Origin of the sequence: Streptococcus sp. DD12 (assembly GCF_001578885.1) — a bacterium.
Classification (GTDB): Bacteria; Bacillota; Bacilli; order Lactobacillales; family Streptococcaceae; genus Streptococcus.
Genome location: NZ_KQ969495.1, coordinates 57,672 through 114,315, shown reverse-complemented (window position 1 = coordinate 114,315; position 56,644 = coordinate 57,672). Strand labels below are relative to the sequence as shown.

54 protein-coding genes and 1 pseudogene (1 of these 55 running past the window's edge) are annotated in these 56,644 nt (G+C 46.6%); 9 read left to right on the top strand and 46 right to left on the bottom strand.

The features are described from left to right. Positions 1-10 precede the first annotated feature (10 nt). The 4 genes from rfbB to STRDD12_RS00495 form a co-directional block, all read right to left on the bottom strand. Positions 11-1,057 carry a dTDP-glucose 4,6-dehydratase gene (gene rfbB, locus STRDD12_RS00510; protein WP_066913891.1) on the bottom strand — a complete coding sequence of 349 codons (1,047 nt, stop codon included), beginning with the start codon at positions 1,055-1,057 and terminating at the stop codon, positions 11-13. Between the two features lie 268 nt (positions 1,058-1,325). Next, positions 1,326-1,919, bottom strand: a complete 594-nt coding sequence (locus tag STRDD12_RS00505; protein WP_066913889.1) for a dTDP-4-dehydrorhamnose 3,5-epimerase family protein — start codon at positions 1,917-1,919, stop codon at positions 1,326-1,328. Then, on the bottom strand, positions 1,919-2,788 hold the full coding sequence (gene rfbA / locus STRDD12_RS00500; RefSeq protein WP_066913886.1) for a glucose-1-phosphate thymidylyltransferase RfbA: 870 nt from the start codon (positions 2,786-2,788) through the stop codon (positions 1,919-1,921). The genes STRDD12_RS00505 and rfbA overlap by 1 nt, the downstream gene beginning before the upstream one ends. A 153-nt stretch (positions 2,789-2,941) precedes the next feature. Next, positions 2,942-4,630 carry an adhesin gene (locus STRDD12_RS00495; protein ID WP_066913885.1) on the bottom strand — a complete coding sequence of 563 codons (1,689 nt, stop codon included), beginning with the start codon at positions 4,628-4,630 and terminating at the stop codon, positions 2,942-2,944. Positions 4,631-4,799: 169 nt separating this feature from the next. Here STRDD12_RS00495 and STRDD12_RS00490 point away from each other — a divergent pair, with 169 nt between their 5' ends. Further along, positions 4,800-5,264: an SH3 domain-containing protein gene (locus STRDD12_RS00490; protein WP_066913883.1), complete on the top strand. Its 465-nt coding sequence runs from the start codon at positions 4,800-4,802 to the stop codon at positions 5,262-5,264. 281 nt (positions 5,265-5,545) lie between these two features. Here STRDD12_RS00490 and galE read toward each other — a convergent pair whose 3' ends face one another. The 8 genes from galE to cpsA are packed head-to-tail and all read right to left on the bottom strand — an operon-like array spanning position 5,546 to position 13,474. Beyond that, positions 5,546-6,556, bottom strand: coding sequence for a UDP-glucose 4-epimerase GalE (gene galE / locus STRDD12_RS00485; RefSeq protein WP_066913881.1), 1,011 nt, complete (start codon positions 6,554-6,556; stop codon positions 5,546-5,548). A 6-nt stretch (positions 6,557-6,562) separates the two neighbouring features. Further along, positions 6,563-7,543, bottom strand: coding sequence for a glycosyltransferase family 2 protein (locus tag STRDD12_RS00480; RefSeq protein ID WP_066913879.1), 981 nt, complete (start codon positions 7,541-7,543; stop codon positions 6,563-6,565). A 21-nt stretch (positions 7,544-7,564) separates the two neighbouring features. Next, positions 7,565-8,521: a glycosyltransferase family 2 protein gene (locus STRDD12_RS00475; protein WP_066913877.1), complete on the bottom strand. Its 957-nt coding sequence runs from the start codon at positions 8,519-8,521 to the stop codon at positions 7,565-7,567. Further along, positions 8,511-9,647, bottom strand: a complete 1,137-nt coding sequence (locus STRDD12_RS00470; protein ID WP_066913875.1) for a hypothetical protein — start codon at positions 9,645-9,647, stop codon at positions 8,511-8,513. Before STRDD12_RS00470 ends, STRDD12_RS00475 begins: the two co-directional genes overlap by 11 nt. Next, the gene (locus tag STRDD12_RS00465) at positions 9,638-10,144 is read right to left on the bottom strand and encodes a glycosyltransferase (RefSeq protein ID WP_066913873.1); all 507 of its coding nucleotides are present in this window, start codon (positions 10,142-10,144) and stop codon (positions 9,638-9,640) included. The genes STRDD12_RS00470 and STRDD12_RS00465 overlap by 10 nt, the downstream gene beginning before the upstream one ends. After that, positions 10,144-10,593 carry a PssD/Cps14F family polysaccharide biosynthesis glycosyltransferase gene (gene pssD, locus STRDD12_RS00460; protein ID WP_066913871.1) on the bottom strand — a complete coding sequence of 150 codons (450 nt, stop codon included), beginning with the start codon at positions 10,591-10,593 and terminating at the stop codon, positions 10,144-10,146. Before pssD ends, STRDD12_RS00465 begins: the two co-directional genes overlap by 1 nt. Beyond that, entirely contained in the window at positions 10,593-11,978 is a 1,386-nt protein-coding gene (locus STRDD12_RS00455) for a sugar transferase (RefSeq protein ID WP_066913869.1), read from the bottom strand. Before STRDD12_RS00455 ends, pssD begins: the two co-directional genes overlap by 1 nt. A gap of 29 nt (positions 11,979-12,007) precedes the next feature. Continuing rightward, positions 12,008-13,474 carry an LCP family glycopolymer transferase CpsA gene (gene cpsA / locus STRDD12_RS00450; protein WP_066913867.1) on the bottom strand — a complete coding sequence of 489 codons (1,467 nt, stop codon included), beginning with the start codon at positions 13,472-13,474 and terminating at the stop codon, positions 12,008-12,010. Between the two features lie 214 nt (positions 13,475-13,688). Between cpsA and STRDD12_RS00445 the strand changes: the two genes are divergently transcribed. Further along, entirely contained in the window at positions 13,689-14,600 is a 912-nt protein-coding gene (locus STRDD12_RS00445; RefSeq protein WP_066913866.1) for a LysR family transcriptional regulator, read from the top strand. A gap of 54 nt (positions 14,601-14,654) precedes the next feature. Here the strand turns inward: STRDD12_RS00445 and deoD are convergent, their stop codons facing one another. The 14 genes and pseudogenes from deoD to yycF form a co-directional block, all read right to left on the bottom strand. Further along, the gene (gene deoD, locus STRDD12_RS00440; RefSeq protein ID WP_066913864.1) at positions 14,655-15,365 is read right to left on the bottom strand and encodes a purine-nucleoside phosphorylase; all 711 of its coding nucleotides are present in this window, start codon (positions 15,363-15,365) and stop codon (positions 14,655-14,657) included. A 7-nt stretch (positions 15,366-15,372) separates the two neighbouring features. Continuing rightward, entirely contained in the window at positions 15,373-16,623 is a 1,251-nt protein-coding gene (locus tag STRDD12_RS00435) for a chloride channel protein (RefSeq protein ID WP_066913863.1), read from the bottom strand. After that, positions 16,620-17,324 carry a glutamine amidotransferase-related protein gene (locus tag STRDD12_RS00430; RefSeq protein ID WP_066913861.1) on the bottom strand — a complete coding sequence of 235 codons (705 nt, stop codon included), beginning with the start codon at positions 17,322-17,324 and terminating at the stop codon, positions 16,620-16,622. Before STRDD12_RS00430 ends, STRDD12_RS00435 begins: the two co-directional genes overlap by 4 nt. 29 nt (positions 17,325-17,353) lie before the next feature. After that, positions 17,354-18,163 (bottom strand): purine-nucleoside phosphorylase, encoded by an 810-nt coding sequence (locus STRDD12_RS00425; RefSeq protein WP_066913859.1) that lies wholly within the window; start codon positions 18,161-18,163, stop codon positions 17,354-17,356. Positions 18,164-18,173: 10 nt separating this feature from the next. Then, positions 18,174-18,689: a ClbS/DfsB family four-helix bundle protein gene (locus STRDD12_RS00420; RefSeq protein WP_066913857.1), complete on the bottom strand. Its 516-nt coding sequence runs from the start codon at positions 18,687-18,689 to the stop codon at positions 18,174-18,176. Continuing rightward, positions 18,673-19,248, bottom strand: coding sequence for a DUF1697 domain-containing protein (locus STRDD12_RS00415; protein WP_066913855.1), 576 nt, complete (start codon positions 19,246-19,248; stop codon positions 18,673-18,675). The genes STRDD12_RS00420 and STRDD12_RS00415 overlap by 17 nt, the downstream gene beginning before the upstream one ends. 1 nt (position 19,249) lies before the next feature. After that, positions 19,250-20,461: a phosphopentomutase gene (locus STRDD12_RS00410; RefSeq protein ID WP_066913853.1), complete on the bottom strand. Its 1,212-nt coding sequence runs from the start codon at positions 20,459-20,461 to the stop codon at positions 19,250-19,252. Continuing rightward, positions 20,461-21,141: a ribose-5-phosphate isomerase RpiA gene (gene rpiA / locus STRDD12_RS00405; RefSeq protein WP_066913852.1), complete on the bottom strand. Its 681-nt coding sequence runs from the start codon at positions 21,139-21,141 to the stop codon at positions 20,461-20,463. The genes STRDD12_RS00410 and rpiA overlap by 1 nt, the downstream gene beginning before the upstream one ends. A 139-nt stretch (positions 21,142-21,280) precedes the next feature. Then, positions 21,281-24,804 (bottom strand): annotated as a pseudogene (smc, locus tag STRDD12_RS00400) (chromosome segregation protein SMC). Further along, positions 24,785-25,498: a ribonuclease III gene (gene rnc, locus STRDD12_RS00395; RefSeq protein ID WP_066913849.1), complete on the bottom strand. Its 714-nt coding sequence runs from the start codon at positions 25,496-25,498 to the stop codon at positions 24,785-24,787. The pseudogene smc and the gene rnc overlap by 20 nt, the downstream one beginning before the upstream one ends. Before the next feature lie 74 nt (positions 25,499-25,572). Further along, complete coding sequence (locus STRDD12_RS00390) at positions 25,573-25,956, bottom strand: YbaN family protein (protein WP_066913847.1); 384 nt, start codon at positions 25,954-25,956, stop codon at positions 25,573-25,575. Between the two features lie 2 nt (positions 25,957-25,958). Continuing rightward, positions 25,959-26,768, bottom strand: a complete 810-nt coding sequence (locus STRDD12_RS00385; RefSeq protein ID WP_066913845.1) for an MBL fold metallo-hydrolase — start codon at positions 26,766-26,768, stop codon at positions 25,959-25,961. Further along, on the bottom strand, positions 26,765-28,102 hold the full coding sequence (vicK, locus tag STRDD12_RS00380; protein WP_066913843.1) for a cell wall metabolism sensor histidine kinase VicK: 1,338 nt from the start codon (positions 28,100-28,102) through the stop codon (positions 26,765-26,767). Before vicK ends, STRDD12_RS00385 begins: the two co-directional genes overlap by 4 nt. 1 nt (position 28,103) lies before the next feature. Then, a complete protein-coding gene (yycF, locus tag STRDD12_RS00375) occupies positions 28,104-28,811 on the bottom strand; it encodes a response regulator YycF (protein ID WP_066913841.1) in 708 nt (235 codons plus the stop codon). A 208-nt stretch (positions 28,812-29,019) separates the two neighbouring features. Here yycF and STRDD12_RS00370 point away from each other — a divergent pair, with 208 nt between their 5' ends. Genes STRDD12_RS00370 through STRDD12_RS00355 form a run of 4 tightly spaced genes read left to right on the top strand, consistent with a single transcriptional unit; the run spans position 29,020 to position 31,991 of the window. Continuing rightward, positions 29,020-29,781, top strand: coding sequence for an amino acid ABC transporter ATP-binding protein (locus STRDD12_RS00370; RefSeq protein ID WP_066913839.1), 762 nt, complete (start codon positions 29,020-29,022; stop codon positions 29,779-29,781). Between the two features lie 13 nt (positions 29,782-29,794). Then, positions 29,795-30,607, top strand: a complete 813-nt coding sequence (locus tag STRDD12_RS00365; protein WP_066913837.1) for a transporter substrate-binding domain-containing protein — start codon at positions 29,795-29,797, stop codon at positions 30,605-30,607. Between the two features lie 10 nt (positions 30,608-30,617). Beyond that, the gene (locus STRDD12_RS00360; protein ID WP_066913835.1) at positions 30,618-31,322 is read left to right on the top strand and encodes an amino acid ABC transporter permease; all 705 of its coding nucleotides are present in this window, start codon (positions 30,618-30,620) and stop codon (positions 31,320-31,322) included. 9 nt (positions 31,323-31,331) lie between these two features. After that, positions 31,332-31,991: an amino acid ABC transporter permease gene (locus tag STRDD12_RS00355; protein ID WP_066913833.1), complete on the top strand. Its 660-nt coding sequence runs from the start codon at positions 31,332-31,334 to the stop codon at positions 31,989-31,991. Positions 31,992-32,139: 148 nt separating this feature from the next. Here STRDD12_RS00355 and STRDD12_RS00350 read toward each other — a convergent pair whose 3' ends face one another. The 7 genes from STRDD12_RS00350 to STRDD12_RS00320 form a co-directional block, all read right to left on the bottom strand. Continuing rightward, entirely contained in the window at positions 32,140-33,063 is a 924-nt protein-coding gene (locus tag STRDD12_RS00350; protein ID WP_066913831.1) for a DMT family transporter, read from the bottom strand. Positions 33,064-33,130: 67 nt separating this feature from the next. Further along, complete coding sequence (gene gatB / locus STRDD12_RS00345; protein WP_066913829.1) at positions 33,131-34,579, bottom strand: Asp-tRNA(Asn)/Glu-tRNA(Gln) amidotransferase subunit GatB; 1,449 nt, start codon at positions 34,577-34,579, stop codon at positions 33,131-33,133. A 3-nt stretch (positions 34,580-34,582) separates the two neighbouring features. Then, complete coding sequence (gene gatA, locus STRDD12_RS00340) at positions 34,583-36,046, bottom strand: Asp-tRNA(Asn)/Glu-tRNA(Gln) amidotransferase subunit GatA (RefSeq protein WP_066913827.1); 1,464 nt, start codon at positions 36,044-36,046, stop codon at positions 34,583-34,585. Beyond that, on the bottom strand, positions 36,046-36,348 hold the full coding sequence (gene gatC / locus STRDD12_RS00335) for an Asp-tRNA(Asn)/Glu-tRNA(Gln) amidotransferase subunit GatC (RefSeq protein WP_066913825.1): 303 nt from the start codon (positions 36,346-36,348) through the stop codon (positions 36,046-36,048). Before gatC ends, gatA begins: the two co-directional genes overlap by 1 nt. A gap of 224 nt (positions 36,349-36,572) precedes the next feature. Continuing rightward, on the bottom strand, positions 36,573-37,121 hold the full coding sequence (locus STRDD12_RS00330; protein WP_066913823.1) for a cysteine hydrolase family protein: 549 nt from the start codon (positions 37,119-37,121) through the stop codon (positions 36,573-36,575). Next, a complete protein-coding gene (gene codY, locus STRDD12_RS00325; protein WP_066913821.1) occupies positions 37,118-37,906 on the bottom strand; it encodes a GTP-sensing pleiotropic transcriptional regulator CodY in 789 nt (262 codons plus the stop codon). Before codY ends, STRDD12_RS00330 begins: the two co-directional genes overlap by 4 nt. 216 nt (positions 37,907-38,122) lie before the next feature. Next, a complete protein-coding gene (locus STRDD12_RS00320; RefSeq protein WP_066913819.1) occupies positions 38,123-39,337 on the bottom strand; it encodes a pyridoxal phosphate-dependent aminotransferase in 1,215 nt (404 codons plus the stop codon). 153 nt (positions 39,338-39,490) lie between these two features. Between STRDD12_RS00320 and STRDD12_RS00315 the strand changes: the two genes are divergently transcribed. Continuing rightward, entirely contained in the window at positions 39,491-40,429 is a 939-nt protein-coding gene (locus tag STRDD12_RS00315; protein ID WP_066913817.1) for a DHH family phosphoesterase, read from the top strand. A 132-nt stretch (positions 40,430-40,561) separates the two neighbouring features. Here STRDD12_RS00315 and STRDD12_RS00310 read toward each other — a convergent pair whose 3' ends face one another. Continuing rightward, on the bottom strand, positions 40,562-41,464 hold the full coding sequence (locus STRDD12_RS00310; RefSeq protein WP_066913815.1) for an HAD family hydrolase: 903 nt from the start codon (positions 41,462-41,464) through the stop codon (positions 40,562-40,564). Between the two features lie 226 nt (positions 41,465-41,690). Here STRDD12_RS00310 and lysS point away from each other — a divergent pair, with 226 nt between their 5' ends. Continuing rightward, the gene (lysS, locus tag STRDD12_RS00305; protein ID WP_066913813.1) at positions 41,691-43,181 is read left to right on the top strand and encodes a lysine--tRNA ligase; all 1,491 of its coding nucleotides are present in this window, start codon (positions 41,691-41,693) and stop codon (positions 43,179-43,181) included. A gap of 110 nt (positions 43,182-43,291) precedes the next feature. Here lysS and STRDD12_RS00300 read toward each other — a convergent pair whose 3' ends face one another. The 7 genes from STRDD12_RS00300 to STRDD12_RS00270 form a co-directional block, all read right to left on the bottom strand. Beyond that, on the bottom strand, positions 43,292-45,475 hold the full coding sequence (locus STRDD12_RS00300) for a 5'-nucleotidase C-terminal domain-containing protein (RefSeq protein ID WP_066916154.1): 2,184 nt from the start codon (positions 45,473-45,475) through the stop codon (positions 43,292-43,294). A gap of 114 nt (positions 45,476-45,589) precedes the next feature. After that, positions 45,590-46,240 (bottom strand): amino acid ABC transporter permease, encoded by a 651-nt coding sequence (locus STRDD12_RS00295; protein ID WP_066913810.1) that lies wholly within the window; start codon positions 46,238-46,240, stop codon positions 45,590-45,592. Positions 46,241-46,302: 62 nt separating this feature from the next. Further along, positions 46,303-47,151: a transporter substrate-binding domain-containing protein gene (locus STRDD12_RS00290; protein WP_066913808.1), complete on the bottom strand. Its 849-nt coding sequence runs from the start codon at positions 47,149-47,151 to the stop codon at positions 46,303-46,305. Positions 47,152-47,262: 111 nt separating this feature from the next. Next, complete coding sequence (locus STRDD12_RS00285) at positions 47,263-48,711, bottom strand: amidase (RefSeq protein WP_066913807.1); 1,449 nt, start codon at positions 48,709-48,711, stop codon at positions 47,263-47,265. 193 nt (positions 48,712-48,904) lie between these two features. After that, positions 48,905-49,723, bottom strand: a complete 819-nt coding sequence (locus tag STRDD12_RS00280; RefSeq protein WP_066913805.1) for an amino acid ABC transporter substrate-binding protein — start codon at positions 49,721-49,723, stop codon at positions 48,905-48,907. Between the two features lie 12 nt (positions 49,724-49,735). Then, positions 49,736-50,431, bottom strand: a complete 696-nt coding sequence (locus STRDD12_RS00275; protein ID WP_066913803.1) for a gamma-glutamyl-gamma-aminobutyrate hydrolase family protein — start codon at positions 50,429-50,431, stop codon at positions 49,736-49,738. Beyond that, positions 50,428-51,573, bottom strand: coding sequence for an amidohydrolase (locus tag STRDD12_RS00270; protein ID WP_066913801.1), 1,146 nt, complete (start codon positions 51,571-51,573; stop codon positions 50,428-50,430). The genes STRDD12_RS00275 and STRDD12_RS00270 overlap by 4 nt, the downstream gene beginning before the upstream one ends. Positions 51,574-51,727: 154 nt before the next feature. Here STRDD12_RS00270 and STRDD12_RS00265 point away from each other — a divergent pair, with 154 nt between their 5' ends. After that, the gene (locus STRDD12_RS00265) at positions 51,728-52,615 is read left to right on the top strand and encodes a LysR family transcriptional regulator (RefSeq protein ID WP_066913799.1); all 888 of its coding nucleotides are present in this window, start codon (positions 51,728-51,730) and stop codon (positions 52,613-52,615) included. 41 nt (positions 52,616-52,656) lie between these two features. Here the strand turns inward: STRDD12_RS00265 and STRDD12_RS08470 are convergent, their stop codons facing one another. The 5 genes from STRDD12_RS08470 to STRDD12_RS00245 form a co-directional block, all read right to left on the bottom strand. Further along, positions 52,657-52,788, bottom strand: coding sequence for a hypothetical protein (locus tag STRDD12_RS08470; RefSeq protein ID WP_269450012.1), 132 nt, complete (start codon positions 52,786-52,788; stop codon positions 52,657-52,659). 317 nt (positions 52,789-53,105) lie between these two features. Beyond that, positions 53,106-54,008 (bottom strand): ROK family protein, encoded by a 903-nt coding sequence (locus tag STRDD12_RS00260; RefSeq protein WP_066913797.1) that lies wholly within the window; start codon positions 54,006-54,008, stop codon positions 53,106-53,108. 16 nt (positions 54,009-54,024) lie between these two features. Continuing rightward, a complete protein-coding gene (gene ftsY, locus STRDD12_RS00255) occupies positions 54,025-55,575 on the bottom strand; it encodes a signal recognition particle-docking protein FtsY (protein WP_066913795.1) in 1,551 nt (516 codons plus the stop codon). Further along, complete coding sequence (locus STRDD12_RS00250; protein ID WP_066913793.1) at positions 55,576-56,397, bottom strand: Cof-type HAD-IIB family hydrolase; 822 nt, start codon at positions 56,395-56,397, stop codon at positions 55,576-55,578. Then, positions 56,394-56,644 carry the 3' portion of a Cof-type HAD-IIB family hydrolase gene (locus tag STRDD12_RS00245; protein WP_066913791.1) on the bottom strand. 550 nt of this gene lie beyond the right edge of the window, so only the last 251 of its 801 coding nucleotides appear in the window; its start codon lies beyond the right edge, outside the window — the gene reads right to left on this strand; it ends in the stop codon at positions 56,394-56,396. Before STRDD12_RS00245 ends, STRDD12_RS00250 begins: the two co-directional genes overlap by 4 nt.

The following is a 56,644-nucleotide window of genomic DNA, read 5'->3' as shown; positions in this document are numbered from 1 at the left end:
GATTTTTTGTTTATTTAAGCACTTCTTGCGTTTTCGCATAGTTGGCTTCGACGGCTTCTTTTTCAGCTTTCCACCAGTCTTGGTTATCTGTGTACCATTTGATGGTTTCTTTGAGGCCTTCTTCGAAGTTGGTGAATTCTGGGCGCCAACCGAGCTCATCACGAAGCTTGCTAGCGTCGATGGCATAGCGCAAGTCGTGACCTGCACGGTCTGTGACGTGGTCGTAAGCGTCAGGCGCTTGTCCCATTTCTTTGAGGATAAGCTCTAAGACTTCCTTGTTGTTCTTTTCACCGTCCGCACCGATCAGATAAGTTTCACCAATCTCACCCTTGGTCAAGATGGTCCAGACACCTGAAGAGTGGTCATTGGTGTGGATCCAGTCACGCACATTTTTCCCCTCACCGTAAAGTTTTGGTTTGATTCCAGAGAGGATGTTGGTAATTTGACGTGGAATGAATTTTTCGATGTGTTGGTAAGGACCGTAGTTGTTAGAACAGTTGGAAATAGTTGCTTTGACACCAAAAGAACGCACCCAAGCCTTAACGATCAAGTCAGAGGCTGCCTTGGTTGATGAATAAGGCGAACTTGGGTTGTACTTGGTTTCCGCCGTGAATTTTTCCCCTGGGCCTTCGCCATGTCCTGGTAAGTCCTCACGCAAAGGCAGGTCACCGTAGACTTCATCCGTAGACACGTGGTGGAAACGGATATCGTATTTGCGAGCCGCTTCTAGCAAGGTGTAAGTCCCGATAAAGTTGGTATGGATGAAAGGAGATGGGTCGTTCAATGAATTGTCATTATGGCTTTCTGCGGCGTAGTGGACGATAGCGTCAGCCTTAGCGGCTAACTTGTCAACGGCTTCTGCATCCGCAATATCTGCTACGACCAACTCCACGCGGTCGCCCAGGATTTCCTCGATATTGGCCCGGTTCCCCGCATAGGTGAGCTTGTCCAAAACGGTGATATGCACGTCTGGGAAGTTGTTATAGACATAGTGGACAAAGTTAGAACCGATGAAACCAGCCCCACCTGTCACGATGATGTTTTTGTATTCAGTCATTTCTTCTCCAAATAGTTTTTAGTTTTGATTGTTTCTTAAATCAATCTTTTTTTAGCTTTCCTTAGGTGAGTACGGACGTCAGCTAACTTCTTCGAAGTTCCATGACTAAGTTTTGAGCCTAATGTCTCAAAACTTCCGAGCACCTGAAACAAAATAGTTCAGGTGCTTTTCTCACGGCGGAAAGCTAAGCATATAGCTCGCTTCGCTCGTTTATAGCAAAGCTAAAAACTATATAATGATGTTCTTGATTGTTTTAAGAGCAACATTTTTACAAATCTTCTGCTTTTAATGGTTTGACGTCTTTGAGCAAAGGATGGTTCTTGTCTGCTTCTGAGACTTCTGCTTCTGCTAAGTTTTCCCACTGGATGCCTAGGCTTGGGTCAGCATAGTTGACGAAAGCGTATTTTGGCTTGAGCTCTAGAGCCCAGTAGTCATTGACCAAGTAGCTATAAGACACCTTATCAGACAAGACTTGGAAACCATTCGCGACACCGCGAGGGACGAAAATACCCTTGGAAGCATCAATCACGGTCTGGTAAACATTTCCGAAGCTTTCTCCTTCACGGAGGTCAACCCAAGACCCCAGAACCTTCCCTTCATCTGCAACTGAGATGTACTTGTCCCAAGGCTCCGCATGAAGGCCACGCAAAACATTTTTCCGTGAAAAGGACACGTTGTTTTGCAACTTGCCTTCCGCAAAGAAACTTTCAGGAAATCCTAGAGGAAGCATTTTTTCCTTTTGGAAATTTTCCTTGAACCAACCGCGGTTGTCCCCATGGACAGGGATATCAAATTCTAACATCCCTGGGATGGCCTCAATAGCCTTGGCTTGCAGTGTTTTACCAAAAAAGTTATCTGTCATTAGGCTTCTCCAATCAGACGGAGCAGGTATTGCCCGTATTCGTTTTTCTTGAGGGGTTGCGCCAGTTCACGAACCTGATCTTTGGTGATATAGCCCATCCGATAAGCAATTTCTTCTAAGTTAGCCACTTGAAGGTTTTGCATCCGTTGGACGGTCTCAATGTATTGGGCCGCTTCTAGGAGACTTTCATGGGTTCCTGTATCCAACCAAGCAAAACCACGTTCCATGATTTCCACAGACAGGTCACCACGTTCCAGGTAGGCCTTATTGACATCTGTGATTTCTAGCTCACCACGTGGGCTAGGCTTGATGTTTTTGGCAATCTCAACGACATCATTGTCATAGAAATACAGGCCTGTCACAGCATAATTTGACTTGGGATGCTCAGGTTTTTCTTCGATAGAAAGGGCATTCATGTTTTCGTCAAACTCAACGACACCAAAACGCTCAGGGTCTTTGACTTGGTAACCAAAGACTGTCGCCCCTTTTTCTTTGGCTTCTGCTCTTTGGAGCATCTTGGACAGACCAGGACCATAGTAGATATTATCCCCTAAAATAAGGGCAACATGGTCGTCTCCGATGAACTCTTCACCGATGATAAAGGCTTGCGCCAAGCCGTCTGGGCTAGGTTGCTCCGCATAAGAGAGGGAAATCCCAAACTCAGAACCGTCTTGCAAGAGCTCTTTAAAGCGTGGCAAGTCCTGTGGGGTAGAGATAATCAAGATATCCTTGATTCCTGCCAACATCAGGGTTGAGAGGGGGTAGTAAATCATTGGCTTATCGTAGACGGGCATCAGCTGTTTAGACGCAGCACGGGTGAGCGGGTACAGCCGAGTTCCTGAACCACCAGCGAGAATGATTCCTTTCATGAAGTAATCCTCATTTCTTGTATAATCACTTCATTTTACCATTTTTTGAAAGCTCTGTCACTAATCACCCTAGGGAGATTGGGCTTTTTCCCTTCTATTTGGATAGGGAGAAAAATTCTTTCATTTTTTAAGCCAATATCTGGTCTAAAGCAGTCACTTATTTTTCTTATGGCCACGTTTTTTGACCAGCAAGGCAGTGCCTGCTCCGATGACCAGAAGGCTCACCCCACCAGCTAAAGCATAGGGAAGGTAACTGTGACTTGCCTTTGTTTTTTGCTGGCTAGTGCTACTTTTACTGCTACTAGCACTGTTAGACGCATTGCTGCCAAAGCTCGTGCTCGTTTTGTAATAGTTATCAAAATCCGTCCGGTCGATGTAGTCGGTAGATAAGGCATTGTTTTCTGAAGTTGTAACGGTGGTGCTATAAGTCCCTGTCACCGTCACGGTCTTGTCACTCTCACCTTTTACCACCGTTTGACCGTTGGCTACGATGGTAACGGTTTTGCCATCGCTATCGACCACTTGGCCACCTTTGGCAAGGTTAAGATTGGAAATGGTCGAATCACCTGTAACCACCCACTTGGATTTGCCATCAATATTCACGGTAATAGGGCTAGTCGTCGGTGAGGTATTGGTCGCATTTTGTGAAATCATCGTGCTTCCTGTATAAGTTGTCCCATCCAAGAGATAGAGGTCCAAACTCGAAATAGTATCGACAGAAATGTTCCCCTTAAGGGTCTGTTTAAGCCCTGTAAAGGTGACCGTAGCCCCATTGCTGCCCGCCGTTCCCCAGTTATTGCTGTCATTTCCTGCAATGGTCAAAAGGTTGGCCTTGCTGGTGTCAAAATCCAAGGTCGTATCAGATAAGACGACATTCGCCTTGGTATTGGTCACATAGAACATGGCGCCTGAGCTAATGGCCGATGAAAGGGTGGACTGACTGGCTTCAAAACGCGCCGTCTCGCTGGTTGTTGTCTCTGCATCCCCAGAGGTGGATTGGTAGAGAATAACGCCGTTGGCGACAGGGTCGGAGCCCGTCGTTCCCGTCAGGCTAGACTGTAACTGGGAGTTATAAATCCGGATGGTGTTGAGCCCCTCCATCCCTGCCAGCTGACTGCCTGAGCTTGTCCCAGTCACATTGTCCACCTCAATGGTTCCCGTTGAATACAACAAGGGCGAGCCTGAACCTGCCGTCGTCAATTGGGAGTTGGTAACGGAAATATTTCCCCCACCACGGTCCGTGGCTAGCGCTGCGCTGTGGTCGCCCTGGGTAGCGATGGTCATCTTATTGGCAAGGATATTACCGCCATAGGTGGCATCAAGCCCCCGAGAGTTATCTGCTGTGGTGGTAATGCTGGAGTTATTGGCATAGACACTGGCCTTGTCTGTCGCAAAAATCCCATTTGACCCAGTTGAGCTAGCTGATAGACTAGAGTCACCAAGGTAGGCCTTACTGCCTGAATTGACCGCTAACAAGATGGAATTCACGCCATAGAAATTGTCATTGTCCGCATCATCATCGTCGCCTGACTTGTTCAGGGTGACCTTATTTAGCTTTAGGGTTCCCGCATTTTGGGCCAAGGCCACATTTTGTGCAGAGCTGGTGCTTTCTGCGCTTGTATTTTCGAGGCTTGTTTCGGTCGCATTAGCCGTCAAGACCCCATTAGTTGTTCCCGTATAGTCATAGGACTGGGTATCGGCACCCCCGCCCCCAGCTGCAACTGTCATTGCCTGGCCAGTTTCCTGGGCAAAGACTGCGACAGAAGGTAAGCTTGCCGTCGCAAGGATTGTTGTGGCTGCAAAGAGCCCAAGGTATTTTTTGGCATCTTGTCGTAATGTCATGAGAAATCTCCTTTACATGCATCGTCTTTTCTTGCTAAAACAATAATCCAACTGACTTAAGGTGACCTCAAAGAAATCCCAAAAAAATCTAAAAAAACAAGGGCTTTCCCTTCAAAATAAGCTATAATAAGAGTAAATTTTCCCACGTCAAAAACGAAAGGAGCTTCTTATGACAAAATCCTTAAAAGGCCGTTTGGCAGCAGGTCTTCTCCTTCTAGCCAGCCTTGGTTTAGTGGCCTGCAACCAGCAGACGACAAGACAATCAGCAACTTCTTCCACAAGTTCGACTAAGGTCAGCCAGACTCAGTCTTCGCCGTCATCGACGACACCAGCTTCTAGCAGTTCAACCCCAGCAGAAAATGCCTCAAGTTCTTCTCAAGACTCTAGCACGGCTTCAGAGACGACACCAGCAAGTCAAACAAGTCCGTCCTACACCGATACTATCTCTGTGGGAACTTACACCTTCAAAAACACGGTTCCGGTCAAGGCCAGTCCACAGGAGTCTGCAGAGACTGACTTTTACTTTAACCCTGGTGACAGTGTCACCGCTGCCCAACGTTTTACCAATGACAACCACATTTGGATTGCATACCCAGACTACAGCGGTCAGACCCACTACGCCATGATTGAATAAGGGCGCAGAAAAATGAACCGAAACTTCCCTTAGTTTTTGATAGACCCCCTTAGCTGACAAAGGGACGCTAAAGATGTCTGACGGCTTGCCTAGCTTCACTTTGTCCCTAGGATTTCACAATTTCCAAACGTTTGAAACCCTTTTGTTTCAAGCGTTTTTTCTCACAGTTGAAAGCCTTGGCCCTGCTTAGGACAAGTAGAAACGGCTTTTTTAGCAGCATTTTGACCAATAAAATCAGTCTGTCGCCATTCTAAAATCCCCTTGGATAAGCCAAGGGGATTTTAGAATGGCGACGGTTTGCTGGCATAGCCTTGGGGGTGACTTTTGTGCCAAGCCCAAGCAGACTGAATCATAGCATCAATCGTATCATACTGCGGACGCCAGCCAAGCGTCTGACGGGCTTTTTGTGAGCAAGCTATCAAGGTATCGGGGTCCCCTGGTCGTCGCTCAGCCAGACAGGCAGGGATGGCTTGTCCTGTGACACGGCGGGCTGCTTCTAGTATTTCCAAATTGGAAAATCCTGTCGATGAGCCCAAATTAAAGGCTGTTGAGGCGCCACCTTCTTTGAGATAGCCGAGCGCTAACCAATGCGCCTGCGCCAAATCAACCGGATGAACATAATCACGGATATTTGTACCATCTGGTGTCGCATAATCCTGACCAAATATTGCCACCTCCGGACGCTGGCCCTGAGCTACCTGTAAGATGATAGGCACCAAATGGGTTTCACACCGATGGTCCTCACCGATACTGCCATCAGGTTTGGCACCAGCTACATTAAAATAGCGCAAGGCCACATGGCGAATGCCATAGGCAGTTTCAGCCCAGGCCATGACCTTTTCCATCATGAGTTTGCTTTCGCCGTAGGGATTGATGGGGGTTTTTTGCCTTTCTTCCGTGATGGGGTTGGCATCTGGCAATCCATAGACCGCTGCCGTAGACGAAAAAATCAAATCCTTGACGGGATAGTCTTTCATGACTTCCAAAAATTTCACCAAACCGACCAGATTGTTATCAAAATAGGCCAAGGGCTTGGCCATCGACTCGGCAACCAGTGAAGAGGCTGCAAAATGCATGACCGCATCCACATCCGGGTGTTGCTCAAAGACGTGACGCATCGCTTTTTGATCAGCCATGTCCGCTTGATAAAAGGGGAGGTCTTCAGGCAAGGCTTCCCGGTGTCCTGTCGAGAGATTGTCTACGACGACAACTGACTGGTCTGTCTGCGTCAGGAGATAATCCACCATATGCGAACCGATATAGCCTGCCCCTCCAAGAACTAATATTGCCATAAGATCCTACTTTCTAGATGGGCGCTTAACCAGAGCCTTAACTCGCCCTGCTAGGGGCAAACTAAAGTAAGCCAAGCTATTTTGACAGCGTAACCCTAGAGGTGTCTTGACTCTTGCCTGCAACAAGGTCTTGACCACTTGTCGAAAACGAACCTGCAGACATCTTTTTTCCTTACTGTCCAGCAAATCTGCGCTATCCTTAAAACAGGTCACTAGCCAGTTGCAATAGACTTGAGCCGCCTTGAGATACAGACTCTTATCTTTATCCTGATAAAAGGCCAAACGCTCCTCTTGCATTTGCGTTTTCATCCACAGCTTTTGAGGGGTCATCTGCGATGTGGTAATGCTATCTGGACGGCAGACATACTGGTAAAGTGGCGTCTGTAAGGTAACCACCTTTCGATACTGCCAAAAAAGCTGAAAATTCATATACTCGTCTTCATAGGTTTTCCCTTTTTCAAACAAGAGCTGTCTAAAAATGTCGCGGCGATAAATCTTATTCCAAGCGACCACGTATTTATAGCCATCATCATCTAAAACCCGATTGAGCAGGGCATGGCCATCTTTGAGCCCATCTGGTGCATCTAAGATTTCATCTTTGTAAGCCTGATAAGAGTCATCGACGAGCTCAAAAGAGCACAGAGCTAGGTCTGCCTGCTGCTGGGAAATGGCCTGGTAGAGCTCTGCGATAAATGTGGGTTTCACCCGGTCGTCACCATCGACAAAAACTAGGTAGTCTCCCTTGGCACGGGCAATGCCATAATTACGAGCATCTGACAGACCGCCATTGGCCTTATGCAAGACGCGAATGCGCGGGTCTTTTTGCGCCCAGGCCTCACAGAGCGCTCCAGAAGCGTCTGTCGCCCCATCATCCACCAAAAGAATTTCCAGCTGGGGATAAGTTTGTGCTAAAAGACTCTGAATACAGGCGTCCAGATACTTTTCAACATTGTAGATGGGCACAATGGCCGTCACCAAGTCAGACATGAGGTCTCCTTCCACAGAAAATTAGGGCCGCAAGCGCCGATACAAAAAGAGATAAAGGGGCTGCGCATAGGTTAATAATACAGTTGTCACAAAACGCTTGCGGCTATTGTAGCGCCAGAGGTCCTTGACCGAATAAGCCCGTAACTGACGACGCAAATCACGATAGTTTTCCGGGTAAGTGGCCTTGGCTTTTTTCAGTAGCAAATGCGTCAAAGCCTTACAGACCTCATGGATGAGATGAGCCTCAGCATAGGGCTTGAGCGCATCTGGCGTCTTTTCAAGCATGGCCTGAGACAAAGCAACCGGTTGAAAATAAGCAGGTGAGAAAGATTGATTCATGGCCGACTGGTCTCGGTAAAGATAATCATAATAACTAAAGCGTGTATCCACAACCACTTCTTTGGCTCTCAGTAAAACGTCATACAAAAAGGCCATATCCTCACCGATAGAAATACCAAGAGGCAGGGTCAGCTCACCAATGACAGACCGACGAAAGAGCTTATTGACAAGAACATTTTCCAAGTAGTGGCCTGATAAAAAGGCTTGTAGGGCTTGGTCCTGATTCAAACAGGCCTGATAGGCGCCATTTTTTTTCACCCGACGCTGGCCATAAACATTGGTAAAGTCAACCACTGCAATATCAGCTGTCGTCCCAATCCCTTCCAGCAAGGCTTGGTAAAGTTCTGGCTGAGGCAGGTCATCGGCATCGCAAAAAGCGATGAATTTTCCTTTTGCCAGGCTCAGGCCCTTATTGCGGGCCGCAGAAACCCCTTGGTTTTCCTGATAGATATAACGAAAAGCAGGGTCTGCCTGTGCGTAGCTTTGACAGATGGCGCCACTAGCATCGCTGGACCCGTCATCAATCAAGAGAATTTCCAATTGCTCAAAAATAGTTTGAGCACGCAAGGCTTCCAAAGTTCTTGCCACCGAATCGGCAAGGTTATAAACGGGCACAATAACAGAAATCTCAGGCGTCATTTTTTGACTCCTTGGCATAAACACTATTGTAGACGAGTTTTAACAAGACGATGCCCATAGGGTAGATGAAAATATTATGGAAGGTGCCCACTATAAAGAGTAGAGTGATACTAAGTAAAGAAAGGTGAGATAAGCGCATGCGACGGTTGACAAGGCGGATGCCATTTAAGAGGGCCAACGTCCCAATTAAGCCATATTCCGTCACCCACATGACCAAATCTTGATGGAGCGGGTAGTAATTACTCTTAATATAAGGCAAGAGTTGAGGGACAATGTAGGGCGTCAAGCCACCACCCATTCCCATAAAGAGGGTTTTAGGATAGGTCACTAGGAGTTGGATAAAGTACCAAATAATATCCGTCCGAGTTTGGGTGCTTTGGTAACCATTGGCCCGCAATTGAAAACCATGCGTTGGTCCCCACAAGAGAATGGCTCCGATAAGGCCAAAGACCAGTAAAATAACTGGAAAATACCAAACTTTTTTAAAGACATTGCTTGCATTGACCAACTTGACCAGATAATACAACCCCAAAAGACCTAAAAGCCCCAAGGTTGAGCGTGTTTCACTCCAGAAAATTGCCAAACCAGAAATGGCCAAAATAGCAAATGTCCACCAACTGCTAGATGTCAACACAAAGTAAGCACTGGCCAGCAGCAACATAAAAGAGAAAAGTGTCGGTGACCCTACCAAAAATCCGGTAACCCGGATGACACCCTGGGTGTGTTGCCAGACCGCCATTGCTGCCCCAACGGCAATAATCGTGCCAAAAAAGAAGCGCGGGTAAGTCAAGGTCAGGTCATGCCAAAAAAAGACCACCGCCAACATGAGGGCATATAAGAGGGATTGAAAATCCATCCCCCAACAAGCAATATAAAAGCAAGTTGGCAACATTACCGCAAAAGTGTTCGTATCTGATGGCGTCCATTTCTTTGGTTTTTTGAGCCAAAAAAAGCTAAGCAAAGCGAGAAGACATAGACAGGTCAAGATTTGACGGTTATAAAAACCTGTGTAGGTCGTCGCTGGGGTGTAGATACGCTCAAAAATCAAGACAAGAATAGCCAGACTAAGACTGAGGTCTTTCCAATCTAAACGACCTAAGCGCGTTACAAATGAATTTATTGACATGATTTCTTTTCTTTCAGGAGTTGATGAATCGCCTTTTCTAAATCAGAAACAAAGGCATCTGTATGACTGCTAATGGCTGATGCCCCTTGCTCTTGTGGCGAATGGGACAACTGCTTTGCTAAATCTGCTATATGGTAAATCGGTACAAGGGGAACCTTACCTTCAATCTTTTCTAGAAATTCTTTTTGATGGTCATTGACATGTTCTCCCTCTGCTTTCAAACGTGGAACCACTAAAGGGCATTTCCCCATAGCAATCACCGCCATAAAACTCGCCGGTCCGCCATGAGTGATGACCCTATCTGCTGTAGACAAGGCCTCTTGCATCTCATCATAGGACAAAAAGGCTTGCCAGCGACAAGCCTTGGGCGTGTATCTTGTGTAGCCAGTTTGTATAAAAACGTCGTCTGTGATCGTTCCTTCTAGTTTCAAGCGGTCAACCGCTTCAACCAACCGATCAAAACCTTGCTCATGGGTACCGACAGTCACAAAAATCATTAGAATAAGCCTCCTAGATTGATAGCTTTAGGGTAAACTGCCTTCATCTCCTCCCATTGCACCACAAAAAGGTCTGTAATGGGATAAACTAATTTTCCTGTCAAGGTTGGTGCATCAATCCGGTCAAAGACTTCAATGTAGACTGTCTTTGCCCCAAAGAGTTTGCCCAGATAGAAAAAAGGAACGGCAACTGCTGCACCTGACGATATGATGACATCAGGACGTTCCTTACGCAGCAGTTTAAAGGCTAGCCAGGTATTTCTTAGCAGGTTTTTCAAATTTCGATTTGTCGGGTAAAAGCAAGGGTACCACTCTTCTTCTTGCAAGAGACTCTGTGCGTCCGCCTTGTCAAAGGTCACCCAGAAGCGTTCTTCTTTTTCCCATAGTTTTTTAAGCAGGTAAAGATGGGTCAAATGGCCACCACTAGACCCCACAAGGCATAACTTCATTACTTTGCACCACTTCCCAAGAGAACCACCTTTAGTGTCCTCACTAATACTTTGACATCTGACCAAATGGTCCAGGTATCAATATAGGCAACATCCATAGCGACAATCTCATCAAAATCTTTAATATTACTGCGACCGGAGACTTGCCAGAGGCCTGTAATTCCAGGTTTAAAACTCAAACGACGTTTTTGCATGGGGCTGTATTGTTCGTACTCATCTACGGTTGGTGGCCGTGTCCCAACTAGACTCATATCCCCTTTTAAAACATTCCAAAACTGAGGCAACTCGTCAAGACTCGTCCGGCGAATAAAACGACCAATGGCAGTGACACGCGGGTCATTATCAACCTTGAACATGAGACCTGAAACCGTATTTTGGTTCAAGAGGGCCTCTTTTTCCTTTTCTGCGCCAACCCGCATGGAGCGAAACTTGTAGAAATCAAACACACGGCCATTTTTACCCACGCGCTTTTGCTTAAAAATCACAGGGCCACCATCTAGCTTAATAAGGGGCGCTAAAAAGAGCCCGAAAAAACCACAAATGGCAAGGCCACACAAGGCACCACAAATATCTAGAATGCGCTTGGCAACAATATGGCTCCCCTTGTAAAAGGTGGATGAAAAAGTGACCACATTGTAGTGGGAAAGTTGGCGAATACGCTTGGCGCCAAAGGATTGGTACTCCAGAGCGTTGATGTTCAAACTGACATCAACCCCCATCACCTCAAATTGTGCGATGTAATCTGATACAGGGTAGGTATCGCTGGGAAGGTTGATAAATACTTCATCAACAACCGCATGGGTGGCATAACTCATCATATCCTCGACGGCTACCACGACAAGTCCCGGCAAGACCACAGGACCTATCGCATCCAAAATTGTTACCGCAGATAGGTGATCATCCAAGTAGTCATTTGAGGTGTCTGAGAAATTAGCCAGAACGCGATCGAGATAAGCCATCACTGTAATGGCATAAATTTGCTTCGCACTGCCCTGGGTCAGGCGTTTGTTTTTATAGTAGGCTTGCATCACACGATTAAAAGCATACAAAGCCAAGCCATTGATCCCCGTAAAGAAAAGGAGGCCACGACGTGAAACAATAAAATTATCTTTTAGGATAAACGAAGAGACTGAAACCAAAGCCACCAAAACCAAACTATACCTCACGATGGCTAGAAGCTCTTGCAGGTAACCTCGACTTAAAAAATCACGGTAGGCATTGCTCACATAATAAGAAAGGAAATGTAAGACCAAAAGAGAAATCACACTCAAATCTTGGATATCGGCATAAGGCACCAGACGGGTTAAACAAATAGCAAAGAGCACCACAGCCAATTGAAAGACGCCCATTAAAAACTTATCTCGCCCTTTACGCGTTTGAATCATTTGATCTCACCTCCCTTTTTTTATTCGTATTATTTACCTTCCATGACAGCTTGAATGTTGGCTTTGGCTTGGTCGACACTCGCTTGATCTGGCGCCATCATGTAGAGACTAGCGCCAGGCATAGCATAAGACGGCAACTCCCCTGTTGACCCTGTACCAGTGACCGCCTGTGAACTAACGGTATAGCCCTTGCCTGAGTCTAACTGATCATTAGCCAAGGTCATCAAGGTTGCCATAGGCATGTTGGTTTGAATAGAATCTTGAATCCCATTGGCTATACTTTGGTAATTGGAAATGGACTTAAGACTAGACAATTGATGAATTAAGGCGGAGATGACTTTTTCTTGGTTCTTACCACGGTCATTGTCACCACCAGCTAACCCATGGCGTTCTCGAACAAAGGCCAAGGCCTGATCCGAATCCAAGGTAACATTTCCTACTGCAAAATGGTAATTGCCATATTCGCTGGTAAACTCTTGGTCATTGTAGACAGTAATGCCACCGACCAAATCAATCAGTTTCAAGAAGGAGGTAAAGTTCATCCGCGCATAGTAGTTAATGGTAATGCCATAAAGCTGTTCCAACGTTTTTTCGGATGTCTCAACCCCGTAGATACCTGCATGGGTCAGCTTGTCTTTTTGATTGGCCCCGCCATCAGGTATTGTGACATAATAATCTCGTGGGGTAGTGGTCAAGAGGACCTTGTGTGTCTTGGTGTTGACCGTCAAAATGATATTAACATCTGAACGTGAGACCGAAGAGATAGACCCAAAGGTATCAATACCTGAAATGTAGATATTAAAAGCATCTCCCTCAACCGCAGTCGCTGTGTTAGTGTTTTTGACTTTAATCGTATATGTATAAAGCGTCTTAAGCTTGTCTGTGTACTTATCATAGGACAGTTCCAACACTGAGGAATAAGAGGAATTCAATACCATGGCTTGATCTGTATTAGCCAGCACACTTTCGTAAGCGGTTTGATAAGAAGTCACTTCAGCCAGGCTAGGATTGAGATTTTTTTCCTTGGCCAAATGCGTCATCAAGGACTTGATATTGCTTTTGTCCGTAGAGACAGGTGCCAAAACGGAAGTCACCTGATCGATAGACGAAAGACTGCTATCTTTTGCGACGACAATGCTCATTTTAATCTCAGAATAACTAGCGGTTTTATTCATATTTTTCCCAATCGAAGCCACCGAATGAAAACCAGCAAACAAAGCCCCGACAAAACAGGTCATCACAAGCAGTAAACTCATGGTGACTTTTGGTGCCCGACGTTTGACGGTCAAATAAAGGCTGACCAAAGCAATCACCAGTAAGACGCCACTTAAAAGATGGTTGAGTCCTCGAAAGGCTAGGAAATTATTTTGGTACATAAGCTGAATAACCAAGGCTGCCAAAAGCAGATAGGCTAGGAGGAATAGCCCCCGTAGCCCATCTGCTAGTCCCCAACTTCTTCTCTTTGCCCCTGCTTTTTGCGATCGTCTTTTTGTCATAAATACTCCTTAACTTCAAGAAAAAATCTCTGTTTAAGTTTATCATAAGGTTACTTATGATGCAATTGCTTATCAAAAAAATAACAACAATATGACAAAATACAGATGAATTTTTAGCAAAAACGCCCCCAAACCACCTTTTAAAGAGTGCTTGCCCCAAATGCCTGCTAGCCTTTTTCTTTAGAGACGAAGGCCAATATGGTACAATAAGCATATGCGAATTCAACAATTACACTATATCATCAAGATTGTCGAGACAGGCAGTATGAATGAGGCTGCCAAACAACTCTACATCACACAGCCCAGCTTATCCAATGCCGTGCGAGATTTAGAACGTGAGATGGGCATTGAAATCTTCAACCGAAATCCCAAAGGTATCACCTTGACGCAAGACGGGGTGGAATTTCTCTCCTATGCTCGGCAAGTCGTCGAACAAACCGAACTGCTAGAAGAACGCTACAAGGGAACCGACCGAGACCGAGAACTCTTTAGTGTCTCCTCGCAACACTATGCCTTTGTGGTCAACGCCTTTGTCTCCTTGCTTAAGAAAATCGACATGACCCGTTATGAACTCTTTTTGCGGGAAACCCGAACCTATGAGATTATCGATGACGTCAAGAACTTCCGCTCAGAAATCGGTGTCCTTTTCCTCAATAACTACAACCGTGATGTCCTCACCAAGATGTTTGATGACAACCATCTGACCTATACGACGCTCTTTCAAGCAAGACCACATATTTTCATCAGCAAAACCAATCCTCTCGCCTCTAAAACCTCTATTAAGATGGAGGACCTTGAAGCCTTTCCTTATTTGAGCTATGAGCAAGGGACCCACAACTCCTTTTATTTCTCCGAAGAAATCATGTCGCAGATGCCTCGCAAGCAATCTATTGTGGTCTCTGACCGGGCTACCCTCTTTAACCTCTTGATTGGCCTTGATGGCTACACGGTTGCAACTGGTATTATGAACAGTAATCTCAATGGGGACAATATTTTAGCGATACCCTTGGAAGTGGATGAAACCATTGATATTATCTACATTAAGCATGAAAAGTCCAACCTCTCTAAGATGGGAGAACGTTTCATTGACTACCTGCTAAAAGAAGTTCAGTTTGATAAAGACTAGTTGAACTGCTTCTCGTCCAACAAAAAAAACAGCCTTGAGGCTGTTTTTTTCTTCTTAGTTACCCAAGAGGGTTTCTAATCCAACTGTCATCATATCGGTGAAAGTTGTCTCGCGTTCCTTGGCAGAGGTATCTTCTTCTGGGTGGACCAAGCTATCTGAAATGGTCATTAAGGCCAAAGCTTTGACTTGGTGTTGGGCTGCAGTGTAATAGAGTGCTGCCGCCTCCATTTCAACAGCCTTAACCCCCCACTCGCCTAGGGCAATATTTTTATCGGCATAGTTTGAATAAAAGACATCAGAGGACAAGACTGTTCCAACATGCGTCGTCAGGCCCAAGTCTTTGGAAATGTGATAGGCCTTATCCAACAACGTAAAATCAGCTGTTTGTGGAAAATCGTACTGTGGCCAATCATTGCGGATGATATTCGAATTTGTCGCAGCGGCTTGTGCCAATACCAAATCTCTGACATGGACATCCGTTTGCAATCCTCCGGCTGTTCCCACACGGATGAGGGTCTTGACGCCGTAATCCACGATAAGCTCACGCGCATAGATGGAGATGGAAGGCATCCCCATGCCCGTTCCCATAACACTGACACGCTCTCCCTTATAGGTTCCTGTAAAACCTAACATTCCCCGCACACGGTTGAAACACTGCGCATCTTCTAAAAAATTTTCAGCAATAAACTGTGCCCGTAATGGGTCTCCTGGTAAGAGAATCTTATCTGCAATTTGCCCTGCTTGGGCTTCAATATGAATTGACATATTTGGTTTACTTCTTTCTTTCTAAAATTTGTGTTCGTATCAAGTAGGAACAAAGCATGGCAAGTCCCAAAGGCCACATGGCTTGAAGTGGCTGTCCCGTAAAGCCCATGACAATACCGATGGCTGCTAAGGGTGCCTGTAGGGTCGTCCCCAAAAAAACGACGGAACCTAGAGCCATAGCTGACGGCAAATCCACAGCCCAGCCTAGATAAGCGGCAAATTGAGCTGCTATCAAGCCTAAAACTGCCCCCAAGGCAAAAGACGGGGTCAAGGTGCCACCGTAAGCACCCGCCCACAAGGCCAATAATACTGCCAGACTTTTGACCGCAAAACTGGCTAAGGCATAAGACAAGGGCATGCCATTAAAGGCAGCTTGTGCAAGATTACTGCCATTTCCCATCAACTCTGGAAAAGCCAAACTGGCCAAGGCTAATAAAGCAAAAGCTAGAGGCAAACTGGCTAAAAGCCGAACATCCTTGGGTTTGTGTTTTTCCGCCCACCGGCTTGCGCGTTTAAAGAGGACAGCTAGGGGGGTGATGCCCACAGCTAACAGCAAGGCGATTAGCCAAACGCTTTCCAAATGTGCTAAGGGCTGTAAAACATAGAGCGCTTCATTTGAGACGACAAGGTTGGCAAAGGATGCAGCTAAGCTGGTCATCCCCAAGGCTAAGATAAAATGTGTCACCGACCAACTGACGCCAAGGACCTCAAGCACAAAAAAGCTACTGGCCAGCGGAATCTGATAGACCGCTGCCAAGCCTGCCCCAGCACTACAGGCAATCAGCAAGCGCCTTTGTTGGCGATTCGCCTTGCCCCAATGGGCCAAACGTCCTGCAAAAAGGGCTCCCATCTCGCGTGGAGCGCCTTCTTTGCCAATCGGAGAGCCTGCCCCGACCGAAATGACTTGCCAAAGGCTGTGGCAGAGGTGTTGCCAAAAGGGAGGGTGTTGGGCTTGCAGAGTCGCCTCTTCCAATTGTTCCCCTACCGAGTAAAGTGGACGTCTGGCCTGCAGGACGAACCAAACCAGACCAGCCAAAAGACCTGTTCCTAAAAGGCTCAGTAGGCGTCTCTCAGGTAAAATGCTATCCGACAGGACTTGACCAGGAACTTCACTGCGGCCAAATAGGCACTTTTCGACCACATCCAACAAGAGGTGTAAAACAATGCCCGAAAATCCGGCTGCAAAACTAGCCAAGATCGCCAGCCCCCAAAATCCTAAAGGGTAGCTGGCATACCAAGTCCGAATCCTTTGCTTCATACAACCAACCGATCTAAGAAAGTCCACAACAAGGCATTCATGTCTTGGTAATCATAAGAAAGGAGGCTTTCTTGATCTTGAACATAGGTGTTTTGGGCAACCTGCTGGTCAAAGGCTTCTTCATGCACTAGGAGGCCTTGAACCGCTGCTTGGTCAAATTCTAAATGGCACTGAAAAGCATAATGTTTGTCACCAAAGCGCACAAGTTGCCGCGGACAACCTGAGCTTGTCGCCAAAACAACAGCCTCTGGAGTTAAACCAGGCATATCCCCATGCCAGTGGCCAACAAGCTCTGTTTCAGCAAAGTCCTGCAGGCAAGGATCTGCTTGGCCTGCCTTTGTCAGTTGAATCGGGAAAACACCAATCTCACGTTCTGGACTGTGTTCCACAGGAGCTCCATAGGCTTCGCCCAAGAGTTGAGCCCCTAAACAAACACCAACAATGGGTTTATCAGCAGCCATGTAGGCTTGTATCAAGGCTTTTTCGGCGTCCGCATCAAAATGGGGGCACTCTTGGCGTGTCGTTTGTGGAGACTGAGGCCCTCCCATGACGACAAGCATATCACCAGCAGAGGCATCTTGGGGCAATTTATCACCCTTATAGACTTCAATCAACTGCACATCATGCCCACGCGCCTGCGCCCATTTGAGATAGGCGACTGGCGCTTCAAAACTTTCATGAACGACAAATTGAATTTTCATAATCTTTTTTCTTCCTCACTGGGCAAGTCTTAGAGGGCTTCTAAAATGGCTTTAATCAAGCCTTTAAACTCTTCTTTAATCTGTTGGGTAACAGCAACCACTTCTTCGTGGTTAAGTTCCGATTGAAAACCTGCCGCGAAGTTTGTAATGGCAGAAATTCCCAAGACCTTCAAGCCTGAGTGTGCCGCTACAATGACTTCGGGCACGGTAGACATGCCGACCGCACTTGCTCCTAAGGTTTGGAAGGCACGGATTTCAGCTGGCGTTTCATAGGTTGGCCCAGTCACACCGAGGTAAACCCCTTCTTGAAGCGCAATGCCCAATTTCTCAGCCGTCTGATGGGCAACTTCGCGATAGGCTTTGGTATAGGCATCTGACATATCTGGGAAACGAGGCCCAAATGCATCCAAGTTTTCACCAATAAGTGGATTTTGACCAGTCATATTGATGTGGTCAGAAATAGCCATCAAGGTACCTGGTCCAAAACCGATACCACCAGCTGCATTGGTCACAATGACCCCTTCACACCCCAGAACTTTCATGACACGCACGGGGAAGGTCACGACTTCCAGTGGGTTTCCCTCGTAAAAATGAAAGCGGCCTTGGAGCGCCAAAACTTTGCGCCCTGCTAGGTCACCATAGACCAATTTGCCCGCATGACCCGCAACCGTTGAGCGTCCCCAATTCGGGATGTCGGCATAGTCTACGACAATTGCATGTTCGATTTCTTCTGCAAGTTCTCCAAGTCCTGATCCAAGGATTAAGCCAAATTCAGGCGCTAACATTCCCTTATCTTTGAGGAAAGCTGCGGTTTCATTGATTTTTTCTACTAATGTCATAAGATTCTTTCTAACCATTCTTTATTTTTTTCCATTTGCGAATTTTGGTGCGAAAAGATTTGAACGGGGCGACTGTATTGATATGCAACCATTTCCAGACCGGCCAGTTGGCTGGAGTAGAACCGGCCCATTTCCGGCTACCAGACTGCTGAAAGTCCTCTTCACTAAAGGACAGAGTCAGGGCGATCATATGATCCACCTGCTGCTCAAATTCAGCCATCAAGGCTAGCAAGGTCCAATCCTGATAAGTCTCATAAAAAGACTGATAGAGAAGACCCAGCTGATTCCATTTGTAGTCAGGATGGGGTGTCACCACGGTCAAGCCCGCCTGCTCATCCCACTCCCACTGCTGAATCAGTTTCATCCAGCCCAGCTGATAGGCAATCATCTGAGCCGGACTGCGGTCCACATCAGCCAAGAGGGTATCCTTGTCCTGCTCTGCTATTTCTTCAAACTCCCCGATAAAGAGACGAGCCCGTTTGCTCATCTCTTGAACTAGCTCCTGTCTGCTACTGTATCTTGGCATTCTCAGCTAACTCTCTTTCAGCTTTTAACTGTTGACCGATTTTGTCAAAGGTTTTGGCATTTCGGATGGTCAACGTGCGGTAGAAAGGCAACTTGAGCAGTTGCTTGTGATAAGCTGTCTGGGCGTATGTTGCTTCAGAGAATTTTCCCCAGTAAATCCCAAGTTCTCCAAAATGAAGCACCTCATCCTGTAAGGGCAAGCCAGAAACTTGCCTGATAAGCTGATCCACATCCAACCCCTCCGTGTAAAAGAGGACATCTTTGCGAGCCAACTCTTCAAACCACCAAGCTGGTAAAAGGGCGCAATCCCTGGCGTAGTCTTCTGCTTGAAAGAGTGCAAAAGACTGGATAAAAGGATAGTGTTCTGCAAAGAAAGGCTTCAATAGAGCCACCAGGTCCTCTTTGGGGCGCGTGGCGTCAAAGAAAGCATTGCCACTATTGATATAGGTTTCAACTTTTTCAAGTCCCAACCCTGTCAATTCTTGACGAAGCTCTGCCATGACCACCTTATTTTTGCCACCGACATTGATGCCTCTGACCAAAAGTGCAAAACGAGCCATCTTAGTTCAATTGATCCAAGAAGCTTTCTCCGATCATGGCTTTGTCGACACCAAAGTTTTCTGCAATAGTGGCTGAGATATCAGAGAAATGTCCGACTGGAATCACGCCATTGCCTCTAAAGGATGGGCTGTAAGCCAAGAGGGGAATATACTCACGGGTGTGGTCTGTCCCCGCATAGGTAGGGTCATTTCCATGGTCAGCAGTGATCAAGAGCAGGTCGTCTTCACGCAGGCCAGCGATGATTTCAGGCAAGCGCTCATCAAACTCATGCAAGCAATCCCGGTAGCCATGGGCATTGCGCCGGTGACCATAAAGGGCATCAAAGTCTACCAAGTTAGTAAAGGAGAAGCCTTTTTCAAATTCTGGCAGAGCCAAGGTCTTGATCAGGGTATCGATGCCGTGGCTGTTGGACTTGTTGTGCCCCATGTCGTGATTGATTCCAGCGCCGTTAAAGATATCACTAATCTTTCCGACAGAATAGGTATCAATCCCTGCTTCGTTGAGTTTATCCAAAACTGTTGGGGCAAAAGGTGATACGGCTAAGTCCCGACGATTGGCTGTCCGTGTAAAGTTTCCAGGCTCACCCACATAAGGACGAGCGATAATTCGACCAAGAAGGGCAGGACGCTCAAGTGTAATCGAACGAGCGTATTCACAAATCCGGTAGAGTTCGTCCAAAGGGATGATGTCTTCGTGGGCTGCGATTTGAAGCACGGGGTCTGCAGAGGTATAGATAATCAGCTCACCCGTTTCCATCTGACGTGGGCCAAAGTCGTCGATGACCGCAGTCCCTGAGTAGGGTTTATTGGCCTCACGGATAACCTTACGGCCTGAAAATGCTTCGATTTTGGTGATGATTTCTTCAGGGAAGCCATTCCAGAAGGTATCGAAGGGTTCGGTAATATTGAGGCCCATGATTTCCCAGTGTCCGGTCATGGTGTCTTTGCCAAGGGAAACTTCCTGAAGTTTGGTCACATAACCCGTGGGATTCTTTTCAGCAGGCACTGTCGCAAGGGGTGTCTCACGCGGAATATTTCCCAGACCAATCTTGGCCATGTTTGGCACATTAAGCCCAACTGTCTTTGAAATATGTCCCAAAGTATCTGATGCGCCATCAGGTACGCCGGCATTGACAAAGTTATTGGCATCAGGCGCAGCCCCAATCCCGACAGAATCTAAAACAACTAAATGAATACGGTCAAATTTTGCCATTAGTTTTCTCTTTCTAAAATCGTAATGCCTGATGCTTTTGAAGCACTGATAACTGTCTGCACCAAACCATTAAATAACCCATGTTCCACAACCCCTACCGTGTGGTCGAGCTCATCAGCCAGAGCTTGAGGCTGTGGAATTGTTTTCAAATCTAAATCAATAATATAATTGCCCATATCGGTCACAAACCGCTGCCCATCCTTTTCTCGAAAGGCTGGACGGTAGCCTTTTTGCGCAAAAACACGCAAGAGATGCTCTGCCCCGTAGGTCACAACTTCCACAGGTAACTTAAAGGCACCTAGCCTTTCGACCAGTTTGCTGTCATCAACGACCCAGATATAGTGATCCGTCGGAGTCGCAACAATTTTCTCCATCAAAAGGGCACCACCGCCACCTTTGATGCCATTTAAGTTTTGGTCGACTTCGTCAGCACCATCCACCGTCACGTCAATGCGGTCAATCGCATCCATCTCGGCCAGTGGAATCCCCAGGCTCTCAGCTTGAGCAGTGGTCTGGCTTGATGTCGTCACGCCCAAAACTTGTAGGCCTTCTTCCTTGACACGACGACCAATTTCTTCAACAAAATAATAAGCCGTCGACCCTGTTCCTAGACCGATAGTCATGCCGTCCGTGACATACTTTGCTGCTGCAATACCTGCTTGTTTTTTTAACGCGTCCATGTCCGCTCCTTCTCCAGTTTATCGTTTTCATTATAGCACAAAGGCGCTTAAGTTTCAGCTTAAGTCTTTTTGAGGAAAAAGACAGCAAAAAAGAACCTGAATACTCGCATTCAAACTCTTTTTTGCTCTGTTTATCTGGTCAATTTTGCATATCCTTCAGCTGCACAGATAGAACTTTTGAGACACCAGATTCTTGCATGGTCACCCCATAAATGCTATCTGCGGCTGCCATCGTCCCTTTTCGGTGGGTCACGACAATAAATTGACTCGACTTATCAAAACGATTGAGATAATCCCCAAAACGCTTGACATTAGCCTCATCCAAGGCGGCCTCCACCTCATCCAAAATGACAAAAGGTATGGTCTTGACGCGGATGATGGCAAAAAGCAAGGCCAAAGCTGACAGCGCTTTTTCACCCCCTGACATCAAATTGAGGGATTGAATCTTTTTACCTGGCGGTTGAACCGAGATATCCACTCCAGCCTCCAACAAATCCTGAGATGTTAGCCGTAATTCGGCACTTCCCCCACCAAACATCTGTCGGAAGGTCTGCTTGAAACTCTCCTGAATGGCTGCAAAAGTCGTCTGAAAGCGCTCGGTGACCTCACTATCCATCTCCTGAATGGTGTCCAGTAACAGGGCTTTTGAAGCATCCAAGTCCGCCTTTTGTTGATTGAGGAAGGTAAGACGCTGGTTGACTTCTTCGTACTGTGCAATCGCATCGCTGTTGATAGGACCTAGCGCCTTGATATCCTTTCGCAGTTGACTGAGGCTGGCACGTGCCTGGGCGATATCAGCCACAGCAGTCGCTGCTTGCTCTGCTTCCTCAAAAGACCGTTGAAAATCTTCTGCCAGTTGACGAGCCAAGGTTTGTAGTTGATGCTCTAGTTGTTGAAGCTGGCTAGACACTTCCGTCTGTTGCCGAATCAAGCTTTCATTTTGCTGATTGGCCCGAAGGAGTTGCTCAGCAATGTCGTCCATCTGCCCATCACAATCCTCAATGGCGATTTGTTGCCGAATCACTTTTGCTTCTCCTGCTTCTTGTTTTTCCTTGGCCTGATGCAGTTGCTCCTGCAATTGCTCTTCAGACAGTTCACTTGCCTGAGTTTGGTGATTGGCCTGCAAGCTTTGAAGGTCGGCAATGTCTGTTTGAACCTGAGACTGCTCTAATTCCAAACGACGCAGGTCTTCTTGTGCAAATTGATAACGATTTTCAGCATCTTTGGCGGCTAATTGCCAATCAGAGAGGTCCTCTTCCAAAGCTTTCCTACGACGATTGAGGTCGTCCTTATCATGGCGCAAGCTGTCAATTTCTTCTTCCAAAGTGACTTTTTGCTGTCTTAAGCCTTCTAATTGCTCTCTGGTTTCTGCCAAGTTTTGGCTAAGCTTGCTGTCTTGCCCCTTATCTAAACTCTCCTGACTGGCTGCCAGCAGGGTTTGCAAATCAGCAACCTCACTAGTGACTTGCTGGTGTAGCAGTTCAGCCTTTTGCGCAGCTAGCCGCGCCTCTTCTCCCTGTCCTTGCAGGGTCATCAAGTCTGCTTGCGCCTGGTCACATGCTGCTTTAAGCTTCTGAGTTTGATTTTCGGCTGCTTTACCCTTTTCCTGGGTTTTGGCAATGGTCTCTTCGAGTTGTTCAATTTCTGGTTTGAGAAAGGTCGCATTTTGCTTTTGTCTAGCCCCACCAGAAAAGGACCCTCCTGGCCGAAGTTCCGTGCCATCTAAAGTAATCAGACGGACTTGGTAGGCAACACGTTTAGCAGCGGCATTGGCCTGGTCAACGGTTTCAAACAAAACCGTGCTGCCCAAGAGGTTAGAAAAAATAGGCTGCAAGTCATCTTCGTAGGTGACCAATTGACTGGCCACACCGATAAAGCCTGGCATGGCAGATAACTGCTCATAAAAGCGTGCCTGTAACTCTCTTGTGCGGATGGTCGTCAATGGCAAAAAAGTAGCCCGACCACTTCGGGTCTTTTTCAGATGACTAATAGCCGACTTAGCAGCCGCCTCATCAGCTACAATGACATGCTGGGCACTCGCCTGCATTGCCACTTCCAAGGCAGTGGTGTAGGTAGGGTCAAAGCTCACGTGTTCGCTAACAGGCCCGATAATCCCCGGCAATTGCGCCTGCATCACTGCCTTTACGCCAGCATAATAGTGGCTATGGTTTGCCAAAATGGTTTCCAAACTATTCTTTTTCGCCTTGAGCGTCTTGAGTTTGTCCAAGTAGTCAAACATCAACCCTTGCTCTTTCTGATAGGCTTCCCTTAATTGCCCCAGACGGCTTTCTTGCTCTCGGTAGGTTTGCAAGAGCTCTTGGACAGTCTGACGAGCTTGGTCAAAGTCAGATAAAGCCCTTGCTAAATCCTTCTTTTTTTGCGCCAAATCTGCTTGATAGGTTTGATGCTGAGCATCTTCTTGGGCTTCCTTTGCCCTAGCCTGACTCAATTCTGTCTCAAGACCCGTCACTCGGTTTGTCAATCGGGCTTCTTCCTGCATGAGGGCCACAAAACGGTCACGCAAGTTTTCCAAGACTTTTTCAGGGTCTTCTCCATACTGGGCAAGACGTTCTTTTCCTTCGTTCAACTGGGCTTGGAGACTTTCCCATTCCTTTTGAGCGACTTGGGCTTGAGTCCTTTTTCAACGATAGCTTCTCCAAGTGTTTGTTGGCGTTCTTGGGCCTTTCGTAACCGACTTTCTTGCTCTTGGCTTTGGGCTTGCGCCTGTTCTTTTTGCAAACGCGATAAGCGAATGCGGCCTTCCAAGTCAGCAATCAAACCCGTCAATTGACGCAAGGCCGCTTGTTCTTCTTGTAGGCTTGCCGCCAAGGTTTGTCGGTCTTGTTTGAGGGTCTGATTATCTTTTTCTAACTTGTCCCGACGCTCATAGTAGGTCGCAAGCGCTTCTTGGGCCTCTTGGAGTTCTTTTTCTTTGACTATTTTCTCTTCTTTAAAACTCTTGACATCATGCACTAAAACATCCAGAGCCAAGCTCTCCCTTTTTTGGTCAAGTTCTAAAAAGCGTTGCGCCGTTTGGGCCTGCTTTTTCAAGGGCCCGACCTGGCTATCTAGTTCATAGATGATGTCTTTTAAACGGTCCAAATTATCCTGGGTATGGGTCAGCTTGTTTTGTGTTTCTTTTTTGCGTGTCTTGTATTTCAAGACACCTGCAGCCTCTTCAAAAATAGCCCGTCTTTCCTCAGGCTTACTATTGAAAATGGACTCCACGCGCCCTTGGGAAATCACTGAGAAAGAGTCCCTTCCCAGGCCCGTATCCATAAACAAATCATGAATATCACGCAGACGAACTTTTTTGCCATTTATCAGGTAATCGCTGTCCCCGTTTCGATAGACTCGCCGTTCCACTTGGATGTCACTATCGTAGCCAGCCATATAGCCATCACTATTATCCAGACTTACTCTGACCTGGGCGCTATTGAGGGGGCTACGGTTTTGGGTCCCAGCAAAGATGACATCAGCCATCTTACCTCCCCGCAGGCTTTTAGCACTTGATTCCCCCAAAGCCCAACGCAAGCTTTCCGTTACATTGGATTTTCCAGAACCATTGGGTCCGACGATAGCTGTGACACCCGTGTCAAAAGAGATTTTTGTCTTGTCCGCAAAAGACTTAAATCCTTGAATTTCAATCGCCTTTAAGTACATAATCCCCTCGCTCAATCGCTAAGATAGCCTTTTGGGCTGCCTCTTGTTCCGCCACCTTTTTCGACCGACCAACGCCTTGGCTCACGGTTTGGCCGTCCACTGTCAAGGCTACTTCAAACAGTTTATCATGGGCTGGTCCCGTTTCACCCGTTACCGTGTAAGCAATCGCTACCCCACCATTAACCTGTAGCATCTCCTGCAATTTGGTCTTGTGGTCACGCACCCGATCAAAACCACCCTTGGCGACATCCGGAATCACAACCTGATGCAAAAAGGCTTCGACAGCTGAAATCCCTTGGTCCAAAAGCAGGGCTCCCAAAAAGGCTTCAAACAGGTCTTCTAAAATTTTATCGCGATTACGGCCACCTGTATTCTCTTCCCCCTTGCCCAGACGGACAAATTGGTCAAACCCGCAACGGCGTGAATAAGCTGCCAAACTCTCTTCGCGGACAATATTAGACCGCAGTTTGGACAACTCACCCTCTGGTTTTTCAGGGTATTGCAGATAGAGGTAACGTGATATCACCAATTCCAGAGCAGCATCTCCCAAAAATTCCAAGCGCTCGTTATCTGGAATCTTTAGGTCACGTTGCTCATTGGCATAGCTAGTATGCGTAAAGGCAGTTAAGAGTAAATTTTCATCTTGAAAAGTCAAGCCAAATTGTGATTGTAAGGTTTCTTTCAGTGTAGACATGGTCTTCCTTTCCTTAGTAATATGAAAATCACTCAGGGAGCAAAGCCCGCTGAGTGGTCATAGGGTGTGTTCAGCTAATCCAGCCGGTCATTTTGAGGCTCCTTCTTATCAGGGATGCGACAAAACAAATAATAGGTGATAAAAATAGTCAAGGCAAATAAGGCAAGCTTCACCCAAACCAATGGCGCGAAATAAATCGATATGGCCATCAGGACATAAATCTGAACAATAATTTTCTTTTTCCGACTTGGTGCAATCGCTTTAGTTTCGCGATAATCGGCCACATATACTTGGTAGAGCTTGGTCTGATGCAACCAGGACTCAAAGCGTTTGGACGAGCGGGCAAAACAAGCCATGGCTAAAAGTAAAAAAGGGGTTGTCGGTAAAATGGGTAAGGGAATACCAATAATTCCCAAAGCCAGGCTAATCAAGCCGATAATCAAAAACAGCAAACGCATGCTTAAATCCTCGTCAATGGTGTCGCTTCATCTGGCGAGGTGTCTAAGACCTGAAAATCATGTCCCACACCAAAATCTGCTCGAGCCAAATCATTCTCCATGGTCATATGCGCCAGTTCTTTAATATTGTTTTCCTTACTCAAATGCCCTAGATAAATCTTCTTAGTCCGATTACCGATGGTTCGAATCATCGTTTCTGCCCCATCATCATTGGACAAGTGGCCCTTGTCTGATAAAATCCGTTGCTTGAGCCTCCAAGGGTAAGCCCCAGAGCGCAAAATTTGCACATCATGGTTGGACTCAATCAGGTAACCATCAGCATTAGCAATAATCCCAGCCATACGGTCGCTGACATAGCCCGTGTCTGTTAACATCACAAAACACTTGCCGTCTTTCATAAAACGGTAAAATTGGGGATCAGCGGCATCGTGGCTGACTCCAAAGCTTTCAATATCTAAGTCACCAAAGGTAAGTACCTTATCGCGCTCAAAGACACGCTTTTGCTCAGAAGCCAAATTCCCAATCATCTGATGGCTATCAATAGCCTCCCAAGTTTTCTGGTTGGCATAGACCTCTAAGCCATATTTGCGCGCCAGAACTCCCACCCCATGAATGTGGTCCTTGTGTTCGTGCGTCACTAAAATCGCATCCAAATCCTCAGGTTGACGACCGATTTCTGCCAAAAGATTAGTGATTTTCTTTCCCGATAAACCGGCATCAACTAAGATCTTTTTCTGGTCTGTCTCGATATAAAAGGAGTTACCACTAGATCCAGAGGCTAAAATACTATAGTGAAAACCTTCCTGGCTCATTCTTCCTCCTCATCCCATTCGTCATCTAAGACTTCTGAATCTTTATCATAAGGCAAGACAACGGTAAAAGTCGACCCCTTGCCATAGTCACTGCTAGCCCAGATAAAGCCATCATGTTCTTTGACAATCTCTTTGGCAATGGCCAAACCTAGACCAGTACCTCCCTGGGCCCGACTACGGGCACGGTCCACCCGATAAAAACGATCAAAAATCATCGGCAATTCTTCCTGAGGAATACCGAGACCTTGGTCACTAATGGATAAAATCATCTGCGTATCCGTTGTGCGCAGGTGGACACTGATACGCCCACCATTTGGCGAATACTTGATGGCATTATTCATGATATTATCAATCACACGTGTCATGCGGTCGTTATCGATTTCCACCCATATCGGTGTGCCATCAAACTCTCGCCGAATCTCATATTTTTTATGACCCACAGTAGACTGACTTTTAATCCGGTCAAAACGATCCAAAATAGCCGACAAAAATGCCGTGAAATTGGTTAATTCCATCGTCACTTGCCGTTTCTTTGTACCCGCATGACTAAGATCTAACAATTCTGAAATCATGCGCATCATCCGATTGGCTTCATCCAAAGAGACCCGCACAAAGGTTGGCGCCACGTCCTCGGTCAAAGCCCCTTCATTGAGGGCTTCCAAGTAGGACTTGATAGAGGTCAACGGTGTCCGTAACTCATGACTAACCGTTGACACAAAAAGCTGGCGTTCACGCTCTTCTTTTTCCTGCTGGGTCACGTCATGCAAGACGGCAACCAAGCCAGAAACAAAACCATTTTCTCGGCGCAAGAGCGCAAAGGTAATCCGAAAAGTCAAAAATTCATCATAGGCATTGCGATGGTGAATCTTCAAGTCTGGCACCTCATCCACCAAACGGTCAAAAGTGTACCGTTCCACACCTAAGACATCAACGATGGGCTTATCCAAAGCGTCCTTCTGGGAAATGCCTAACTGTTCTTGCGCTCGGGAATTCATCATCGTGATATTCCCAGACCGGTCTGTCGCCAAGACCCCATCACTCATGTAGGTCAGGATGGAGACCAGACGGTTGCGCTCTTGAGCTAGGGTCTCATGCGTCATGCGAAACATATCAGACAGGTCGTTGAGGTTGGTCCCCAAGGTTTGGATGTCATCCTCGCCTAGGACATTCAATTTTCCCGAATAGTCTCCGTCAATCAAAGAACGGATCTTGTCATCAATGACTTTTAAGTCTTTTTCTTGTTTTTTATCGTTATAGGCCAGATAAAAGAGATAGATCACCAATAAGATAACCAGGACCAGGAGTCCCAGCTCTAGAGGTGTCAAACTTTGCATATTAGTATTCCTTCATATAATAACCCACACCACGACGTGTCAAAATATACTCTGGCCGTCCTGGAACGTCCTCGATCTTTTCGCGCAAGCGACGAATTGTTACGTCTACGGTTCGAACGTCACCAAAATAATCATATCCCCAAACTGTCTCAAGCAGATGCTCACGGGTCATGACCTGCCCCATGTGCAAGGCTAAATGATACAACAATTGAAATTCACGGTGTGTCAGTTCAACAACATCTTCCCCACGTTTTTTGACCGCAAAGGCTTGTGGTAAGATTTCCAAATCACCAATGTGCATGTCTGAATTTTTAGCGCGTTTGTCGTCAGACACTTCTGCATCAACAGAATTTGACCGACGCAGGTGAGCTTTAACCCGCGCTAAGAGTTCACGGTTAGAAAAAGGTTTGGTAACATAATCATCTGCCCCTAACTCCAATCCGATGACCTTATCCAACTCACTATCCTTGGCGGAAAGGATGATAATCGGCATGGAGCTGGTCTTGCGAATTTCGCGAGCCACCTCTAAGCCGTCCATCTCAGGCAACATCAAGTCCAAAATCATCAGGTCAGGTTGGACAGCTCGAAACTGTTCTAACGCTTCACGCCCATCAAAGGCAACGTCAACATCGTAGCCCTCTTTGGTTAAATTAAACTTAATGATATCTGAAATTGGTTTTTCATCATCTACAACTAAGATCTTTTTCATGATTCCTCCACATGTTTCATATTTACATTGCCATTCTATTATAACAGATTTATGACTTAAGGCAAATCTTGCTTATAATAATTTGGCCTTATTCTTTCATTTTCTGAAAATTTCAGCCTTTTTTGACATTAAGATTAATATATGATAAACTATTTCTATCATGTTAGATTTTCTAACAAGTTTTTAGTTTAGAGTTAAAGGAGAAACTATGGCACTTATTTCTTATAAAAACGTCGAAAAATATTACGGCGATTACCATGCCCTACGCAACATCAACTTGGACATCGAGGAAGGACAGGTGGTCGTTCTCCTAGGACCTTCTGGTTCCGGAAAATCAACCCTAATCCGTACCATGAACGCTTTGGAATCTATCGACTCTGGAACAGCTATTGTCGACAATTTCAACGTTGACGGGGCTTCTGTTAAAGATTTGGTCGAACTGCGCAAAAAGGTCGGTATGGTTTTCCAACACTTCAACCTTTACCCACATAAGACCGTTCTTGAAAATGTGACCATGGCTCCCATGAAGGTTCTTGGAATTGACCGCAAGACCGCTGAAGCGACAGCGGAAAAATACCTGAGCTTTGTTAACATGTGGGACCGTAAAGATTCTTACCCTGGTATGCTTTCAGGTGGTCAAAAACAACGTGTCGCCATTGCCCGTGGTTTGGCCATGAGCCCTGACCTCTTGCTCTTTGACGAACCAACATCAGCCTTGGACCCTGAAACCATTGGTGATGTCCTTGCCGTTATGCAAAAACTGGCACGCGATGGCATGAACATGGTTGTTGTTACGCACGAAATGGGCTTTGCCCGTGAGGTAGCTGACCGCATCATCTTTATGGCTGATGGTGAAATCTTGGTCGATACGACTGATGTCAACGGATTCTTTGATAATCCTACTGAACCACGCGCCCAACAATTCCTCAGCAAGATTATCAACCACACCAGTGACAAAGTGAAAGACTAAGAGGTGACCTGCTATGAAAAAAACAGTCATCAAACTTCTCTCTGTCTTAACCTTGTTGGTCTTAGGGCTTGCCTTCACCAAACCTGTGTCTGCAGATAGCGCCCAAGACCAAGCCATCGCTAAAATTAAAAAAGCTGGTGTTCTCAAGGTCGGGGTTAAACAGGACGTTCCTAACTTTGGTTACTACAATGCTGCCAAAGAAGAGTACCAAGGGATGGAAATCGACATCGCTAAGAAAATTGCAAAACAATTAGGTGTCAAAACCCAATTTACAGCGGTCACCCCGCAAACTCGGGAGGCCATGCTCGATAATGGACAAATCGACCTCCTGATTGCGACTTATACCATTACCGACACCCGTAAGGCGTCCTACGCCATCTCAAATCCTTACTACACAGATGAAATCGGCTTTTTAACCAGTACCTCATCACGTATTAAAAATATCAAGGATTTGAATGGCAAAACCATCGGGGTTACCCAAGGGTCTACCACCAAGGCAGCTATTCAAGCCTATGGTAAGGCACACGGTCTCAGCTTCAAATTTGTCGAGTTGGGAACTTACTCAGAGTTAGCCATTTCACTTTATGCGCATCGCATTGATGCGGTTTCTACCGACAAGGCTATCTTGACTGGCTATGTTTCCAAAAACGCACACATCCTCAAACAAGGGTTCAACACAGAAGACTATGGGATTGCCGCTAAAAAATCAAACAGCGCTTTAATCACTTATGTCAATGGTCTCTTGTCTGAATGGCAAGCTGATGGATCTTTACAACAGATTTATAAGACCTACCATTTAACCCCTGCTACTAGCACTACAAACTAAAGGAGCCTTTATGTATTTTCTTGATACAACCGTAGGGCCTTTTGCCCTCGAACGTTGGGGAGCTTACTTTGCTTCTTTTCCAACTTTCCTCCAAGGATTTTTCTACACCCTAGCGCTCTCTGTCGCCTCTTTGCTCTTGTCCCTCATTTTGGGCATTATCTTTGGTGCCATGAGTTCTTCCCAGAAAGCTTGGGTCCGTGCCATTGCACGTGTTTATGTTGAATTTTTCCAAAATACACCACTTCTGGTACAATTCGTCTTCGTCTTTTATGGCCTGCCAATTCTGACCAACGGCTTTTTGATGCTTCCTATCTTCTTGACCGGTGTGGTCTGTGTGGGACTCTACCATGGGGCCTACATTGCTGAGGTTATCCGTTCTGGTATTGAGGCTGTCCCAAATGGCCAAACCGAAGCCGCTCTGTCACAAGGTTTTACCTACGCTGACACCATGCGCTTGATTATTTTACCGCAAGCTGTCCGGACTATTTTGCCACCAATGACCAACCAAGTGGTTAATCTGATTAAAAATACGTCTACAGTTGCTTTGATTTCCGGAGCTGATCTCATGTTTGTGTCCAAGGTTTGGGCCTATGACACCAGCAGTTACATCCCCGCCTTCTTAGGTGCTTCTATCTTGTATTTCATCATGTGTTTCCCATTAGCCACATGGGCACGTCGACAAGAAGAAGCCAACAAGAATGCCTACAAGCTCTAGGAGGTTCTTATGAAAGATATTTTATCTGTTCTCACTGGGGTCAACATTGGCTTTTTACTTCAAGGTTTGTGGTTAACCCTTTACATTTCACTGATTGCCATTGTCTTGTCCACCATTTTCGGGACCATACTGGCTGTTATGCGTAATGGTAAAAATCCTATATTACGCCTTATCGCAAGCATCTATATCGAGTTTGTGCGTAACGTCCCCAACTTGCTCTGGATTTTCATAATCTTCTTGGTCTTCCAGCTCAAGTCAACAACTGCCGGTATTACTGCTTTTACCGTCTTTACCACTGCGGCTCTCGCCGAGATTATCCGCGGAGGCCTTAATGGGGTTGACGAAGGGCAAACCGAAGCCGGGCTATCCCAAGGCTTCACCAGTCTGCAAATTTTATTGCTGATTGTCCTCCCCCAAGCTGTTCGAAAAATGTTACCAGCCATCATTTCACAATTCGTAACGGTTATCAAAGACACCAGCTTTCTTTACTCCGTTATCGCCTTGCAAGAGATGTTTGGTAAGAGCCAAATTCTAATGGCCTCTTACTTCCAGCCGGCTCAAATTCTGACCCTTTACGTCTTAGTGGCAGCCGTCTACTTTATCATTAACTTTGCTATCTCTAGCTTCTCTCGCCGCTTGGCTAAGCGCTGGGAAGGGCAAAATGGCTAGTATATAAAAGAACTCGCTCCAAATGGGCGAGTTCTTTTGTCTTATTTATACGTAAAAAACACGTCACAGACAAGGCTTATGCAAGGGTTAGCCAAATGAAATGATTAGATACTCCACAGCAAAAAAGCCACCTGCGTGGCTTTTTATATTAGGATTCTCTTTTTGCCATTTTAACCCGACGCAGGGCCAAAAGGTCTTTGAGGCTGATGAGGATGACAGCCAAGAGAATGGCAGTCATGCCGATAAAGTCCACCGGGTAGAAAATGTCATGCATGATGAGCACACTGAAAAATACAGCTGAAATAGGCTCAACCGAAGCAATGAGACTCCCCTTGACAGCGCCAATGACTGCCGTCCCTTTAAGAAAGAGGGTATAGGCAATAATTGTCCCAATACCGATAATCCCAAAATAGGCCAAAAGAATCGGGCCATTGACCACCAAAGGGTAGCGCCAAGACTGCGTAGACAGGCTAAAAACAAGGCCAGCAACCAGCATGGCTGGTCCGATAACTGGAAAGGAGCCATGTTTTCGGATAAGGCCCGCCGGCATTAAAATATACAAGGAATAGGTCACCGCTGATAAAAGCCCCCAAAAAAGGCCTATCGGTGTCACGGCGAGTTCTCCAATCTGCCCATGGGTAGCCATGATATAGGTCCCTGATATAGCCAATAGAATAGCGACAAGCTCAATCAAACTAGGCAGACGACGACTCACCAAACAGGTAAAAAGTAAAATCAGTACGGGCGTGACATATTGTAAAACCGTAGCCGTCCCCGCATTGGTATAGTGGATAGCTTGCAGGTAGGCGTACTGATTGAGCATAAGACCAAATATCCCAAAAGCCACCAGAAGCCAGAGGTCTTTTTTCTGATGCAAAATCCTTGCTAGCTTCGTTTTGTCTGTCAGCACAACACAAACCGTTAAGATAGTTCCTGCTATCAACAAGCGAAGACTGGAGAGGAGATTGATGGGGACACCGTTGGCCATCAGGTACTGACCAGAGACTCCCGAAATCCCCCAGCAGATGGCCGCAATCAGTGTAATCAAGCTCCCCTTGACCTGTGCATTCATTTTCAAATTCTCCTTTATTTGATGTAAAACAAGAGTTCGACAATCGCCAAACTCTTCTTTTTTATGTTTACTCGGCTTCTTCTTTTAGCTTGGCCAGTTCTTGGGCCAAAAGTTTCAGCGCTACTTGTGGATTGGCCTTACCCTTAGAGGCCTTCATGAGAAATCCTGTGAAAGCCTTATCGGCGTTACGTTTGCCAGATAAGAAGTCGGCCACCGCTGCAGGGTTGTCTTCAAAGACCTGATGAATCATCGGTAACAGGATCGCTGGATCAGAGATTTGAACCAGACCGGCCTTTTCAACATACTCACGCGCAGAACCACCATTTTTGGCAAGATGCACAAAAACTTTCTTGGCAATCTTGGAAGAAATGGTCCCATCTGCGATAATAGCCAGCATTTCAACCAGATTTTCTGGTGTCAAGCCAATGGCTTCGAGGCTGGTATTTTGCGCATTGAGGTATTGGGCCACTTCACCTTGCAACCAGTTGGCCACTTGTTTGGCATCACCACCTAGGCTGACAGCTTCTTGGAAAAAGTCAGATAAGCCCTTGCTGGCTGTCAACTGACGGGCATCATAATCAGACAAACCGTATTCTGCCACATATCTGGCACGACGAGCCTTAGGAAATTCAGGCAATTGCTTTTGAACATCTGCAATCCATTCATCAGAAATATCATACAAAGGAAGGTCAGGTTCTGGGAAATAACGGTAATCCGAAGCCCCTTCTTTGACCCGCATCAAAATGGTTTCGCCAGTTGTTTCATCGAAACGTCGGGTTTCTTGTTGGATTTGACCACCTGAACGCAGGACTTGTGCCTGGCGTTTTTCCTCATAAATCAACCCCTTGCGCACATTGTTAAAGGAGTTTAGGTTTTTGAGCTCAGCCTTTGTTCCAAAGGCCTCTTGACCATAGGGACGTAAGGAAATATTGGCATCCACCCGCATGGAACCTTCTTCCATCTTCACGTCTGAAATACCGGTGTATTGGATAATTTCTTTTAAGGCTGTCAGATAGGCATAGGCTTCCTCAGGCGAGCGCATGTCTGCCTCAGAAACGATTTCAATCAAAGGCACCCCTTGACGGTTGAGGTCGACATAAGAGTAGCCGTCGTCTGCATGGGTGTTTTTTCCAGCATCCTCTTCCAGATGGGCCCGTTCGATACGGATTTTCTTCGTTGAGCCGTCTGGCAACTCAATCTCAATCCAGCCATTGTAGCCAATGGGTTCATCAAATTGGGAAATTTGATAAGCCTTAGGGTTATCTGGGTAGAAATAGTTTTTGCGGTCAAAGTGGGTATGTTGATGGATATCCATGTTGAGGGCCAAAGAAGCCTTAATCCCAGCATCAATGACACCCTTATTGGTAACCGGCAAAACACCTGGGAAAGACCAGTCAATAACGTTGGTATTGCTATTTGCTGCCTCCCCAAAATGAGCTGGAGCAGGTGAGAAAATTTTGGAGGCTGTCTTCAGTTCAACGTGGACTTCTAATCCGATAATGGTTTCAAAATTCATCCCTTAGTTTCCTCCAAAAATCTGTGGTTTGTGGTGATGGTAATCTGTAACAGCTTCAAAGGCCGCTGCTGCTTGATAGATACGCGCTTCACTGTATTTTGGCCCAATCAATTGCAAGCCGACGGGTAGGCCTTGAGAGAAGCCTGCAGGAATGGAGATACCTGGAAGTCCTGCCAAATTGACAGGAATGGTTAAGATATCCGCCAAATACATGGCAACAGGGTCTTGGTTTTGCGTGCCCAAGCCGTAAGCTACAGATGGGGTAGTTGGCCCCAAAATCAGGTCATAATCCTCAAATACCTTTTCAAAATCATGGATAATCAAGGTCCGCACTTGACCAGCTTTCTTGAAGTAGGCGTCATAATAACCAGAAGACAGACTAAAGGTTCCCAACATGATACGGCGTTTCACCTCATCACCAAAACCTTCGCTGCGTGTATTAACATAGATGTCATCGAGATTCTGATAGTTTGGGGTGCGGTAACCGTAACGAATACCGTCGTAGCGTTGCAAGTTAGAAGAAGCTTCAGATGAGGCAATGATATAGTAAACTGCCACGCCGTATTTGGAGTGAGGTAGGCTGACTTCCTCAACCCTTGCCCCCAGACGTTCAAATGTTTTAGCTGCTTCTAAAACACTTGCTTTGACGGCTTCATCAATCCCTTCTCCCAAATATTCTTTAGGCAAGGCAATCTTCATGCCCTTGATTTCTTGACCGATGAGACGAGTGAAGTCCTCGTCAGCAACTAAAGCTGAAGTGGCATCACGATGGTCATGGCCAGCAATGGCACCCAACAACTGCGCATTTTCCTTAACCGTTGGCGCAAAAGGCCCAATCTGATCCAAAGATGACCCAAAGGCAAAAAGACCAAAACGTGACACACGTCCATAGGTCGGCTTAAGACCAACCACCCCGTTAAAGGCTGCTGGTTGGCGAATTGAACCTCCTGTATCTGACCCCAAAGAAAGACGCACTTGACCAGAAGCTACAGCTGTCGCTGAACCGCCTGAAGAACCGCCTGGTACCTTGGTGTGGTCCCATGCATTCTTGGTTTTTTTGAAATATGAAGTTTCGGTGGACCCACCCATGGCAAACTCGTCCATGTTGGTCTTACCAATCACAATCATGTCCTTGGCTTTAAGCTTATCAACGGCCGTTGCATCAAAAATCGGTTCATAATTGTAAAGCATCTTTGAAGCAGCGGTGGTCAGAATCCCTTTGGTTGAGATATTATCTTTGATAGCAATCGGAATCCCAGACAAAAGATTTGTCGCATCAATCCCACGCTCATCAATGGCTTGGGCTTGTTCTAGCGCTTCTTCACTGGCGATTGTGATAAAACTGTCGACTTGGCCTTCACGGTCAGTGATATTTCTTAGGGTTTCCTGAGTCAGTTCGACAGCAGAAAGCTCTTTGGCAACCAAGAGCTCATGCAATTCCGTCAGCGTTTTTTCTTGTAAAGCCATTAAGCATCTCCTCCATCTTCTAAGATCGCAGGAACTTTGATGTAATAATCCTGTTCTTGTGGGACATTTTTAAAGAGTTCCTGACGATCATCGCCTGCTTGTGCCACATCTTCACGGACGACCGTTTTTCGCTCACCCATGGTTGTCGTGACAGGAACCCCAGTGGTGTCGACTTCTTCTAACAAGGCAACCATGTCGACAATCTTGGTCAATGTGTCGGCAAATTCATGCGTTTTTTCATCAGAAAAGCGCAATTTCGATAATTCCGCCACATGGCGAACTTCTTCTTCAGAAATTTTCATTACTACTCCTTCATTACACCTGAAAACTTTCAGAAAAAAGCTTTCATCAAGGCTATTCACCCTTATAGTTTACCACAAAGACAGGCTTTCGTCACTCCTAGGCTTAGGGCTTAAATCCTGAAATAAGGAATAAAATAGACAGGCAAAAAACGGTCAAGTCTGTCCTGCTCACCGTGAGATGACCACAAAAAAAGTCTAGAACAGCTGTTCTAAACTCATCCGATCTAAATGATTTTGGCCCCCAAAGCAGTGACCATATGGTTCAGGGCAAAGCTTTTAGCCTCATCTGTTAAGCTGGCAACAGCATCTGCTACCACCTCAATCTTGTAGCCCAGGTTATAAGCCGAGATGGCCGTGTGGAGGACACAAATATCCGTCAGAACACCGGTCAGAACCAGCGTGTCAACGCCTCGTTCGCGCAAACGAATATCCAAGTCCGTCCCTGAAAAGGCAGAATAATGCCGTTTGTCTATCCAAAAGACACGACTATCAGCCTTTCTTTCAGCATAAAAATCTGCTAGAGGACCATAGAGATGACGCCCAGAAGTCCCCTTGATGTTATGGGGCGGAAAGAGACGACTCTCAGGGTGGAAGGGATCATTTTCATCGTGTGCATCAATCGTAAAAAAGATGTAATCCCCCTGCTCATAAGCTTCTTGGGTCACTTCTGCAATCTTTTGGGCAATGGCTTGGGCCGGTTCCCCTGCTGTCAACTTGCCATCATCAGCGACAAAATCATAGGTATAGTCTATGGATATCAGTGCTTTGGTCATTGGTTAAATTCCTTTAGTCGATCAAAAATGCCTTCATTAATCACCTTGAGGTAGGTGCCTTTCATGCCCAAAGAGCGGCTCTCGATAATACCAGCCGACTCCAATTTTCGTAGGGCATTCACAATTACAGAACGGGTAATCCCAATCCGATCCGCCACAACAGAAGCCGTCAAGCGCCCTTCGGTTCCCCCTAGTTCTTGAAGGATGGCTGACACGGCCTTCATTTCTGAATAAGATAGGGTATTTATTCCCATATCAACAGCGGCCTGCTTGCGAATATCCTCTTCCATGGTTTTATTACGAAGACTGAGCAATTGTAAACCGACTACCGTCGAAGCGATCTCAACCAAAACCAAGGCATCGTCGTCAAATTCTTCATCATTGCGCCAAATAATCAAGGATCCCAAACGCAAGCCATCGCTATAAATCGGGGCGAACGTGGTACGTGCCTGAGGGAAGTCCGCTGCCGTCTCGACGGGGAATAAGGACAATTCATGATCAACCGGTAGATTGGTCAGGGTGTCGTAAGTGCGTTCAGCCAAAGAGACATAATAGTTTGGCAGGCGCTTTTCATCGAAGAATTTTTCAACACGGTCATTATTGGTCTTATAGGGCATGGCATAGCCGAGGATATCCCCACGACTATTGATAATACAAGCGTTACAGTTGATGATATCCCCCAACTGACCAGCCATAATCATGTATGGCACATCCTCCTGACTCCCTTCCAAGGAGCGTTGGGAAATGGACGTAATTTTTCGCGTTTTTTCTAATAAAGTATCCATAAGCCCTTCTTTCTGAAATAACAATCTCTTAAATTATAACAGAGCTGAAAATGAATTGCAAACAATTATCAGAAAATTAGGTACTTTTCAGACAATTCAGAACTATCCCCTCTTGAGAGGGCATTGGCAACAAAAAAAGAAGCCTCAGAGCAGAATCTGTCCTACTCAGGCTTCTTTCTTTGCTAGGGATTTGGCAAGCGCTAAATGTGCCAAGGTCTAGCGTCGGTATTGCCAGATGAAGCGCTCCATCTTATCTTGCACTTGAGCCAGCTCTTCGACACGTGGCAGATAAACGATCCGGAAATGGTCTGGATCCTTCCAGTTAAAGCCACGGCCATGGACCAACATAATTTTCTCTTGTTTCAAAAATTGCAAGACAAAATCCTCGTCATCTGGGACATCGTACATGGTTTGGTCAATTTTTGGGAAAATATAAAGTCCCGCCTTCGGTTTCATAGCTGACAAACCTGGGATGGCATTGATGGCCTCTGTGATAAAGTTGCGTTGTTCATAAATGCGTCCACCTGGTAGGAGCAACTCGTCCACAGACTGGTAGCCACCTAGGGAGGTTTGGACCACCTGTTGCGCTAAAACATTGGAACACAAACGCATATTTGCCAACATATTGAGGCCTTCGATATAGCCCTTGACATGCTTTTTAGGCCCTGACAAGACCATCCAGCCGACCCGAAAACCGGCGATACGATGAGACTTGGACAGGCCATTCATAGAAACACAAAAGACATCTGGGGCTAGGCTAGCGACCGCCGTGTGTTTGCGACCGTCCATGACCAGACGGTCATAGATTTCATCGGCAAAGATAATCAAATCGTTTTGCCGGGCAATGTCGACGATAGCTTCGAGGATGTCATCGGGATAGAGGGCCCCTGTCGGGTTATTAGGGTTGATGATAACAATAGCTTTTGTGTTTGACGTAATTTTAGATTTGATGTCATCAATATCTGGGTTCCAGTCTGCTTGCTCATCACAAAGATAGTGAACCGCTCGTCCACCTGCTAGGCTGACACAAGCCGTCCAAAGCGGGTAATCCGGCATAGGGACCAAAACCTCATCCCCATCATCCAAGAGCGCCTGCAAGGACATTGAAATCAATTCAGATACCCCATTGCCCAAATAAATATCGTTGACGTCAACATCTGGAAACCCTTTAAGCTGACAGTACTGCATGATGGCTTTTCGGGCTGAAAAAATACCCTTGGAGTCTGAATACCCTTCGGATGAGCGTGCATTCATGATGAGGTCACGGATGACTTCATCAGGCGCTTCAAAACCAAAAGCCGCAGGGTTGCCGGTGTTGAGTCGTAAGATTTTTTCACCATTGGCAATCATGCGATCTGCTTCTTCTAAGACAGGGCCTCGAATGTCATAAGCCACATGATCTAGCTTGGTCGATTTGTTATATGTTTTCATTCACATTACCTCACTAGCTTATTATACCAAAAAAATCGCTAGCCCTCGTATTTCCTTGAAATCGTCAGAATTTTCTAACGAACTTACCTTCTTTTGACCTTCTGCCAACTATGGTATAATGGCATGAATACACGTAAATAGAAAGTTGTTGCCATGTTTGAAGAAATCTTAAACCACATCACCCAATACGATACCATTATCATCCACCGCCACATGAAACCAGACCCTGACGCTTTGGGGTCGCAGATGGGACTCAAGGCTATTTTAGCTCACAATTTCCCCAACAAACGCATCCTGGCAACAGGCTATGATGAACCTAGCCTGGCTTGGCTGGCGCAGATGGACCAGGTCAGCGAGGCAGACTATGAGGGCGCCCTCGTCATTGTCACCGACACTGCCAACCAACCTCGGATTGATGATAAGCGTTACCAGTTAGGTGATTTTTTGATCAAAATTGACCACCACCCAAACGAGGACGTCTATGGTGACATCAGCTATGTGGACACCGAGGCTTCATCTGCAAGCGAAATCATTACAGACTTTGCGCGCGCCACGCAACTGACCCTCACCAATCAAGCCGCTTATTTCCTCTACGCAGGGATTATCGGCGACACAGGCCGGTTTTTGTATCCCGCAACCACAGCTAAGACCTTAGAAATGGCTAGTTTTCTACGCCAGTTTGATTTTGACTTTGCACGTCTGACACGTCAGATGGACACCTTCAGTCTTAAGATTGCCAAATTACAAGCTTATGTGTTTGACCATCTCGAAGTTGACCAAACGGGTGCTGCTCGCGTCTTTATCAGCCAAGACGTTCTAAAACGCTATCAGGTGACGGATGCCGAGAGTTCTGCCATCGTAGGCTCACCAGGAAAAATTGATACTGTCCAAGCTTGGGGTATCTTTGTCCAACAAGCAGATGGGCATTATCGGGTGCGTTTGCGCAGTAAATCCGCTGTCATCAATACCATTGCTATGCGGCATGACGGCGGTGGCCACCCGCTAGCTAGCGGTGCCAACTCCTACTCAATGGCAGAGAATGAAGCCATTTTCCAAGAGCTAAAAGAAGCTATCCAAATGGACAAGGCCTAAGCCTCGGTCGGTTGTCCCCCTGAAACCTATAAAAGCGTCTAAGATTTTCTTAGACGCTTTCTTGTATCACTTGCTATAGCCAAACAGGTCAACCTTTACTGTGACCGCTAGTATCGCAGAACATCTGCCAGTCTAGTAACCGTATTTGACCCGTAAAAGTCTTTCTTGTGTGGCATCCAATTGCAGGAGCAAGACCACCTTGTCTAGGCTCATATTGGTTTGAAGCAGGCGCTCGGCTGCCATCATCAGCCCATTATTGATGCCAAGTTCCAAAATCGGATTGGCTTCTTCATTGCTGTCAAAAAAGAATTTATTGTCTGGAAGGTCAAATAAGACCTTAACTGCCCCAAAAAGTTGCTCAAAGTTATCAATTTCGACATCAAAAACAGGTTTAGTCCCAGCTTTTAGGCTCCGACCACGGTGGTTAAACCACATGGCATGCCAACCTGCTCCGTGCGCCCCAACAATGTCATTGTCATAAGAGTCACCAACATAAAGTGTTGTCGCAGGATTCATGCCAAATTGTTTGGCAGCTAGGTTAAAGATTTCTTTTTCCGGTTTTTGAAACCCTGTCGCCTGACTCACCAAGACACGATGCGGAGGAATATAGTCATAGAGGCCCAGCTTTTTGACTTTTTTCAGCTGGTGCTCTGTCGGCCCATTGGTAATAACCCCCATAGGAACGCCCTTAGCTTTAAGAAATTCCAAGGTCATGCGCATCTCATCCAACATGGTAATATTGGCTAATTCTTCCTCATAGATTGCTTGAAATCGCTCCCCTTCAGCTTCTGTGATGGCGCGATAGCCAAATTCTAACAGGGTTTCTTTGCAACGCCAATAGCGAAAATAAGGCGTTGTCCACTCACCTGCCATTACCCGTGGAAAGCCAATATCAGAATAATGGCGAAAACGAATATAAGCTTGCTTTAGTTGACTCAGGTCAAAATCTGGAAAACTCCTTTCGATGGCCTTGCGATAAGGTGCCTGCTGGTCATAAACAGTGTCATCAACATCAAAAACAATGGCTGAAATCATAGCGTCCCTTTCTCATCGGTTTAAATCCTGTATATCCTTTGAAATTATACTATTTTTCGCCAGGCTCTTCAAGCCAAAGAAACAGCCCTCGACGCTCTCTAAAAAGAGACAAGGCTCCCCCATCACCCCCAACTCCTCTCCTGCTAAGGGGAAGAAAAGATGACTTTTACTTCTTTCAGGGTCATTTTTATGATAGAATAGTAGAGACTATTTATTGGAGGAAGACATGACACAAGCACACCATGATGCCCTAAATGACCAAGAGATTGTCCGTCGTGAGAAAATGGCGGCCCTACGTGAGAGAAACCTTGACCCATTTGGAAAACGCTTTGACCGGACCGCAACCTCTGGCCAACTGAAAGAAGCCTACGCTGACAAATCTAAAGAAGCCTTACATGACCTTAACCAAACCGCTACTGTTGCAGGCCGTTTGATGACCAAACGTGGTAAGGGGAAAGTTGGTTTTGCGCACATTCAAGACCGAGATGGACAAATCCAGCTCTATGTTCGTAAAGACACCGTCGGCGAAGAAAATTACGAAATTTTTAAAAAAGCTGACCTTGGGGACTTCCTAGGTGTTGAAGGGGAAATCATGCGGACCGATATGGGAGAATTGTCTATCAAGGCCACCCATATCACCCACTTGTCCAAGGCCCTACGCCCACTTCCGGAAAAATTCCATGGCTTAAGCGACGTGGAAACCATTTACCGCAAACGTTACTTGGACTTGATTTCTAATCGTGACAGCCTTGAGCGTTTCATCACACGGTCGCAAATCATCTCTGAAATCCGTCGCTATATGGACAGTCTTGGCTTCCTTGAAGTTGAGACCCCTATCCTGCACAATGAAGCCGGTGGTGCTGCAGCCAAACCTTTTATTACCCATCACAACGCCCAAAATATGGATATGGTCCTGCGTATCGCCACAGAACTTCATCTCAAACGTCTGATTGTTGGTGGTATGGAGCGGGTTTACGAAATTGGTCGCATCTTCCGTAACGAGGGAATGGACGCCACACACAACCCAGAATTCACGACCATCGAAGCTTACCAAGCCTATGCGGACTTCCAAGACATCATGGACTTGACTGAAGGGATTATCCAACACGTGACAAAGGCTGTCAAAGGTGAGGAACCTGTCGTCTACCAAGATGTGGAAATCAAGATTAATGAACCTTTCAAACGCATCCACATGGTAGATGCCATTAAAGACATCACTGGTGTTGACTTCTGGCAAGAGCTGACTTTTGAAGAAGCTGCAGCCTTGGCCAAGGAAAAAGGGGTGCCCGTTGAAAAACACTACACTGAGGTCGGCCATATTATCAACGCCTTCTTCGAAGAATTTGTCGAAGAAACCTTGATTCAACCAACCTTTGTCTATGGTCACCCTGTGGCTGTCTCCCCATTGGCCAAAAAGAATGCGGATGACCCACGCTTTACCGACCGTTTCGAACTCTTTATCATGACAAAAGAATACGGAAACGCCTTTACCGAGCTAAACGATCCTATCGACCAGCTGGAACGCTTTGAAGCGCAAGCCAAGGCTAAAGAACTCGGCGACGATGAAGCGACAGGTATTGACTATGACTACATCGAAGCTCTAGAATACGGTATGCCACCGACCGGTGGACTCGGTATTGGTATCGACCGCTTGGTGATGCTTCTAACAGATACCACGACCATCCGCGATGTCCTTCTTTTCCCAACCATGAAATAAAATAAGGCAAAAGGACCCAACAGGGTCCTTTTTCTTATAAACAAAATGGCGCTTAGTTCTTTGCTAAGCGCCACTTCTTTGTTCAAAAACTTAGGTCTTCCCCTAAAAAACTAGCCTTCCATATCCAAAGTTTTCTTTTTACCGACTAAGCCAAATAAGGATAACAAGAGGCCTAATCCCAAAAGAACGGTAGAGGTCCCTTGGTCACCAGTTGCTGGCAAGCTCCGGTAAAGCGGGCGAGAATTTTGGACTGTTTTTTCCTCTGCTGAGAGAGTTCTTGCTTGAGAGGCTAGCAGTGGATAAGTCGCTGTCTCTTGAGAGGATTCAGTTGCCGCATTAGCTTGACTGACCAAAGCCATGTAAGCCGCTCTAGAAATAGCGATTGTCCGTGAATTTGGATGAATTGCTGCATAGTCTAATAGATTGACACGTGTCAAATAATCCGCAAAAACGCTATCCATAGAAGGGCCTTCTTCACGTGGTCCCCCTAACATGGTGTAGCCATCACCACCTGCCGCCAAGAAATCATTGGTGACCAGATAATAGGTCTGACCGAGAACCAAGGGCTTGTACTGATCCGTCTCAGGGTCCCAGATGGCGATGGACAAGATCCGATTCGCAGCTGGTAGACTAGTGTCATAATAAACCCTTGCCCCAGCAGTCTGTAAGAAACCACCATTAGGCTCCATCAGAGGTTGGCCATTTTCATCTAAAATCGTTTGTCCTTGGCTATCTACCTGTAAGATAGACCCTAAGGATTTGGCGAACATATCATAAATATTTTGCCCTGTGACCTGAATCTGAGCGACAGAGTTTCCAAACGGCAAAACAGCAATGATATCGCCTTTAGTGACCGGCTTATCTTTGGCAATGGTCTCACGTAGCCCACCACCATTGGTCACCGCTAGGTTGGATTTGTGGGTGAACCCAGACTGGCCGTAATCTAAAAGAGCATCTGCTACAACATTTCCCAAATTGGTTTCACGAACGCGCACATCCATGCGGTCACCGCTGAGTTTGACAGGACTATTGGCAATAACGACCTTAGACGAGTCCGCCTCGTATTGCGCCTTAAAGGCATCCAACATCTCTTGGACAGCAGGGTTTATCGGGTAATTTTGCGCTTCCTTGGCTGAGATAGCCCCTTGGGATAAGACGCGATCGGCATTAAAGACCACACGCCCCACATTATTGAGATAGCTTCCTGTCTGATTATAGGTCACATTATCCCCATAGGAGGCGGTCAACAGGGTGTGAGAATGCCCATCTAAGACCAAGACCCGTTTGTCTTTTAAAGGGGCATAATTGGACAAGGCTTCTGCCAAGGTTGACCCTCGCCATTCAACAGGTGTTGTGGTGTCAACACCCAGGTGACTTAAGATGATGTAGGTCTTGTAGTCCTTGCCTTCTGCACGCGCATTGGACTCCATCTGATCCACAACAGCCTTAACTTCCGTAATGGGATCTGTAAAGGTGACCCCAGGGAGATTACGAGGGTGGGTTTTCGTTGCGGTCTCAGGTGTTGTTACCCCAATAACCACCACTTCGTCCCCATCATTGCCAGGCGTCTTATCTACAATCGTTGAAGGCTGAAAGAGACGGACACCATTGACGTAAACATTTGACGTGATGATTGGAAAATTGATTTGTGTGCTCAACTGGCGTAATTGATCTAAGCCAAAGTCAAACTCGTGATTCCCGACGGTCATCGCGTCATAACCGATGGCATTCATGACCTTGGCCATGTCCTCACCTTCGGTGCTGTTTGAAATTGGTAGCCCCTGAAAAGAATCTCCCGAATCAAAGACCAAGGTTGTCCCCTGTGCCCGACTGGCGTTCACAATACCAGACAAACGCGCGTCACCGATAACGCCGTTGTTACTATCTTCTAGCATGCGCCCGTGGACATCATTGGTATGTAAGACGGTGACAGTGTCACTAGCAGTGCTTGTAGTGCTGGAAGCTTCTGCTGTTGCAGCCCTGTCAGTGCTATCTCCACCACTTGCAGCATCCGTCTGACTGGCGGTGTCATTTGCCGCACTGCTACTTGTTGCACTAGCGGTATCGCTAGAGACAGCTGTCGTGTCGCTACTGGTGCTAGCGGTTGTTGCTGCGCTCTCATCCGTAGAAGCACTGCTGTTGGTGTCTGTTACAGCTAGGTCTTGAGCTTCGCTCCCTGTTGTCGTCTGGGAAGTGGTCCCGTCCAAGTCATCTGCCTGAACCGTTTGTGCTAAGGCTGCCGAGGACAAAAGAACAGCTGACAAGGTTGTTGCCAAGAGTACTTGTTTTTTCATTTTCATAAAACCTACCAAATATTGATTTTTTCTATTGTAGCATATTTTAAGCCTATTTTTAGTGTCTTTTTGATGTCAAACATAAAAGGTTAAGATTCCAACTTAAAAAAACCACTATTCCAACCTAAGGTAGGCCTCTAACCTATCCTGCAAAAGTTCTAAAATAAAGCTCAACAACCAGTAAATAAAGGCTATGAGAATGTACATAGACATGTAATCATAGGCACGTCCACCGATAATTTTTGCTTGTTGGAAAATATCAGGAACGGTAATCATGGCTGCCAAAGAAGAGCTCTTGACCATATCAATCATCACATTGCCCAAGGGAGCCACAGCAATTCGCAGGGCTTGGGGAAGAATAATACGTTTAAAAATTGACTTCTGTGGTAGGCCCAGGGCACGCGCTGCTTCCCATTGGCCCTGATCAACCGCTTCGATGGCTGATCGGTAAATCTCAGCGATATAGGCGGAACTAACTGTCGAAAAGCCAATAAAAGCACAAAGCAAGGCGGGGAGTTGGACCGACAAATATGGCAAGCCAAAATAAAGGGTAAATAAGACCACTAAGAGTGGCACCCCCCGCATAATGGAAATATAAACCCTAGCTGGGTAACGCCAGTAGGCTTTGCGGGACAGGCGTAGCCTGGCCAAGAGGATACCAAAAAGATTTCCTAAGACAAAACTCACGAGCGATATCCCCAGAGTATAAGGAAGTCCTGCTAGCACAAAGGGAATGCTCTTTACCATTAAGGACAAATCAATCATCTGCTGTTACCTTTCTAAACGCCTCTAGACGGACAAAAAAACGGCCCCAAGGACCGCTTTTCTTAGTCGATATCTGAAATATCAATGTCTGTGTAGTCGACCTTGGTTTTTTGGGTGACATCTTGTCCAGCAAAAAACTGTTTGGAGATTTTGCTTAAGGTGCCATCCTTTTTCATGCTCTTGATGGCCTGATTGACCTTTTCTTGAAGCACCTTGTTTTTGAGAGAAAAGGTAAAACTGGTCGTGTAGGGGTTACTGTAAAGGCCGTCATTGATTTTGACTGCATACTTGTCTTTCACCGCAGCAACTGCCATCTTTTGGAGATAGTAATCATTGACGATAACATCTGTGCGACCATTAACCAAATCTTGCATGTAGACATCATTGGTCACATTGTCATAAACGACTAGGTCTGCTCCCATTTTCTTGGCGATTTTCATATATTTGGTGCTAGCGGCTCCTGCTGCCTTTTTCCCTTTTAAATCTTTCCAAGAGTGGATGCCCGAATCATCAGATGCCCGCACGACCATGGAGGTAAAGGAATACTTGTAAGGCTCTGAGCGCAGAAACTTTTTGACGTTTTTATTGTCATCCTCTAGGGAATAGTTGGCAATGTCAACCTGCCCGCTAGTGACAGCTGTCAGCATCCCATCGACACCCATCTCGGTGAAATCAATCTTTAAGTTAAGCCGTTTTCCAACCTCCTTTAAGATTTCGACATCATAACCCGTCAGATTCCCCTTGTCATCATGGTAGGTTTGCGGATAGAGGGTTCCTGCTGTCGCCACTTTAATGCTCCCCCGCTTTTGAATCGTCTCCCAGTTCTTCTCAGCCGTTGACTGACTAGAACAGGCGACCAATAACGCACTGAGCCCCACTAAGCTCAAAAAGTAAACCACTAGCTTTTTCATCTCGAAAATCTCCTTTGTATCTGCCTTGCTTATAAAAGCTTAACGAAAACTGATACTACCAAAATACACTATTTTTTGACCTCTGACAATCAATTGAACCGCAAATCGTCCCTAACAAAAGGCGCCACTGTTTTCGAGCTCTTGGGCAAGCCCCAAAAGGAGGTCTTCTCGCCCCTTGGCTGCGGTTACTTGCACGCCCATGGCCAGACCCGCCTCATTGCGATAAAGGGGCAAAGAGATGGCTGGCTGGCCAGTCAGATTGGCTTGTTGCGTATATGGCGTCCAAGACAGGCTCTTTTCAAACATTGCCCAAATAAGCTTTTGTTGCTGGGGCCAAGACAGCTCCCCTATCTGTTCGAGCGCATTTGTCATGCTGTCTGAGAGTTGAAATTGGTCCTGTTTGGGAGCTGGTTGCGCAACCGTCGGTGTCAAGAGCAAGTCATAGTTTTCATGAAATCTAGCCATCTGGTGACTATATTGGTCCCATTGCGCCAAGGCGTGACTATAGACCTTTGCGGGAATCGCTTGGCCTGATTGGTAAATAGCCCAGGTCATCACTTCCATGTCTGATGGTGTTAGGGGGCGCTGCAAGTGATTTTCAATGCTATCAAACATGGCCGCTGTCTCCACACTATTCATGAGGTAATAGGACTGCATGGCAGCAAGTCCGTCAATGGGTTGTTGCTTGAGGTCAATCAGCTGATGTCCTAAAGCTGACAGGCATTCAGTTGCTTTTTGAAGCGCTTTTTGCGCCTCAACTGAAGGGGCTTGCCCCACCGGTGGCTCCAGTAAGACAGCTATTCTCAAAGGCGGAAGCTTCGCATCAAAACAAGTCTTCGGCAACTTGGGCAAGACAAAAGGGCTCTCCATTTGACAGGTCTGCAGATGAAAAAGTAAGCGTTTGGTGTCTCTTACTGTTTTAGTCAAGGCAAAGGAGACGGAGGCTCCTTGCCAACCCCTAAAGGACTGCGGGCCTACAGGGATACGCCCCCGTGTGGGTTTAAGCCCTAGCAAGCCGTTAAAAGAAGCTGGAATACGAATGGACCCTCCCCCATCACTGGCAGGCGCTAGAGGAGAAACCCCTGAGCTGACCAAGGCAGCCGCACCCCCACTAGAACCGCCTGCATTGCGGGTCAAATCATCTGGTAAGCAAACCGACCCATGCACCTGGGCATCACTGATATTTTTAAACCCAAATTCTGGCGTACTGGTGCGGCCCATGATGATAAAGCCTAGATTTTCTAAGGCCTTGACATAGTTATCCGTTGTTTGCGCACGATAATGCAAAAAGAGACGAGAACCCGCTGTCGAAGGTTCTCCCGCCTGCTCTTGCCCCAAATCTTTGAGAAAAATGGGAACACCTGCAAAGGGCTTGCCTGAAAAATCCCGCTGACCCGCTTCAACTAAAGCCTTCTCATAGCGCTGACTGACAATAGCCCTCAAAACTGGATTGACTTGTTCAGCCTTTCTCATCGTCGCTTGCACCAGTTCTTTTGGGCTGACTTTTCTTTGTCTGACGGCCTCTGCCATCGCTGAAGCATCTTTAAATGATTCTAACATCTCTTACTGCCCTTCTTTCCTCATTTGCGAAAATCCTTATTATTCTACCTTAAAACACTTCTAGTATAAGCATTTTTAGACGCCTTGCCTAGAAAAAACTCTGTCTGGCTAGCAGCAAAGCCCAAAGGGCAGGTGGCCGGAAACAAGCAGGCAAGCAAAAATACTTGGTCTATGGCAACCAAGCATTCTCCTTTTATTTATCAATATCTGCCTTGTCTGGCGCGTAGTCGCCTCCAAGGTATTTCTTGGCTAATTTTGAAATGGTGCCGTCATTGTAGAGTTCCTTAATCCGTTGATTGACAAATTTTTGCAAATCGTCGTTGCCCTTAGCAAAAACATAATAAATATAAGGTTTTTCAGCTGAGGACAATTCAACCGTCTTAAGATTGGTCAAGCCTTGATCTTCGATAATGGATTTCACACTTGGCGCATCAAAAATCTTGAAATCGTATTGGCCATCGTTGACATTGTGTAAAATCTTAGTGATGTTCTCGTTTGTGTAGTTGATAGAGACAGGGTTGTCACTATGAGATTTGTTGAAGTCTTCTAACTGCTGAGCTGTTGTTGTCCCAGCGATAACTTGAGTCGAATGACCAACAATGTCGTCGTATTTTGTGATGTTACTGTTTTTAGGGACAACAAGGACAGATGGCGTTGAAGCGGTTGGCAATGAGTAGAGGTATTTTTTAGCCCGTTCAGCCGTGTAGCTGGTATTATTTCCCAACATTTGGTACTTGCCAGAATCCAGGCCGACATACTGAGAGTTCCCATCTACTTTTTGGAATTTTAAATCGTACTTGTCAGAGCCCTTGAAAATCGCACGGGCCAACTCGATGTCAAACCCAGTCAGCTCCCCTTTCTTATCCGCATAAGAGAAAGGTTTGGTTGTCCCGACAGTGGCCATGGTAACTTGAGTTTTACTGCCCTTACTATTAGAACAGCCAACGATAAACAAGCTTGTCGCCAATAGGGCTCCTGCCGCTAGAACGATTTTTTTCAATGGTTTTTTCATAAGATTCTCCTTTTAGTGAAAGTTTTGAACAAAATAAGTAAAGAGGGCTTGGTCGGCTAAACCAGACTTGTCAATGAGAAATTCCGGATGCCACTGCACACCGATAAAGGCATGCCCCTCTTGACTTTCGACCCCTTCGATAATGGCATCATCAGCAGATTTTGCAGTCACTGCCAGATGAGGCGCTAATTTTTTGAGGCTTTGTTGATGCACTGAGTTAACAGCCTGACGGTCGCCATAAATCTGACGCAGTTGACTATTGGGCTCTGTCACCACATCATGCGCCAAGGCAAAGGGGGGCTGACCCTTGTGACCTGCGATGTCCTGATAGAGACTGCCACCTGTCACAACATTATAGAGCTGTAAACCACGACAGATACCCAGAACAGGCTTGTCTTGGCGAATCGCTTCTTCAATCAAAGCTGCCTCCCAACGGTCCCGCTCAGGGAAATAATCCTCACTATCTATGGTTTTTTCTTCCCCGTAGCGTTTAGGGTCCACATTTTGCCCACCTGACAAGATTAGCTTATCAATCTGAGCAATGTAATCTTTGGCTTCTTTAGGGTCACTCAAAGGGATATAAAAGGGCAAGCCTCCGGCTGCTTTAACACCGTCAGCAAACTGACGATTGACCGACAAATGAATAATGGGCAGGTCCTTGGCGACAGGCTTCTCGTTACTGGTGATACCAATTACTGGGCGCGTCATGCTTGGTCCTCCGCAAAATAATCTAACAGAAAGTGGGCATTTTCAACATAATAGTTGACCGCCACTGGTAGGGCCTCATCGCGAACGATAAAATCATCGTGGTGCCAGTCAGGAGCATCGTCCGCACCATTAGACCCTACGAAGGCAAAAACACCAGGAATCTGAGCCTGATAGGCGGCAAAGTCTTCGCCCCCTGTTGAAGGCAGAACCTCTAAAACCTCTGCAAAACTTTTGGAATTCTCGGCAATTAAAGGGGTTAAGGTGCTGTCGTTATAGGTCACACTCGGTGAATTGCCCCAGCTAATGGCCACTTGGGCACCAAACTGGGCTGCCGTGTGTTCCACTATAGCGGTAAAGCCTGCAATGACCTTCTCCCTCACAGCCGGTTCAAAGGTTCGAATAGTCCCTTCGAAAAAACCACTATCGGGTAGAACATTCCATGTCGTTCCCACGTCAATATGAGTTACAGACAAAACGGCTGCATCAAAAGGAGATACGGTACGGGCCACCACTTCTTGCAAATTAGTGACTATCGTGGTGATAGCCAAAACCGTGTCAACCCCTAGGTCTGGTCGGGCCGCATGGCCACTAACGCCCGTAACCCTAACCGTAAACTGCTCAACACCTGCCATGATGGCCTTGGCGCGCAAACCAATCTGACCTGGTTTGAGGTGGGGGTTATTATGGTAACCAATAATTGCCGAAACCCCCTCCAAACCACCTGCCGCAATCACCTGATAGGCGCCTTGGAAATTTTCCTCGGCAGGTTGAAAGATAAGGCGCACGGTGCCTTTCAACGTTTTTTCTTGCGCTTTTAGTTTTTCAGCCGCCCCCAGTAGGCTAGTCTGATGAAAATCATGGCCGCAGGCATGCATGGCACCATTGTGACTAGCATAGTCCAAGCCTGTCTTTTCCTGAATGGGGAGGGCATCAATATCAGCCCTCAAAGCGATGATAGGCTTGCCCTGACCAATCTCAGCAATCAGGCCTGTTTTCAACTCTGTTTCCAGAATCTTGATATCTAGGTCTTCCAACTTTTGCCGCAAGTAAGCTGTCGTTGAGAATTCTTCCTCTGAAATCTCTGGGTGCGCGTGGATATAGTGACGCGTTTTTACCAGCCGTTCGTAAAATAAGTCTGTCATGGCCCCTCCTTAACAATCGCTGAAACTTACTATCTATCATACACAAAGCTCATCTTTTTACCTAATCTAAATTTGTGAATGCTGGCTATCAGTATTTTTTATACCCATTTTTATGGTAGAATAAGAACAATACCAAGTAGAAGGGGTAATAATCATGAATTTTATGCAATTGCGTTATGTGGAGGCAGTCGCTGAGTACGGTTCCCTCAACAAGGCCGCAACAGCCCTCTATATGAGTCAACCCAATCTTTCTGGCGCCATCAAAAATTTGGAAAAAGAATTGGGCGTTGAACTCTTTGAACGCAGCAATACAGGGATGAGCCTGACCGATGACGGGCAAGATTTTCTCAAATACGCCCGCCGGATTTTAGGAGAAGTCAAACTGCTGGAAGAACGTTACCAAAATGACTATCTTAAGAGCTTTACCGTCTCTAGTCACCACTACGACTTTTTGTCAGCTCCCCTGGCCTATGTCTCCGAAAAATATGAAAATGACTACCAAGATTTTCAACTCATTGAGACCACGACACGCCAAATTCTCGAAAGTGTCGCCACCTATGAGAGTGACCTGGGAATCCTCTACCTCAACGAAGAAAATCGGCAAATTCTCCTACGCCAGATGGAGGAACTTGAGCTTGATTGTGTCTCCTTAGGTGAATTTCCCACCCGTATTTTTTTAGGTAAAAACCACCCCTTGGCCAGCCAAGATAGCATCAGCGAGGAAGATTTGGTCGACTACCCTCAGATTCGTTTTCAGCAAGAAAAAACCGGCATGCACTTTGATGAGGACCCCCTGGAAATCAACCATTACCAAAAAATTATTTACAGTAATGACCGTGGAACTGTCATGAACCTTTTGCGGGCTTCTGATGCCTATGCTTCGGGTCTGGGCATCGTCAATAGTTTCATGCGGGAGCAAATCGTCCTCGTCCCCCTCAAAGACAGTCCCCTCCATACCTTGGTTTATGTTTTTCCTAAAAAAGGAAAGAAAACCGAAATCGCTAGCAGCTTCATCCAAGAAGTCGAAAAAAAGCCTGCGTGAATTTCACCGGCAGACAGATTGATGGCATATCCTCTGTAAACTTATGTCAAAGTTAAATGAAAATAGCCATAGAAGGCTTGCCCTCTATGGCTATTTTCTTGCATCACTTTCGGTTTGGTCAGTTGAGATTGGCGAATCCTTTCTCGACCTTTGGCAAGACTCTCTTTGGCCATGTTTTCATCCTCTATACCGCCACTTTTTCAATGCTAGCCAGCGGTTGGTAGCGTGACCAGCATCACCAGCCTCCTTGAGGCTTTCAGCTTTATCCTAGCTTATCGATCGGACAAGCCTAACCAGCCCAACCGATAGCGTCCCTGAGGACGACCTAGCTCTGGCCTTTAGCTTTCAGAGGACTTAGCCAAAATCTGCAGTCTGGCAGGTAGGTGGGACCCCCTCCCCACTTACCTGCTTTGGCGCAGGGAAAAGGCCGGACAAGTCTAACCGTCAAAAAACCTCCTACAGACCGCCTGTAAGAGGTTTTCTTTTTAGGTTAGGTCAACATGCCTTCTTGGACCAGTAAGTTATAGAGAGCCCCGTAGAGGTTGGCATCGTTGCCAAATTTGGCAGGACGAATAGCCAGGTCTTTAGGGATATTGGCCTCTAAAATCGGGTGACTTTGGCCAATGGACGCAAATTGGGCCTTTATCTCTTCTAGGAGAATAGGCTGAGCACTAATTCCCCCACCAATGACATAGGTTGTCACATCTAAAGCGGCTTGTAGGGTCAGGATTTGGTAGGCGATACTGCGGCAATAAGCTTGGAAAATCTCACGCGCCTCGCTTTGACCAGCATGAATCGCCGCAAAGGCTGCTTTGCCATCGTCTAAATCACTATTTCCCACAGCGCTATTGACACGGCGGACAAAAGCCACTGCAGAATTGGACCGTCCCGCGGCAACAGCCTCAGCTGCCGCATAATCTGTGACCATCATGCTCACTTCACCCGCTTGAAAGTGACTGCCCAAACGAAGCTTGCCATCCAGAACCACGCCACCACCGACGCCCGTTCCCAAAATCAAAGCCACCCCATCAGACACGCCTCGGAGATTCCCCAACCAAAGTTCTGCCTGAGCAGCCGCCTTGGCATCATTTTGCACAGCGATGACGGCTACCTTGTCCGCAAAAATTTCCTTGAGACACAGACCATCCAGGTAAGGCAGAGAGCCTCCAAAAGACACCGTTCCTGTCTGAGTATCCACCTTCCCTGGTAGACTAAAAGCCAAACCAGCCAAATCTGAAAACCCTTCGATGATGGTTTGAAGTTGGGCTAAAAACGCTTGTCGATTATCTGGTGTTGGACAAGAAGCTGTTTCTTGCAGAAACTGCCCCTCCTCATCTAAGACTGCGTATTTGATACGTGTGCCACCAATGTCAATGGCCAAATAGTTTCCCATACCTGCTCCTTTACTATCAGATCAGCCCATCTAGGAGGCCACGCATGAATTCTTCTGAGTGGAAGGCTCCAATATCGTCAATCTTTTCACCAAAGCCAATCAACTTGACCGGAATGTCCAACTCCTCACGAATCGCAAGTACAATCCCCCCGCGAGCCGTCCCGTCAATTTTGGTCAAAACAATGCCTGTGACTGGCGTAATCTTTGAAAATTCTTTGGCTTGCACCAGAGCGTTTTGACCAGTTGAGGCATCCAGCGCTAACAAGGTTTCATGAGGGGCCTCAGGAATAACCCGTTTGATGATACGGCCGATTTTTTCCAGTTCAGCCATGAGGTTATCCTTGTTTTGCAGACGACCTGCTGTATCAATGAGCAGAATATCCACGTCTTCAGCCAGGGCACGTTCCATCCCATCAAAAACAACGCTGGCTGGGTCCGATTTTTCTGGCCCTGTCACGATAGGCACAGCCACCCGACGCGCCCATTCTTCTAGCTGAGCGACCGCTCCTGCTCGGAAGGTATCTGCAGCCACCAGCATGACCTTCTTGCCTGCTTGCTTGTATTGGTAAGCGAGTTTACCGATTGAGGTGGTCTTTCCGACACCATTGACACCGACAAAGAGCATGACCGTCACGCTATCTGTCTGCAGGTTCAGCGCTTCATTGAACTGACCATCCTTTTCATAAATATCTACCAGTTTTTCGATAATCAGGCGCCGTAGGGCATCTGGCTTCTTGGCATTTTCCAGCTTTGCTTCATAGCGGAGGTCTTCGACAAGATTGGTCGCAACACTAACCCCCACGTCTGAGAGGATGAGAAGTTCTTCAAGTTCTTCAAAGAAGTCCTCGTCCACCGTCCGAAAATTAGCAAAGAAAGCATTGAGGCGGGCCCCAAATCCCTTACGGGTCTTTTTCAAACTCCGGTCATACTTGTCCTGTTCCGTCTCTTGGCTGCTGTTCTCAGCCAGAGATTGGTCCTCTGACGCTTGAACTTCTGGCGCTGAGTCACTAGCACCCTCTTCGTCCTCCTGTACCGTTTCCTCGCTAACATGCTCTTTTTGGTCTTCTTGGCCAGCAAGCGTTGAGGCGAGGTTAACCTCCACAGCCTCGACTGAACCTGCATCTTGGTCACTGTCTGCTACTAAGGCTTCATCTGCTGGTGAGTCAACCAGCGTCTCTTCAGTAGCCTTTTCTTTAAGAGAAACGTCTTCTTCGTTCAGCTCCTCTACCACGACTTGGTCAAAAGAAGTCTCAAGGACTTGGTCGGTAAGAGGCGAGGACTCATCTGCTTCAGATTCAGAACTTTCTTCTTGTTCGAAGGGCGCTTGCGTGTCACTAGCCATTTCTGCCTGCTCAGGGGTTTCAAGAACTTCCACCTGATTGTCGTCAACCTCAAGGTCTGCAGAAACGGTTTCTTGTTCAAGAGCAACTTGTTCTTCGTCTCGGTCTTGACTTGCTTCCAGAGAGGGAAGGGTGTCGACGACGTCCTGGTTTAACCCATCGACTGCTGGTGTTTCAGTATTTTCCTCTTTTTTCTTACGCCCAAAAAGGCGGTCAAATAATCCCATCTAACGGTCTCCTTTTAATACAAATTTTTGGATAGCCTCTGCTACCCCTGAGTGGTTATTGTCAGCTGTTGTCACCCATTGGGCGATTTCTTTAAGGGCAGGCACCGCATTCGCCATAGCAACGCCACAGCCCGCCCAAGCAACCATGCTCAGGTCATTGGCCTCATCCCCCACAGCCATAACATCGCTCTGGTCAATACCCAGAAAGTCGGACAAGACCTTGAGCCCTGTAGCCTTGTGAACCCCCTTGGGCATGATTTCTAAGATAATGTCTCGAGATTTAAAAACCTCAAATGCTTGGCCAAGGGCTTCTGGCAAACGTGCCATCTGCTGGTCAAGATAAGCAGCCTCCTGTACCGTAACAACCTTATTAAATTGACGGTCTCGAGGCAACTCTGACAGGTCTGTGATGGTGTTAAACGTCAAAAGCGGGTTGGCCCGATGGTAGAGAGACTGGTGCCCAAGAGCCGGTAAACTATAGACCTGATCCCCACTAATCACATCCACCGGAAGACCCAAGGGGACCAAGATATCAGCAATAGCTTTTATTTCTGACAAGGTCAGCCCAGTCTCTGCAATCACCTGTCCGGTGTTGGACTGGATAAGCCCGCCATTTAGAGTAACGCTATAGTCTTCTTCATCGGCCAAACCCAAGTCATTCAAGAGATTGCCAATAGCTGGTAAGGGCCGACCTGTTGTGATAACCACTTTCACCCCTTGGGCCTTGGCTGCTAAAATAGCCTGTCGGTTTTTTACGCTGACTTCTTTAGCCTTATCAAATAGGGTATTATCCAAGTCCAAAGCGACCAAACGAATGCTCATGCCAATACCTCTTTTTCAATAAAATCTAGCACCGAGCCCTCCTTGTGATGCCCAATAATGTAATCACTGACAGCCTTGATTTCATCCCGTGCATTTGTCGGAGCCACGGCTAAGCCTGCTTCTTCTAGCATTTGCAGGTCATTGAGATTATCCCCAAATGCCATCACCTCTTTTGTACTGATACCTAGTTCTTGACAGAGATGACGGAGCCCAAAGCCCTTGTCTACACCACGGGGAATGATATCGA

What these genes read in the sequence shown, in the direction of transcription:
- rfbB (WP_066913891.1), bottom strand. Translation starts at nt 1,057, where the DNA reads ATGACTGAATACAAAAACATCATCGTGACAGGTGGGGCTGGTTTCATC.
- STRDD12_RS00505 (WP_066913889.1), bottom strand. Translation starts at nt 1,919, where the DNA reads ATGACAGATAACTTTTTTGGTAAAACACTGCAAGCCAAGGCTATTGAG.
- rfbA (WP_066913886.1), bottom strand. Translation starts at nt 2,788, where the DNA reads ATGAAAGGAATCATTCTCGCTGGTGGTTCAGGAACTCGGCTGTACCCG.
- STRDD12_RS00495 (WP_066913885.1), bottom strand. Translation starts at nt 4,630, where the DNA reads ATGACATTACGACAAGATGCCAAAAAATACCTTGGGCTCTTTGCAGCC.
- STRDD12_RS00490 (WP_066913883.1), top strand. Translation starts at nt 4,800, where the DNA reads ATGACAAAATCCTTAAAAGGCCGTTTGGCAGCAGGTCTTCTCCTTCTA.
- galE (WP_066913881.1), bottom strand. Translation starts at nt 6,556, where the DNA reads ATGGCAATATTAGTTCTTGGAGGGGCAGGCTATATCGGTTCGCATATG.
- STRDD12_RS00480 (WP_066913879.1), bottom strand. Translation starts at nt 7,543, where the DNA reads ATGTCTGACTTGGTGACGGCCATTGTGCCCATCTACAATGTTGAAAAG.
- STRDD12_RS00475 (WP_066913877.1), bottom strand. Translation starts at nt 8,521, where the DNA reads ATGACGCCTGAGATTTCTGTTATTGTGCCCGTTTATAACCTTGCCGAT.
- STRDD12_RS00470 (WP_066913875.1), bottom strand. Translation starts at nt 9,647, where the DNA reads ATGTCAATAAATTCATTTGTAACGCGCTTAGGTCGTTTAGATTGGAAA.
- STRDD12_RS00465 (WP_066913873.1), bottom strand. Translation starts at nt 10,144, where the DNA reads ATGATTTTTGTGACTGTCGGTACCCATGAGCAAGGTTTTGATCGGTTG.
- pssD (WP_066913871.1), bottom strand. Translation starts at nt 10,593, where the DNA reads ATGAAGTTATGCCTTGTGGGGTCTAGTGGTGGCCATTTGACCCATCTT.
- STRDD12_RS00455 (WP_066913869.1), bottom strand. Translation starts at nt 11,978, where the DNA reads ATGATTCAAACGCGTAAAGGGCGAGATAAGTTTTTAATGGGCGTCTTT.
- cpsA (WP_066913867.1), bottom strand. Translation starts at nt 13,474, where the DNA reads ATGACAAAAAGACGATCGCAAAAAGCAGGGGCAAAGAGAAGAAGTTGG.
- STRDD12_RS00445 (WP_066913866.1), top strand. Translation starts at nt 13,689, where the DNA reads ATGCGAATTCAACAATTACACTATATCATCAAGATTGTCGAGACAGGC.
- deoD (WP_066913864.1), bottom strand. Translation starts at nt 15,365, where the DNA reads ATGTCAATTCATATTGAAGCCCAAGCAGGGCAAATTGCAGATAAGATT.
- STRDD12_RS00435 (WP_066913863.1), bottom strand. Translation starts at nt 16,623, where the DNA reads ATGAAGCAAAGGATTCGGACTTGGTATGCCAGCTACCCTTTAGGATTT.
- STRDD12_RS00430 (WP_066913861.1), bottom strand. Translation starts at nt 17,324, where the DNA reads ATGAAAATTCAATTTGTCGTTCATGAAAGTTTTGAAGCGCCAGTCGCC.
- STRDD12_RS00425 (WP_066913859.1), bottom strand. Translation starts at nt 18,163, where the DNA reads ATGACATTAGTAGAAAAAATCAATGAAACCGCAGCTTTCCTCAAAGAT.
- STRDD12_RS00420 (WP_066913857.1), bottom strand. Translation starts at nt 18,689, where the DNA reads ATGCCAAGATACAGTAGCAGACAGGAGCTAGTTCAAGAGATGAGCAAA.
- STRDD12_RS00415 (WP_066913855.1), bottom strand. Translation starts at nt 19,248, where the DNA reads ATGGCTCGTTTTGCACTTTTGGTCAGAGGCATCAATGTCGGTGGCAAA.
- STRDD12_RS00410 (WP_066913853.1), bottom strand. Translation starts at nt 20,461, where the DNA reads ATGGCAAAATTTGACCGTATTCATTTAGTTGTTTTAGATTCTGTCGGG.
- rpiA (WP_066913852.1), bottom strand. Translation starts at nt 21,141, where the DNA reads ATGGACGCGTTAAAAAAACAAGCAGGTATTGCAGCAGCAAAGTATGTC.
- rnc (WP_066913849.1), bottom strand. Translation starts at nt 25,498, where the DNA reads ATGTCTACACTGAAAGAAACCTTACAATCACAATTTGGCTTGACTTTT.
- STRDD12_RS00390 (WP_066913847.1), bottom strand. Translation starts at nt 25,956, where the DNA reads ATGCGTTTGCTGTTTTTGATTATCGGCTTGATTAGCCTGGCTTTGGGA.
- STRDD12_RS00385 (WP_066913845.1), bottom strand. Translation starts at nt 26,768, where the DNA reads ATGAGCCAGGAAGGTTTTCACTATAGTATTTTAGCCTCTGGATCTAGT.
- vicK (WP_066913843.1), bottom strand. Translation starts at nt 28,102, where the DNA reads ATGCAAAGTTTGACACCTCTAGAGCTGGGACTCCTGGTCCTGGTTATC.
- yycF (WP_066913841.1), bottom strand. Translation starts at nt 28,811, where the DNA reads ATGAAAAAGATCTTAGTTGTAGATGATGAAAAACCAATTTCAGATATC.
- STRDD12_RS00370 (WP_066913839.1), top strand. Translation starts at nt 29,020, where the DNA reads ATGGCACTTATTTCTTATAAAAACGTCGAAAAATATTACGGCGATTAC.
- STRDD12_RS00365 (WP_066913837.1), top strand. Translation starts at nt 29,795, where the DNA reads ATGAAAAAAACAGTCATCAAACTTCTCTCTGTCTTAACCTTGTTGGTC.
- STRDD12_RS00360 (WP_066913835.1), top strand. Translation starts at nt 30,618, where the DNA reads ATGTATTTTCTTGATACAACCGTAGGGCCTTTTGCCCTCGAACGTTGG.
- STRDD12_RS00355 (WP_066913833.1), top strand. Translation starts at nt 31,332, where the DNA reads ATGAAAGATATTTTATCTGTTCTCACTGGGGTCAACATTGGCTTTTTA.
- STRDD12_RS00350 (WP_066913831.1), bottom strand. Translation starts at nt 33,063, where the DNA reads ATGAATGCACAGGTCAAGGGGAGCTTGATTACACTGATTGCGGCCATC.
- gatB (WP_066913829.1), bottom strand. Translation starts at nt 34,579, where the DNA reads ATGAATTTTGAAACCATTATCGGATTAGAAGTCCACGTTGAACTGAAG.
- gatA (WP_066913827.1), bottom strand. Translation starts at nt 36,046, where the DNA reads ATGGCTTTACAAGAAAAAACGCTGACGGAATTGCATGAGCTCTTGGTT.
- gatC (WP_066913825.1), bottom strand. Translation starts at nt 36,348, where the DNA reads ATGAAAATTTCTGAAGAAGAAGTTCGCCATGTGGCGGAATTATCGAAA.
- STRDD12_RS00330 (WP_066913823.1), bottom strand. Translation starts at nt 37,121, where the DNA reads ATGACCAAAGCACTGATATCCATAGACTATACCTATGATTTTGTCGCT.
- codY (WP_066913821.1), bottom strand. Translation starts at nt 37,906, where the DNA reads ATGGATACTTTATTAGAAAAAACGCGAAAAATTACGTCCATTTCCCAA.
- STRDD12_RS00320 (WP_066913819.1), bottom strand. Translation starts at nt 39,337, where the DNA reads ATGAAAACATATAACAAATCGACCAAGCTAGATCATGTGGCTTATGAC.
- STRDD12_RS00315 (WP_066913817.1), top strand. Translation starts at nt 39,491, where the DNA reads ATGTTTGAAGAAATCTTAAACCACATCACCCAATACGATACCATTATC.
- STRDD12_RS00310 (WP_066913815.1), bottom strand. Translation starts at nt 41,464, where the DNA reads ATGATTTCAGCCATTGTTTTTGATGTTGATGACACTGTTTATGACCAG.
- lysS (WP_066913813.1), top strand. Translation starts at nt 41,691, where the DNA reads ATGACACAAGCACACCATGATGCCCTAAATGACCAAGAGATTGTCCGT.
- STRDD12_RS00300 (WP_066916154.1), bottom strand. Translation starts at nt 45,475, where the DNA reads ATGAAAAAACAAGTACTCTTGGCAACAACCTTGTCAGCTGTTCTTTTG.
- STRDD12_RS00295 (WP_066913810.1), bottom strand. Translation starts at nt 46,240, where the DNA reads ATGATTGATTTGTCCTTAATGGTAAAGAGCATTCCCTTTGTGCTAGCA.
- STRDD12_RS00290 (WP_066913808.1), bottom strand. Translation starts at nt 47,151, where the DNA reads ATGAAAAAGCTAGTGGTTTACTTTTTGAGCTTAGTGGGGCTCAGTGCG.
- STRDD12_RS00285 (WP_066913807.1), bottom strand. Translation starts at nt 48,711, where the DNA reads ATGTTAGAATCATTTAAAGATGCTTCAGCGATGGCAGAGGCCGTCAGA.
- STRDD12_RS00280 (WP_066913805.1), bottom strand. Translation starts at nt 49,723, where the DNA reads ATGAAAAAACCATTGAAAAAAATCGTTCTAGCGGCAGGAGCCCTATTG.
- STRDD12_RS00275 (WP_066913803.1), bottom strand. Translation starts at nt 50,431, where the DNA reads ATGACGCGCCCAGTAATTGGTATCACCAGTAACGAGAAGCCTGTCGCC.
- STRDD12_RS00270 (WP_066913801.1), bottom strand. Translation starts at nt 51,573, where the DNA reads ATGACAGACTTATTTTACGAACGGCTGGTAAAAACGCGTCACTATATC.
- STRDD12_RS00265 (WP_066913799.1), top strand. Translation starts at nt 51,728, where the DNA reads ATGAATTTTATGCAATTGCGTTATGTGGAGGCAGTCGCTGAGTACGGT.
- STRDD12_RS08470 (WP_269450012.1), bottom strand. Translation starts at nt 52,788, where the DNA reads ATGGCCAAAGAGAGTCTTGCCAAAGGTCGAGAAAGGATTCGCCAATCT.
- STRDD12_RS00260 (WP_066913797.1), bottom strand. Translation starts at nt 54,008, where the DNA reads ATGGGAAACTATTTGGCCATTGACATTGGTGGCACACGTATCAAATAC.
- ftsY (WP_066913795.1), bottom strand. Translation starts at nt 55,575, where the DNA reads ATGGGATTATTTGACCGCCTTTTTGGGCGTAAGAAAAAAGAGGAAAAT.
- STRDD12_RS00250 (WP_066913793.1), bottom strand. Translation starts at nt 56,397, where the DNA reads ATGAGCATTCGTTTGGTCGCTTTGGACTTGGATAATACCCTATTTGAT.